At 71.9% G+C, this 55,196-nt stretch carries 56 protein-coding genes and 3 pseudogenes (1 of these 59 cut by a window edge); 31 read left to right on the forward strand and 28 right to left on the reverse strand.

Annotated features, from left to right (window positions below):
- Positions 1-34: 34 nt before the first annotated feature.
- On the reverse strand, positions 35-1,399 hold the full coding sequence (locus Aut01nite_RS13500) for a cellulase family glycosylhydrolase (RefSeq protein ID WP_043525637.1): 1,365 nt from the start codon (positions 1,397-1,399) through the stop codon (positions 35-37).
- A gap of 408 nt (positions 1,400-1,807) precedes the next feature.
- Between Aut01nite_RS13500 and Aut01nite_RS13505 the strand changes: the two genes are divergently transcribed.
- The gene (locus Aut01nite_RS13505) at positions 1,808-2,134 is read left to right on the forward strand and encodes a hypothetical protein (RefSeq protein ID WP_052163799.1); all 327 of its coding nucleotides are present in this window, start codon (positions 1,808-1,810) and stop codon (positions 2,132-2,134) included.
- Positions 2,135-2,419: 285 nt separating this feature from the next.
- Here the strand turns inward: Aut01nite_RS13505 and Aut01nite_RS13510 are convergent, their stop codons facing one another.
- Together Aut01nite_RS13510 and Aut01nite_RS13515 are read right to left on the reverse strand one after the other, a co-directional pair.
- Positions 2,420-2,611, reverse strand: a complete 192-nt coding sequence (locus Aut01nite_RS13510) for a hypothetical protein (protein ID WP_043525636.1) — start codon at positions 2,609-2,611, stop codon at positions 2,420-2,422.
- A 181-nt stretch (positions 2,612-2,792) separates the two neighbouring features.
- Entirely contained in the window at positions 2,793-4,325 is a 1,533-nt protein-coding gene (locus Aut01nite_RS13515; protein ID WP_043525635.1) for a serine hydrolase domain-containing protein, read from the reverse strand.
- A 185-nt stretch (positions 4,326-4,510) separates the two neighbouring features.
- On the opposite strand from Aut01nite_RS13515, the gene Aut01nite_RS13520 reads away from it, so the two are divergent.
- Both Aut01nite_RS13520 and Aut01nite_RS13525 read left to right on the forward strand, forming a co-directional pair.
- Positions 4,511-5,569, forward strand: coding sequence for a pectinesterase family protein (locus Aut01nite_RS13520; protein ID WP_043525634.1), 1,059 nt, complete (start codon positions 4,511-4,513; stop codon positions 5,567-5,569).
- Positions 5,570-5,628: 59 nt separating this feature from the next.
- A complete protein-coding gene (locus Aut01nite_RS13525) occupies positions 5,629-6,378 on the forward strand; it encodes a hypothetical protein (protein ID WP_152628739.1) in 750 nt (249 codons plus the stop codon).
- Here Aut01nite_RS13525 and Aut01nite_RS13530 read toward each other — a convergent pair.
- On the reverse strand, positions 6,344-7,039 hold the full coding sequence (locus tag Aut01nite_RS13530) for a PaaI family thioesterase (protein ID WP_152628738.1): 696 nt from the start codon (positions 7,037-7,039) through the stop codon (positions 6,344-6,346). The genes Aut01nite_RS13525 and Aut01nite_RS13530 overlap by 35 nt on opposite strands.
- Positions 7,040-7,149: 110 nt before the next feature.
- Between Aut01nite_RS13530 and kstD the strand changes: the two genes are divergently transcribed.
- Together kstD and Aut01nite_RS13540 are read left to right on the forward strand one after the other, a co-directional pair.
- Positions 7,150-8,793, forward strand: a complete 1,644-nt coding sequence (kstD, locus tag Aut01nite_RS13535) for a 3-oxosteroid 1-dehydrogenase (protein WP_043525632.1) — start codon at positions 7,150-7,152, stop codon at positions 8,791-8,793.
- Between the two features lie 14 nt (positions 8,794-8,807).
- Positions 8,808-9,239, forward strand: coding sequence for a type II toxin-antitoxin system Rv0910 family toxin (locus tag Aut01nite_RS13540; protein ID WP_043525631.1), 432 nt, complete (start codon positions 8,808-8,810; stop codon positions 9,237-9,239).
- Here Aut01nite_RS13540 and kstR read toward each other — a convergent pair.
- The gene (gene kstR, locus Aut01nite_RS13545; protein WP_043525630.1) at positions 9,225-9,872 is read right to left on the reverse strand and encodes a cholesterol catabolism transcriptional regulator KstR; all 648 of its coding nucleotides are present in this window, start codon (positions 9,870-9,872) and stop codon (positions 9,225-9,227) included. The genes Aut01nite_RS13540 and kstR overlap by 15 nt on opposite strands.
- Before the next feature lie 102 nt (positions 9,873-9,974).
- Here kstR and Aut01nite_RS13550 point away from each other — a divergent pair, with 102 nt between their 5' ends.
- The 7 genes and pseudogenes from Aut01nite_RS13550 (at position 9,975) to Aut01nite_RS13575 (ending at position 15,852) form a co-directional block, all read left to right on the forward strand.
- Entirely contained in the window at positions 9,975-10,973 is a 999-nt protein-coding gene (locus Aut01nite_RS13550) for an acyl-CoA dehydrogenase family protein (protein ID WP_043525629.1), read from the forward strand.
- Positions 10,954-12,096: an acyl-CoA dehydrogenase family protein gene (locus Aut01nite_RS13555; RefSeq protein WP_043525628.1), complete on the forward strand. Its 1,143-nt coding sequence runs from the start codon at positions 10,954-10,956 to the stop codon at positions 12,094-12,096. The genes Aut01nite_RS13550 and Aut01nite_RS13555 overlap by 20 nt, the downstream gene beginning before the upstream one ends.
- Positions 12,097-12,101: 5 nt before the next feature.
- A pseudogene (locus Aut01nite_RS43420) lies at positions 12,102-12,941 on the forward strand (bifunctional MaoC family dehydratase N-terminal/OB-fold nucleic acid binding domain-containing protein); the annotation flags it as partial.
- The gene (locus Aut01nite_RS43425) at positions 12,933-13,301 is read left to right on the forward strand and encodes a hotdog family protein (RefSeq protein ID WP_275409692.1); all 369 of its coding nucleotides are present in this window, start codon (positions 12,933-12,935) and stop codon (positions 13,299-13,301) included. The pseudogene Aut01nite_RS43420 and the gene Aut01nite_RS43425, both read left to right, overlap by 9 nt.
- Positions 13,298-14,455: a lipid-transfer protein gene (locus Aut01nite_RS13565; RefSeq protein ID WP_043525627.1), complete on the forward strand. Its 1,158-nt coding sequence runs from the start codon at positions 13,298-13,300 to the stop codon at positions 14,453-14,455. The genes Aut01nite_RS43425 and Aut01nite_RS13565 overlap by 4 nt, the downstream gene beginning before the upstream one ends.
- Before the next feature lie 63 nt (positions 14,456-14,518).
- Positions 14,519-15,079: a hypothetical protein gene (locus Aut01nite_RS13570; protein ID WP_152628737.1), complete on the forward strand. Its 561-nt coding sequence runs from the start codon at positions 14,519-14,521 to the stop codon at positions 15,077-15,079.
- A 5-nt stretch (positions 15,080-15,084) separates the two neighbouring features.
- A complete protein-coding gene (locus Aut01nite_RS13575) occupies positions 15,085-15,852 on the forward strand; it encodes a hypothetical protein (RefSeq protein ID WP_152628736.1) in 768 nt (255 codons plus the stop codon).
- Positions 15,853-15,859: 7 nt separating this feature from the next.
- Here Aut01nite_RS13575 and Aut01nite_RS13580 read toward each other — a convergent pair whose 3' ends face one another.
- The 5 genes from Aut01nite_RS13580 to Aut01nite_RS13600 form a co-directional block, all read right to left on the reverse strand.
- On the reverse strand, positions 15,860-17,371 hold the full coding sequence (locus tag Aut01nite_RS13580; RefSeq protein WP_043525623.1) for a flotillin family protein: 1,512 nt from the start codon (positions 17,369-17,371) through the stop codon (positions 15,860-15,862).
- 12 nt (positions 17,372-17,383) lie between these two features.
- Entirely contained in the window at positions 17,384-17,902 is a 519-nt protein-coding gene (locus Aut01nite_RS13585) for an NfeD C-terminal domain-containing protein (protein ID WP_043525622.1), read from the reverse strand.
- Between the two features lie 73 nt (positions 17,903-17,975).
- A complete protein-coding gene (locus Aut01nite_RS13590; RefSeq protein ID WP_052163797.1) occupies positions 17,976-18,965 on the reverse strand; it encodes a glutamate ABC transporter substrate-binding protein in 990 nt (329 codons plus the stop codon).
- The gene (locus Aut01nite_RS13595; protein WP_052163796.1) at positions 18,962-20,236 is read right to left on the reverse strand and encodes a GlnX family signal transduction membrane protein; all 1,275 of its coding nucleotides are present in this window, start codon (positions 20,234-20,236) and stop codon (positions 18,962-18,964) included. Before Aut01nite_RS13595 ends, Aut01nite_RS13590 begins: the two co-directional genes overlap by 4 nt.
- 204 nt (positions 20,237-20,440) lie before the next feature.
- Positions 20,441-22,075 (reverse strand): FAD-binding protein, encoded by a 1,635-nt coding sequence (locus tag Aut01nite_RS13600; RefSeq protein WP_052163810.1) that lies wholly within the window; start codon positions 22,073-22,075, stop codon positions 20,441-20,443.
- A 209-nt stretch (positions 22,076-22,284) separates the two neighbouring features.
- Between Aut01nite_RS13600 and Aut01nite_RS13605 the strand changes: the two genes are divergently transcribed.
- Genes Aut01nite_RS13605 through dmpG form a run of 4 tightly spaced genes read left to right on the forward strand, consistent with a single transcriptional unit; the run spans position 22,285 to position 26,842 of the window.
- Entirely contained in the window at positions 22,285-24,144 is a 1,860-nt protein-coding gene (locus tag Aut01nite_RS13605; protein ID WP_063958781.1) for an FAD-dependent oxidoreductase, read from the forward strand.
- Positions 24,128-24,913 carry a 2-keto-4-pentenoate hydratase gene (locus Aut01nite_RS13610; protein WP_043525678.1) on the forward strand — a complete coding sequence of 262 codons (786 nt, stop codon included), beginning with the start codon at positions 24,128-24,130 and terminating at the stop codon, positions 24,911-24,913. The genes Aut01nite_RS13605 and Aut01nite_RS13610 overlap by 17 nt, the downstream gene beginning before the upstream one ends.
- A 41-nt stretch (positions 24,914-24,954) precedes the next feature.
- The gene (locus tag Aut01nite_RS13615; protein ID WP_052163809.1) at positions 24,955-25,779 is read left to right on the forward strand and encodes an acetaldehyde dehydrogenase (acetylating); all 825 of its coding nucleotides are present in this window, start codon (positions 24,955-24,957) and stop codon (positions 25,777-25,779) included.
- A gap of 19 nt (positions 25,780-25,798) precedes the next feature.
- Entirely contained in the window at positions 25,799-26,842 is a 1,044-nt protein-coding gene (dmpG, locus tag Aut01nite_RS13620) for a 4-hydroxy-2-oxovalerate aldolase (RefSeq protein ID WP_052163808.1), read from the forward strand.
- A 28-nt stretch (positions 26,843-26,870) separates the two neighbouring features.
- On the opposite strand, the gene Aut01nite_RS13625 is transcribed toward dmpG, so the two are convergent.
- From Aut01nite_RS13625 to Aut01nite_RS13645, 5 genes are all read right to left on the reverse strand, one after another.
- Positions 26,871-27,539, reverse strand: a complete 669-nt coding sequence (locus Aut01nite_RS13625) for a DUF4262 domain-containing protein (RefSeq protein ID WP_052163795.1) — start codon at positions 27,537-27,539, stop codon at positions 26,871-26,873.
- A gap of 38 nt (positions 27,540-27,577) precedes the next feature.
- Complete coding sequence (locus Aut01nite_RS13630; RefSeq protein ID WP_052163794.1) at positions 27,578-28,729, reverse strand: WD40 repeat domain-containing protein; 1,152 nt, start codon at positions 28,727-28,729, stop codon at positions 27,578-27,580.
- 143 nt (positions 28,730-28,872) lie between these two features.
- A complete protein-coding gene (locus Aut01nite_RS13635) occupies positions 28,873-29,796 on the reverse strand; it encodes a ferredoxin--NADP reductase (RefSeq protein WP_043525621.1) in 924 nt (307 codons plus the stop codon).
- A complete protein-coding gene (locus Aut01nite_RS13640) occupies positions 29,796-30,098 on the reverse strand; it encodes a hypothetical protein (RefSeq protein ID WP_236642730.1) in 303 nt (100 codons plus the stop codon). Before Aut01nite_RS13640 ends, Aut01nite_RS13635 begins: the two co-directional genes overlap by 1 nt.
- 116 nt (positions 30,099-30,214) lie before the next feature.
- A complete protein-coding gene (locus Aut01nite_RS13645) occupies positions 30,215-31,342 on the reverse strand; it encodes a 3-ketosteroid-9-alpha-monooxygenase, oxygenase component (protein ID WP_043525620.1) in 1,128 nt (375 codons plus the stop codon).
- A gap of 81 nt (positions 31,343-31,423) precedes the next feature.
- Between Aut01nite_RS13645 and hsaA the strand changes: the two genes are divergently transcribed.
- From hsaA to hsaB, 4 genes are all read left to right on the forward strand, one after another.
- A complete protein-coding gene (gene hsaA, locus Aut01nite_RS13650) occupies positions 31,424-32,590 on the forward strand; it encodes a 3-hydroxy-9,10-secoandrosta-1,3,5(10)-triene-9,17-dione monooxygenase oxygenase subunit (RefSeq protein WP_043525619.1) in 1,167 nt (388 codons plus the stop codon).
- Between the two features lie 61 nt (positions 32,591-32,651).
- Complete coding sequence (hsaD, locus tag Aut01nite_RS13655) at positions 32,652-33,455, forward strand: 4,5:9,10-diseco-3-hydroxy-5,9,17-trioxoandrosta-1(10),2-diene-4-oate hydrolase (protein WP_043525618.1); 804 nt, start codon at positions 32,652-32,654, stop codon at positions 33,453-33,455.
- Between the two features lie 83 nt (positions 33,456-33,538).
- On the forward strand, positions 33,539-34,447 hold the full coding sequence (gene hsaC, locus Aut01nite_RS13660; RefSeq protein WP_204037531.1) for an iron-dependent extradiol dioxygenase HsaC: 909 nt from the start codon (positions 33,539-33,541) through the stop codon (positions 34,445-34,447).
- 17 nt (positions 34,448-34,464) lie between these two features.
- Positions 34,465-35,031, forward strand: coding sequence for a 3-hydroxy-9,10-secoandrosta-1,3,5(10)-triene-9,17-dione monooxygenase reductase subunit (gene hsaB / locus Aut01nite_RS13665; RefSeq protein ID WP_236642729.1), 567 nt, complete (start codon positions 34,465-34,467; stop codon positions 35,029-35,031).
- A gap of 82 nt (positions 35,032-35,113) precedes the next feature.
- On the opposite strand, the gene Aut01nite_RS13670 is transcribed toward hsaB, so the two are convergent.
- On the reverse strand, positions 35,114-36,085 hold the full coding sequence (locus Aut01nite_RS13670; protein ID WP_201775524.1) for a hypothetical protein: 972 nt from the start codon (positions 36,083-36,085) through the stop codon (positions 35,114-35,116).
- Between the two features lie 149 nt (positions 36,086-36,234).
- Between Aut01nite_RS13670 and Aut01nite_RS13675 the strand changes: the two genes are divergently transcribed.
- Entirely contained in the window at positions 36,235-36,732 is a 498-nt protein-coding gene (locus Aut01nite_RS13675) for a SigE family RNA polymerase sigma factor (protein WP_083999051.1), read from the forward strand.
- Between the two features lie 2 nt (positions 36,733-36,734).
- Positions 36,735-37,505 (forward strand): hypothetical protein, encoded by a 771-nt coding sequence (locus tag Aut01nite_RS13680; protein WP_083999049.1) that lies wholly within the window; start codon positions 36,735-36,737, stop codon positions 37,503-37,505.
- A gap of 60 nt (positions 37,506-37,565) precedes the next feature.
- Here Aut01nite_RS13680 and Aut01nite_RS13685 read toward each other — a convergent pair whose 3' ends face one another.
- Together Aut01nite_RS13685 and Aut01nite_RS13690 are read right to left on the reverse strand one after the other, a co-directional pair.
- Positions 37,566-38,375 (reverse strand): tyrosinase family protein, encoded by an 810-nt coding sequence (locus Aut01nite_RS13685; protein WP_043525613.1) that lies wholly within the window; start codon positions 38,373-38,375, stop codon positions 37,566-37,568.
- A gap of 40 nt (positions 38,376-38,415) precedes the next feature.
- A complete protein-coding gene (locus Aut01nite_RS13690) occupies positions 38,416-38,853 on the reverse strand; it encodes a tyrosinase family oxidase copper chaperone (RefSeq protein ID WP_043525612.1) in 438 nt (145 codons plus the stop codon).
- Between the two features lie 398 nt (positions 38,854-39,251).
- Here Aut01nite_RS13690 and Aut01nite_RS13695 point away from each other — a divergent pair, with 398 nt between their 5' ends.
- Positions 39,252-39,650, forward strand: a complete 399-nt coding sequence (locus Aut01nite_RS13695; RefSeq protein ID WP_043525611.1) for a tyrosinase family oxidase copper chaperone — start codon at positions 39,252-39,254, stop codon at positions 39,648-39,650.
- Positions 39,651-39,695: 45 nt separating this feature from the next.
- On the opposite strand, the gene Aut01nite_RS13700 is transcribed toward Aut01nite_RS13695, so the two are convergent.
- Positions 39,696-40,310 carry a hypothetical protein gene (locus Aut01nite_RS13700; protein WP_043525610.1) on the reverse strand — a complete coding sequence of 205 codons (615 nt, stop codon included), beginning with the start codon at positions 40,308-40,310 and terminating at the stop codon, positions 39,696-39,698.
- A 207-nt stretch (positions 40,311-40,517) separates the two neighbouring features.
- Between Aut01nite_RS13700 and Aut01nite_RS13705 the strand changes: the two genes are divergently transcribed.
- The 4 genes and pseudogenes from Aut01nite_RS13705 to Aut01nite_RS44795 form a co-directional block, all read left to right on the forward strand.
- Complete coding sequence (locus tag Aut01nite_RS13705) at positions 40,518-41,060, forward strand: Uma2 family endonuclease (RefSeq protein ID WP_236642728.1); 543 nt, start codon at positions 40,518-40,520, stop codon at positions 41,058-41,060.
- Between the two features lie 327 nt (positions 41,061-41,387).
- Complete coding sequence (locus tag Aut01nite_RS43430) at positions 41,388-42,047, forward strand: hypothetical protein (protein ID WP_043525609.1); 660 nt, start codon at positions 41,388-41,390, stop codon at positions 42,045-42,047.
- Between the two features lie 17 nt (positions 42,048-42,064).
- Positions 42,065-42,382 carry a Uma2 family endonuclease gene (locus tag Aut01nite_RS43435; RefSeq protein WP_236642727.1) on the forward strand — a complete coding sequence of 106 codons (318 nt, stop codon included), beginning with the start codon at positions 42,065-42,067 and terminating at the stop codon, positions 42,380-42,382.
- A 19-nt stretch (positions 42,383-42,401) separates the two neighbouring features.
- Positions 42,402-42,470: pseudogene (locus Aut01nite_RS44795) on the forward strand (hypothetical protein); the annotation flags it as partial.
- A gap of 90 nt (positions 42,471-42,560) precedes the next feature.
- Here the strand turns inward: Aut01nite_RS44795 and Aut01nite_RS44800 are convergent.
- The 6 genes and pseudogenes from Aut01nite_RS44800 to Aut01nite_RS13740 all read right to left on the reverse strand — a co-directional run bounded on the left by Aut01nite_RS44800 (position 42,561) and on the right by Aut01nite_RS13740 (position 49,734).
- Complete coding sequence (locus Aut01nite_RS44800; protein ID WP_373871488.1) at positions 42,561-44,573, reverse strand: serine/threonine-protein kinase; 2,013 nt, start codon at positions 44,571-44,573, stop codon at positions 42,561-42,563.
- A 4-nt stretch (positions 44,574-44,577) separates the two neighbouring features.
- Positions 44,578-45,489 (reverse strand): acyl-CoA dehydrogenase family protein, encoded by a 912-nt coding sequence (locus Aut01nite_RS13720; RefSeq protein WP_043525608.1) that lies wholly within the window; start codon positions 45,487-45,489, stop codon positions 44,578-44,580.
- Positions 45,486-46,316: an acyl-CoA dehydrogenase family protein gene (locus Aut01nite_RS13725; protein WP_173476683.1), complete on the reverse strand. Its 831-nt coding sequence runs from the start codon at positions 46,314-46,316 to the stop codon at positions 45,486-45,488. Before Aut01nite_RS13725 ends, Aut01nite_RS13720 begins: the two co-directional genes overlap by 4 nt.
- Positions 46,317-46,361: 45 nt before the next feature.
- Positions 46,362-47,432: pseudogene (locus Aut01nite_RS13730) on the reverse strand (acyl-CoA dehydrogenase family protein); the annotation flags it as partial.
- A complete protein-coding gene (locus Aut01nite_RS13735) occupies positions 47,429-48,268 on the reverse strand; it encodes an enoyl-CoA hydratase (RefSeq protein ID WP_043525607.1) in 840 nt (279 codons plus the stop codon). The pseudogene Aut01nite_RS13730 and the gene Aut01nite_RS13735, both read right to left, overlap by 4 nt.
- The gene (locus Aut01nite_RS13740; RefSeq protein WP_043525606.1) at positions 48,265-49,734 is read right to left on the reverse strand and encodes a FadD3 family acyl-CoA ligase; all 1,470 of its coding nucleotides are present in this window, start codon (positions 49,732-49,734) and stop codon (positions 48,265-48,267) included. Before Aut01nite_RS13740 ends, Aut01nite_RS13735 begins: the two co-directional genes overlap by 4 nt.
- A 58-nt stretch (positions 49,735-49,792) precedes the next feature.
- Here Aut01nite_RS13740 and Aut01nite_RS13745 point away from each other — a divergent pair, with 58 nt between their 5' ends.
- The 3 genes from Aut01nite_RS13745 to pgfA all read left to right on the forward strand — a co-directional run bounded on the left by Aut01nite_RS13745 (position 49,793) and on the right by pgfA (position 52,825).
- Positions 49,793-50,974, forward strand: coding sequence for an acyl-CoA dehydrogenase family protein (locus tag Aut01nite_RS13745; RefSeq protein ID WP_052163790.1), 1,182 nt, complete (start codon positions 49,793-49,795; stop codon positions 50,972-50,974).
- Positions 50,971-51,741 (forward strand): SDR family oxidoreductase, encoded by a 771-nt coding sequence (locus Aut01nite_RS13750; protein ID WP_043525604.1) that lies wholly within the window; start codon positions 50,971-50,973, stop codon positions 51,739-51,741. The genes Aut01nite_RS13745 and Aut01nite_RS13750 overlap by 4 nt, the downstream gene beginning before the upstream one ends.
- 67 nt (positions 51,742-51,808) lie before the next feature.
- Positions 51,809-52,825, forward strand: coding sequence for a cell envelope lipid trafficking protein PgfA (gene pgfA, locus Aut01nite_RS13755; RefSeq protein WP_052163807.1), 1,017 nt, complete (start codon positions 51,809-51,811; stop codon positions 52,823-52,825).
- Here the strand turns inward: pgfA and Aut01nite_RS13760 are convergent.
- A complete protein-coding gene (locus tag Aut01nite_RS13760; protein WP_043525603.1) occupies positions 52,804-53,706 on the reverse strand; it encodes a LysR family transcriptional regulator in 903 nt (300 codons plus the stop codon). The genes pgfA and Aut01nite_RS13760 overlap by 22 nt on opposite strands.
- Before the next feature lie 138 nt (positions 53,707-53,844).
- On the opposite strand from Aut01nite_RS13760, the gene Aut01nite_RS13765 reads away from it, so the two are divergent.
- Complete coding sequence (locus Aut01nite_RS13765; RefSeq protein ID WP_043525602.1) at positions 53,845-54,309, forward strand: hypothetical protein; 465 nt, start codon at positions 53,845-53,847, stop codon at positions 54,307-54,309.
- On the opposite strand, the gene Aut01nite_RS13770 is transcribed toward Aut01nite_RS13765, so the two are convergent.
- Both Aut01nite_RS13770 and Aut01nite_RS13775 read right to left on the reverse strand, forming a co-directional pair.
- On the reverse strand, positions 54,306-54,473 hold the full coding sequence (locus Aut01nite_RS13770) for a hypothetical protein (protein ID WP_161790647.1): 168 nt from the start codon (positions 54,471-54,473) through the stop codon (positions 54,306-54,308). The two genes, Aut01nite_RS13765 and Aut01nite_RS13770, sit on opposite strands and share 4 nt — an antisense overlap.
- 11 nt (positions 54,474-54,484) lie before the next feature.
- Positions 54,485-55,196, reverse strand: partial view of a steroid 3-ketoacyl-CoA thiolase gene (locus tag Aut01nite_RS13775; RefSeq protein WP_043525601.1) — the 3' portion only. 392 nt of this gene lie beyond the right edge of the window; 712 of the gene's 1,104 nt are visible here — the last part of the coding sequence; its start codon lies beyond the right edge, outside the window; it ends in the stop codon at positions 54,485-54,487.

Here is a 55,196-nt window from a genome sequence, read left to right on the forward strand (position 1 = left end):
GGCCACCGGGTGGCCCCGGCGGCCCGGCCCGGTCTCAGGAGGCGGTGCAGCTCACCGTCGCCGGAGCGGTGTTGGAACCGGTCCAGGAGGCGGTGAAGCCCCAACTGGCCGAGGCGCCGGCGGCCAGCTTGCCGTTGTAGGCGACGTTACTGGCGGTGACGACGTTCCCGGCGGTGCTCACCGTGGCGTTCCAGGTGTTGGTGAACCGCTGCCCGTTCGGCCAGGTCCAGCTCACGGTCCAGCCGTTGATCGCCGCGTCGCCCGCCTTGACGGTGACGTCGCCCTGGAACCCGCCCTGCCAGGAGTTCGTCGCCGTGTACGTCGCGGTGCAGGCGCCGGTGGGAACGGGCGGCGTGCTGGTGGACGGCGAGGGCGAGGTGGGCTCGCTCGGCGTGACACCCCCGAAGATGGTCGCCTCCTTCGCGGTCGCCTTGATCCCGTTCGCCCCGTTGAACAGCCGCTGGCCCCACGGCGTCAGCTGCGCCGGGTTGAAGGAGGTGACCATGTCCAGGTACTCGACGCCGCCGCCGTTGCCGCTCCACGACCAGCCCAGGTAACCCACGCCGAGCTGCTGCGCGGTCGCCAGGATGGTGTCCTCGTCCGGGTCGCCGTCGGAGTGGTTGTGCCCGAACTCCCCGACCACCAGCGGCAGCCCCGCGGTCCGGAACCGGTTCAGGTAGTCGGTGATCTCCGCGGCGGTGTCGAACACGCCGTACATGTGCACCGAGAAGACGACGTTGCGGTTCGGGTCGGCGGCGAAAACCGAGGCCGCGTTGTCACGCATGGTGAACGACCAGTCCTGGCCCCAGTTCGGCGCGTCCACCATGATCTGGTGCGCGAACCCGGCGGCCCGCAGGCGGGTGATCGCGTTCTTCGTGTCGGTCACCCAGCCGGACGGGTTGGTGTTGCCGTACGGCTCGTTGCCGATGTTCAGAATGACGTAGTTCTCCTGGCCGTCCAAGGCGTTCTTGATCGAGATCCAGTAATCGACGGCCTGGGCCAGCGTCGCCGCGGCGCCCTCGTCGCCGTACCCGGTGGTGTCGTGCACCTCCAGCACGCAGATCAGCCGGTTCGCCTTGCACTGCGCGATCACGTTCGACACGTCGGCCGCGTCGTTCCTGGTCCATCGGTTCCCGCTGCTCAGTACCACGCGGACGGTGTTCGCGCCGAGCGCCTTGATGTGCGCGAGAGAGCCGAGCTGGCTCGCGTACCAGGTGTGCGCGTGGTTCACCCCGCGCATCACGAACGGCGTGCCGTTGCCCTCGAGGATCTGCGTGCCGGACACGGTGAACCCGGTCGCCGCCTGGGCCGGCCCCGCCACGAACAGCGCCGTGACTCCGGCACAGACCGCAGCGACGAGGCCGGCCAGCCACGTTCGCCGTCTTCTGGGGATGGTCATTTCTCTCTCCTGGGGGATGGAGTGGGTGGGAGCGCTCCCAATCTGCCTCGCTCAATTCATCATTGTCAACGTCAACCCCGCAGACTTGGTACGGGCCATCCCGTCCCCGCCGGACCCCGCCCGCCCCGCCACGGCCACGCGAGGTGTTGCCCACTCACGGCATCCCCGCGGCCACCGGGCCGAATGCGGGGGTCACCCCGCGTTCTGTCCCGTCGCTCGATCACGCCCGCCGTATTCGGTGGTCGCCCTACGTTCCGCCCCGCCGCTCGATCACGCTAGCCGAAACGGCCGTCATTACACTACGTGTTGTCAGGTCTCGGTGATCACGCTTGACAGTCCCGCCGGACACCGGCAACAGTATTGCCTTCACCTGGTATTTCGTTGCCGCATCGAAGGGTTCGCCCGCACATGGAACTGCATCCTGACGACCACGAAGAGTTGCTGAACGGCAGCTCGGCCCTCGAAATGTGGCGCCGCAGTGATCATGCCGTCCAGGTCGCCGAGGAACTGATGCGCATGCACGGCGGCACCGTCCCGATGAGCGAACTCCTCTGGCTCGGCGCCGAGTCCTACCTCCCCCGCCAGTGGCACGCCGGCCGCGCCCCCGAACCCGTCGAGGCCGCCGTCCTCGTCTACAACCGCTGGCGGCAACTCGAGGAACGCCGCCGCCTCCGCCGCTACCCCGCCGCCCCGCCGACCACCCCGCCCTCGGCCCCCGAACCCCACGACTCCTGACCGTCTCCCGCCCCGGTGCCGCGGCTCGGCCGTAACCCCGGCCCCTGGTCGCCGGCGAGCCCGGCCCTCTCGGGCGTGGCGGGCCGCGCCCTGCCTGCCGGGCGGGGCGATCGGACCGGCGTCCGGATTGTTGATCACATACTCGGGCGGGGCCCGGCCCCACGGCCCGAAACGACAGCCTGTACGCGGCGGGGCACGCCAGCGGGGCGATCAACGTCTACCGCAACGTGTCGGTGCGCTGAGGAAGCGGCCGGCAGCGACGCGGAGCCGTCGCTGCCGGCCGGTTCACGTCGGTTCAGCGCTGCGGATCCGTTCGTCGGTCCAGTAACTGGCGCTGTCCTGTGCGCTGCGGTCGGGTCCGACGCCGCCACCCGGCGCATCGGCGGGTCCCGAGGTGGCGGTGGCGACCGCCCAGCCGACTGCGGCGGCTATTCCGGCCGCCGCGGCGATCAGCGCCAGTGCACATTTTCCGCCCATGTCCGTCCTCCGGTCACGTCGGCGTCTCGCTGCGACCTCGGTGACATCGCGGTCGGTGACATCGCTGAGGCCAAGCGTGACACGGGCGGCGCCTGCGGCGACTACCTCGGCGGACCGGACCGGGCCAGGCCGGGACGGCGCCGGCGGGGGACACCCGCGGAACCGTCCCGGCGAGCAGGGGTCAGGAGACGGCGGGGTACGGGAGCGTCACCGGGAGGAGGCGCGGCGGGGTGGACGTGGTGCGCAGGGCCGTCGGTGCGGACGGGGTGCGGCGGTAGAGGCGGCCGCCGAGGCGCAGCCAGCCGACCGTGCCGTCCGGATTGCGGACGAAGTCGGCGCGGCTGTGGGCGTCGGAGCCGTCGGGGCCCCAGACCAGCGCGTAGTCCTTGCGGTAGAACGGCAGGACCGCCACGTTCTGGCCCTCGTACGACAGGATCAGCCGCCCGTCGGCACCGGCCAGCTCGTACGCCAGGGTGGCTCGTTCGCCGCCGAAGCCGATCTGGTCGGCGACGTAGCGGCCCTCGTAGGGCGCGAGCTGGGCCGGGGACAGCACCTGCGGGCGGGCCGGCAGGTTGTGCAGGCCGGCGAAGCGGCTGAGCGCCCAGTCGCTGGAGAACAGTTCGGCGGTCAGGAGCGGGCCGCTCTCCGCGTTGGTGAGCACGGTCAGCGCGAAGTCGCGTTCCGGTACGAACAGGAAACCGGAGTGGTGGCCGGGCCAGTCGCCGCCGTGCTGCACTACCCGCGGGCCCTCGGCGGTCGGTCGCAGCATCCAGCTCACGCCGGCGCCGTCGAGTTCGACGAAGAGGGTTCCGCCGGGGCCGGGCCGCCAGCGCATGGCTCGCAGCGACCGCCGGGTGAGCAGCGGGCTGCCGTCGCCCAGGTGGTAGCGGGCCCAGCGCAGCTGGTCACGGGCGGTGGAGTAGAGGCCGCCGACCGCGTTGATGCTGCGCGGCAGCGGCACCTCGCCGGGCGCGCCGTCGTAGTCGTGGCCGGACGCGATCCGTACCCCGGGGAGCTCGGATGTCCGGAACGCGGTCTGGCTGAGCCGCAGCGGGCCGAGGATCAGGTCGCGGACCGCCTGCTCGTAGCTCTTGCCGGTGACGACCTCGATCACCCGGCCGGCGACGGCGAAGGCCGCGTTGTTGTAGGAGAACACCGTGCCCGGGGCGGTGAGCTGGGGGACCGTGGCCATCGCGGCGACGTACCGCGCCAGGGCGTCGTCGCCGTCGCCGGTGTCGAGGAAGACGTCGCCGAGCCAGCCGGCGCTGTGGTTGAGCAGGTGCCGCACGGTGACGCGCCGGGATGCGGCCTCGTCGCTGGTGCGGAAGTCCGGCAGGTAGCGGCGCACCGGGGCGTCGAGGTCGATCCGGCCGCGTTCGGCCAGGCGCATCACCGCCGTACCGGTGAAGGGCTTGGTGGTCGACGCGATTCGGAAGGCGGTCTCGCCGGTGACGGCCTGCGGCGCGGACACGTCGGTGACGCCGAACCCGCCCAGGTAATCGCGGCCCCGGTAGCGGAGGCCGTAGGAGACGCCGGGAATCCCGTACGCCGCCATCGCGCTCTTGATCTTCTCTTCCAGCTCCCGGACCGCGCCGGGCACCCGTGATCCGGCGGCGTGGGCTGGTGTCGCGGTCGCCGCCGCGCCGGTGGCGACCGCGGCGGCGCCACCCGCCACGGTGCGCAGAAGCGTACGGCGGGACATCGGCTCGGGCATCGAGGGTTCCCCTGTCGATCGCTGCGCCGTCGTCGGCGCACTCCCGTCGGACTGTAGCCACACGAGTCACTGTGGAGGGTGGGCCGCGGTGGAGGGGCGAAGGTCATTGACGTTCCGCGATGAGACGCCTAACGTTCCGAGGAAAGCGCTTTCCCCGAGCGTAATCCCCTATCAAGGAGCGTGGTATGCGTCGGCGTACCTTCCTCGGCATGTCCTCCGGACTCGGGATCGTGGCGACCGGCGTGCTGCCGGGGCCCGCGTCGGCTTCGGCGCGAGCGAAGAAGCCGGACCTGATCGTGGCGGCCGACGGCAGCGGTGACCACACCGGGATCCAGGCGGCGATCGACGCCGCGCCGGCCGGCAGCACCACCCCGTACGTCATCGGGGTCCAGCCCGGCACCTACTCCGGCCAGGTCATCGTGCCCGCCACCAAGCCGTTCCTCGAGCTGCGCGGCCTCGGCCGCCGCCCGGAGCACGTGGTGATCGCCGACGACCGGGCCAACGGCACCCTCAAGCCGGACGGCACGCCCTGGGGCACCTCCGGCAGCGCCTCGGTCACGGTGAGCGGCGCCGACTTCCGGGCGGTGAATCTGACCCTGGCGAACCTCTTCGACGAGGCCGCCCACCCGGAGATCACCAACCGGCAGGCGGTGGCCGTGCTGACCCGGGCCGACCGTCTCGTCTTCGACCGGGTGCGGTTCCTCGGCAACCAGGACACCCTGTACGTGAACAGCACCGCCGCCGGCGTGGTCAACCGGGTCTACCTGCGCGACTGCTACGTGGAGGGCGACGTCGACTTCATCTTCGGCCGGGCCACCGCGGTGTTCGACAGGTGCCGGATCCATTCGCTCAACCGGGGCAGCACCCCGAACGGGTACGTCACCGCTCCGAGCACCGACATCACCAACCCGTACGGGTTGCTCTTCGCCCACTGCCGGTTCACCTCGGACGCCCCGGCCGGGACCGTCTTCCTGGGCCGTCCGTGGCACCCGAGCAACGACCCGAACGCGATCGGCCAGACGATCATCCGGGAGTCGTGGATCGGCGCGCACATCCCGGACGTGGCGTGGAGCGACTTCGGCACCTGGCCGTGGGAGGACGCCCGCTTCTTCGAGTACCGCAACACCGGGCCCGGCGCGCTCAGGTCGGAGAACCGTCCGCAGCTGACCCGGGAGCAGGCCGCCGAGTACACGATCGGGGCGTTCCTGCGCGGAGCCGACGGCTGGCGGCCCGACCGCTGTTGATCGCCCGTGTGGGTGACGGCGGCGCGCCGATCCGCCGGATCGCTGCATATCCTCGGGCCGTGCCGGTGTCACGGAAGCGGAAGAAGGTCCAGAGGTCGGCGGCGGCGGTCAAGGCGGACCGCCGCCGCGAGCACGTCAGGAGGGTGCGGGCGGCCAACGAGGTGCGGGAGATGCTCGCCGGCTGGACGGCGGGCGACGCCCGGCGGACCGAGGAGGCCCGCCCGCACGCGGGGCGGGTGATCGGGGCCCTGCTGGCGTCCCCGAGGACCGGGATCGCGCTGGAGGACGAGCTGTGCGCCCGGCTCGGCGAGGTCCCGGACGAGGTGGCCCCCCGGCATCTCGCCGAGGCGCTGGCCGACGCCGCCGGGGTGCTGCCGGAGGACGACGCGGCCGCCGAGCGGGTACGGATGGTGGTCGCCGGGGTGCTGCCGGCCCGGTTCCGGCCGCGGACCGGCCTCGACGCGCCGGACCCGCTGCTCAAGGAGCCGGCACTGTGGACCCGGGATCGCGCCGGTACGCGGTTCGCCGTCTGCGCGCCGTTCGGTACGCCGGACGGCCCGGTCCGCTGGTATCTGTGGGGCCTGGGCGTCTCCGGCTACTACGCCTCGCCCGAGGAGGCGCTCGTCGCGTGGCAGGTCGGCATCGGCCCGGCGGCGGCCGGCGGCACGGTGTGGCACGAGGTCGACGACTGGCCGCTGGTGGCCGGGTTGCTGTCGGCGGACACGAGCGGCGCGGCCGAGTTCCTGCGGTCCCGCCGCCTGGCCGAGGTGCTGCTCAGCCGGCACGCGGCTCCTGGTAACGGCGGCTGAGGACCGGCCCGAAGAGGCGCTGGGCCTGCTCGGCGCGGAGCGCGATGAAGAGGCCGGTCGCCTCGACCAGGACCCGGCCGGGCTCGTCGGCGCAGGCGATCGTGCCGGTGGCGGTGACCCGGCGGTTCTCCACCCCGACCACCTCGCCGGTGAGCCGGAGCGGGGTGTGCAGCGGCACCGGCCTGCGGTACGTGGTCTCCAACCGCCCCGTCATGCCGGGGTTGCCGGAGTGGGTGACCGCGTAGCCGAGCATCTGGTCGAGCAGCATCGCGCTGACACCACCGTGCGCGTAGCTGGGCGGGCCCTCGAACGCGAGCCCGAGCGTGCAGGTCCCGATCGCGACCGTGCCCTCCCGGTGGATCTCCACGGGCGGGGCGAGGGCGCTGCCGGCGCCGGTGACCGGGTTGTAGAGACGAACCCCGGCGATCAGGTCGTCGGCGGTGGCGCTGTCGAACCGGGTGCGGACCCGTTCCCCCAGCGGCGCGGCGGCCTGCCGGATCCGCTCGGCGGCCCGCAGCAGCTCCTCGGTCGGCGCCTCGGTGGCCGTCGCGTTCTCCACCAGCAGGCGCAGCGCGTCGCCCAGCTCGCCGATCGCCTCGCGCCGCCGCAGCAGCCCGTCGTCGACGGCGTGCAGCCGCCGCCCATTGTCGACATCGCTCACAGCAACAGGCTGCTATACCGCAGGCCATCCCACCTAGTGAATCTCATCACACTGCTATAACCTGTTCTAGTTATTGCGGACGCGTGAACGACCCGTCGGATGGGGAGGTCATGGCGATCACCGTGGAATACGACGTGGTCGTGGTCGGTGCCGGCGCCGCCGGGATGACGGCGGCACTGACGACGGCGCGCAGCGGACTGGACACGGTTCTCATCGAGAAGGCGTCCGTCTACGGTGGATCGGCCGCTCGTTCGGGGGCCGGGATCTGGGTTCCGAACAACGACGTGCTCCTCGCCGCCGGGGTGCCGGACACCTTCGACAAGGCCGACACCTACCTCGCCGCGGTGGTCGGGCCCGAGGTCCCCGCCGAGCGCCGCCGCGCCTTCCTCACCGCCGGGCCGCGCGCCATCGCCTTCCTGCAACGGTGGACGCCGCTGCGGTTCGCCTGGATGCAGGGCTATCCCGACTACTATCCGGAGCTGCCCGGCGGGATGCCGAACGGCAGGTCGATCGAGCCGCAGGCCCTCGACGCGAACGTGCTCGGCGACGAGCTGGCCCACCTCAACGGCCCCTACCAGGCGAGCCCGCCCGGGACCGTGGTCCACACCGTCGACTACAAGTGGCTGTCGCTGATCGCCCGGCATCCGCGCGGTGTCGCCACCGCCACCGAGATCGTCTGGCGGTACCTGCAGCTCGCCGCCCAGGGCCAGAAGCCGGTGACGATGGGGCAGGCGCTCGCCGGCGGGCTGCGCGCCGGGCTGATCGCGGCCGGGGTGCCGGTCTGGCTGGACACGCCGCTGCTCGACCTGCACGTGGAGAACGGCCGGGTGGCCGGCGTCGTGGCCCGGCGCGACGGCGCGGAGACGCTGATCCGGGCGCGGCGGGCGGTGGTGATCGGCAGCGGCGGCTTCGAGCACGACGAGCGGATGCGCAAGCAGTTCCAGGCCGACCCGATCGGCACCGACTGGACCATCGGCGCGGACTCCAACACCGGCGACGGCATCGAGGCGGGGGAGCGGGCCGGCGCCGCCCTCGCGCTGATGGACGACGCCTGGTGGGGGCCGATGATCCCGCTGCCCGGCGAGCCCTGGTTCTGCCTGTCCGAGCGGACCCTGCCCGGCACCATCTTCGTCGGCCGGGACGGGAGGCGGTTCGTCAACGAGGCCGCGCCGTACAGCGACGTCGTGCACGTGATGTACGACAAGGGCCACATCCCCTGCTGGATGATCACCGATCAGGACTACCGGAACCGCTACCTGTTCAAGGACCTGGCCCCGCTGCTGCCCTACCCGGACGACTGGTACTCCTCGGGCGCGCTGGTCAAGGACTGGACGCTGGCCGGGCTGGCCGCGAAGACCGGCGTGCCGGCGGCGGCGCTGAAGAGCACCGTCGACCGGTTCAACGCGCAGGCCAGGGCCGGCCGGGACCCGGACTTCCACCGTGGGGACAGTGTCTACGACGCGTACTTCGCGGACCCCACCAACACCCCGAGCCCCTGCCTCGCGCCGATCCGGCTGCCACCGTTCTACGCGTTCCGGATCGTGCCCGGAGATCTGGGCACCAAGGGCGGCCTGCTCACCGACGCCCGCGCCCGGGTGGTCCGCCCGGACGGCTCGGTGATCCCCGGCCTGTACGCCGCCGGCAACGCGAGCGCGGCCGTGATGGGCCACAGCTACGCGGGCGCCGGCTCGACCCTCGGACCAGCAATGACCTTCGGTCACGTGGCCGGCCTCGACATCGCGGCCACCGGATAGCTAGGAGCACCGACATGCCCAAGGTGAGTGTCACGGCCACGGCGACTGCCGAACCCGACAAGGTGTGGCAGGTCGTCACGGACCTGCCCCGGACCCCCGAATGGAACAGCATGCACCAGGGCTTCACCGGTGACGTGCCGGCGACGGTGGTGGCGGGCACCACGTACAAGCAGAAGGTGAAGTTGATGGGCATGCCCGCCGAGATGAACTGGCGGGTCGTCACCGCGGACGCCCCGAACCGTCTGGAGATGGCCGGGGACGGCCCGATGGGCGTCAAGGCGAAGAACCGGTTCGTCATCGAGCCGGAGGGCTCCGGCTCGAAGATCACTTACGAGATGGAGTTCGCCGGGCCGGCGCTCAACGGGCCGATGGCCGCCATGCTGGAGAAGCAGGCCGGGCCCGCCGCCAAGCAGGCCCTGGAGAAACTGACCTCACTGGTCGCGTGAGCCGGGGGACAGCAGCAGCCGGGTGGCCAGCTCCAGGTGGTTGACCACGTCGTTCGCCGAGGCCCGGCGGGTCACCCAGGCCACCAGGTTGGACAGCCACACGTCCCCGATCACCCGCGCCTTGGCCCGGTCGTCGGCGGTCGGCTCGATGCCGTCGCCGGAGTGCATGGCGCGGGTGAACATCTCCTCCATCAGCCGGGCCACCGCGTTGACCTCGGCCGACGCCGACGGGTCGGCGAACATGAAGGCCCGCGTCATGGCCTCGGCGAGCAGCGGCTCCCGCTGCATCGCCCGGGTCATCCGGCCCAGGACGTAGAGCATCCGATCGTACGGCGTATCGCCCGGAACGGGTTTGCGGCCGAGTTTCTCCTGGATGGACTCGAACTCGGAGGCGAGCGCCGACACCAGTAGATGGATCTTCGACGGGAAGTAGCGGTAGAGCGTGCCCAGGGCGACCCCGGCCTTCTCCGCGACCGTGCGCATCTGCACCGCGTCATAGCCGCCCTTGGACGCCAGCGCCAGGGTGGCCTCCAGGATGCGCCGCCGCCGATCGCGCTGCGCCGCCGACCCCTGCTCCGCCTCGCCGCCGCCGAGGGCGCCGCGGTTTGTGGTACTCGTTCTCGCTGTCGCCATGGTCGCCCTTTCGCCGGTGAATCAAGCCTAGCAACGGCGCGTTGCATCGTCGTGTCGCCCATCGGTGGTGCCGTCAAACTGGAACGTGTTCTAATCAGCGTCATGGACTTTCATCCGGACGAGGCACAGACGGCGATCAGCCGGCTCGCCGGTGAGGTGCTCGACGGCAGCTCCGGCGATCCGGAGAAGGCGTGGGCCGCGCTCGGGCAGGCCGGGCTGCTGAGCCTCGCGGTCCCGGAGCGGCTCGGCGGCGCCGGCCTCGGGATGCTGGAGACGGCGCTCGTCCTCACCGAGATCGGGCGGCGCGCCGTCGAGGTGCCCGCGCTGCCGATGCTCGCGGCCGGGGTGCTGACGGTCGCCCGCTGGGGCCACCGGGCGCAGCAGGACGAGCTGCTCGGCGGCGGGCCGCCCCTCGGCGCGGCGATCGCCGAGCCCGGCGATCCACTGCCGGCCGCGCCGCGCACCGCCCTCACCGCCGACGGGACGGTCATCGGGGTGAAGACCGGCATCCCGGCGGCGGACCGGATCCTGGTCACCGTCGACGGGCCGGGCGTCGTGGTCGTCGACCTCGATCAGGAGCCGGGCGTCACCACCGACGGCGGGATCCTGCGGTTCGACCGGGCGCGGGCGACCCGGCTCGGTGGCGCCGCCTGCCACGCCGACCTGCACCGCAACGTCGTCGCGAGCGCCTGCGCGATCGGCGACGGGGCACTGGCCGGCGCCCTCGCCCTGACCGCCGGGCACGTTCGGGCCCGGCGGCAGTTCGGGCGGCCGCTCGCCACCTTCCAGGCGGTCGCCCAGCAGATCGCCGACGTGTACGTGGCCAGCCGCACCCTGCACCTCGCGGCGCTCACCGCGGCCTGGCGGCTCGGCGCCGGCCGGCCCGCCGACGACGACCTCGACGTCGCCGCGCTGTGGCTCGCCACCGAGGCGCCGCCCGCGATGCGGACCTGCCATCACCTGCACGGCGGGCTCGGCCTGTCGATCGACTACCCGCTGCACCGGCACACCACGCTGATCCGGGACATGGTCCGCCTCCTCGGCGGCGGCGCCCACCGGCTGGCCCTGTTGGGAGAGCGCCTTGCGCATCGAACCGAGTGAGGATCAGCGGAGGCTGCGCGACGAGCTCCGGGCGTACCTCGGCACGGTCGTGAGCCCCGCGCAGCGGAGGGTGTTGCTGCGGGAACGGCACGGGACGGCGTTCCGGGACCTGGTCGCGACGCTCGGGCGCGACGGGTGGCTCGGGCTGGGGTTCCCGGCCGAGTACGGCGGGCGCGGGCTCGGTGCGGCGGAGCAGCAGATCTTCGTCGACGAGGCGGCCCGCGCCGATGTGCCGCTGCCGGCCGTGACCCTGCAGACGGTCGCGCCGACGCTGCTCGGGCACGGGACCGCCGAGCAGCGGCGCTACTTCCTGCCGCGGATCCTGGCCGGCGAGCTGCACTTCGCGATCGGGTACACCGAACCGGAGGCGGGGACCGACCTGGCGGCGCTGCGGACGCGGGCGGTGCGCGACGGCGACGGGTACGTGGTCGACGGGCAGAAGACGTTCACCACCGGCGCGCACGACGCGGACTTCCTGTGGCTGGCGTGCCGGACGGATCCGGCGGCGGCCCGGCACCGGGGTCTCTCGATCCTGATCGTGGACACGAGCGATCCCGGCTACTCGTGGACGCCGATCATCACCTGTGACGGGACGCATCACGTCAACAGCGTCTACCTGAGCGGGGTACGCGTTCCCGAGAACCGCCGCGTCGGCGGCGAGGGGGACGGCTGGCGGCTGATCACCACCCAGCTGAACCATGAACGGGTCATGCTCGGGCCGGCCGGGCGGATCGGCGCCCTCTACGACCGGGTGCGCGCCTGGGCGTACCGTCGGGGGGCTCTGGAGGATCCGGACGTCCGCCGCGCGCTGGCCCGGGCCCACGCCGCCCATCGCGTCAACGAACTGCTCAACTGGCAGATCGCCGGTGGGGAGCCGGGACCGGCGGACGCCAGCGCGACCAAGGTGTTCGCGTCCGAGCGGCTGCTGAGCCTCGGCCAGGAGCTGGCGGAACTGGTCGCGCGGCACGGGGATCCGGGTGATCCGGAGACGGCCGGGCTGCTGGAATGGCTGGACGTGCACGCGCGGCGGGATCTGGTGCTGACGTTCGGCGGCGGGGTCAACGAGATCCAGCGGGAGATCATCGCGAGCGCGGGCCTCGGCCTGCCGAGAGTGCCGAGGTGACGGCCATGATCCTGGAGACGGCGCGGCGACTGCGCGAGGCGGGGGAGACGGCCGCGCGAGCGGGACGCGATCCGGTCAACCTGCCGATGATCAGGACGTGGCTGGAGGCGATGGGGGACGCGAACCCCGTCTATGAGCGGGAGCTCCTCGCGCCGCCCGCGATGATCCAGGTGTGGACGATGCGGGGCCTGTCCGGTCCGCCTGTCCCGGACCCCCTCCACCTGATGTCCGAAATCTCGGATGAAGAGGGATTCGTGGCGGTGGTGGCGACGGACTCGCGGCAGACCTACCACCGCTATCTTCGCGTGGGCGAGGAGGTCTCGGTGCGCAGCCGTCTGGACTCCGTCGTGGGACCCAAGCGGACCGCGCTCGGTGAGGGCTGGTTCATCACGACCGTCAGCACGTGGCTGGTGGGCGACGAGCCGGTCGCCGAGATGACATTCCGCATATTGCGGTATAGGCCGGGTTCATTGGCGACAGAGGTCGAAGAGAAGCTGCGGCCCACGATCACCCCGGACAACGAGTTCTTCTGGGCTGGGGTCACCGCCGGTGAGCTGCGCTTCCAGCGCTGCGGCGAATGCCGCATGCCCCGTCACCCGCCCGGCCCGGCCTGCCCCGCCTGCGGTTCCTTCAAGCAGGAGTACGACGTCGCGAGCGGCGCCGGAACCATTCACAGCCACGTCGTCCACCACCATCCGCCCGTCCCCGGCCGCCGCGCCCCGTTCGTCGTCGCCCTCGTCGACCTGCCCGAAGGCGTCCGCATGGTCGGCGAGTACCGCGGCCCCCGCCCGGAGATCGGCGACGAGGTCCGGGTGTTCTTCGACGACGGCCTGCCGGTGTGGCGCCCGGACGTGCCGGTCCTGGAGCCGTGGACGATCGAGGTCACCCCGACCCTGATCGTCAGCACCGCCCTGGCCACCCGCGACTTCCAGAACGTGCACCACGACCGGGACGCCGCCGTCCGCCTCGGCGGCCGGGACATCTTCCTCAACATCCTCACCACCACCGGCCTGGTGCAGCGGTACGTCACCGGCACGCTGGCGCCGGGCACCCGGATCCGCGGCATCGACATCCGGCTCGGGACGCCGTGCTACGCGTACGACACGCTCACCTTCACCGGGCAGGTCCTGCCGCACGGCATCGAGGTGGTCGGGCGGACCGGCGCCGGCGCCCACGTCACCGGCCTGGTCCGGGTGGCGCCGTGATCAACCGCACCGCGGCGATCGCCGGGATCGGCGCCACCGAGTTCTCCAAGGACTCCGGGCGCAGCGAACTGCGGCTCGCCGTCGAGGCGATCCGTGCCGCCCTGGACGACGCCGGGCTGCGGCCCGCCGACGTGGACGGCCTGGTCACCTTCACCATGGACGCCAACAGCGAGATCGCGGTCGCCCGGGAGCTAGGCGCCGGCGAGCTGACCTTCCTGACCCGGATCGGGTACGGCGGTGGCGCGGCCTGCGCGGTCGTACAGCAGGCCGTCCTCGCGGTCGCCGCCGGGATCGCCCGGGTGGTGGTCTGCTACCGGGCGCTCAACGAGCGGTCCGGCCGGCGGTTCGGGCAGGCGCACGCGTCCCCGGACGCCGACGCCGCCTGGCACGTGCCGATGGGGCTGGCCACCCCGGCCGCGCAGGTCGCCATGGTGGCCCGGCGCTACCTGCACGAGTACGGGGCGAGCACCGACGACTTCGGCCGGGTCTCGGTCGCGGCCCGGCGGCACGCGGCGACCAACCCGCACGCCTGGTTCCACGGCCGGCCGATCACCCTCGACGAGCACCGGGCCTCCCGGTGGATCGCCGAGCCGCTGCGGCTGCTCGACTGCTGCCAGGAGAGCGACGGCGCGGTCGCCGTGGTGGTGACGTCGGCGCAGCGGGCGCGGGACCTGGCCCGGCCACCGGCGGTGATCGCGGCGGCGGCGCAGGGCAGCGGGCCGGGACAGTTCGTGATGACCAGCTACTACCGGCCGCGGATGGCGGCGCTGCCGGAGATGGGGGTGGTCGGCGGGCAGATCTGGGCGCAGTCCGGGTACCGGCCGGAGGAGGTGCGGACCGCGATGCTGTACGACCATTTCACCCCGTACGTCCTCCTGCAGCTCGAAGAGCTCGGCTTCTGCGGCCCGGGCGAGGCGCGGCACCTGATCGCCGACGGCGGGATCGAGCTCGGCGGCCGGCTGCCGGTGAACCCGCACGGCGGGCAGTTGGGCGAGGCGTACATCCATGGCATGAACGGCATCGCCGAGGCGGTCCGGCAGGTCCGCGGCACCGCCGCCAACCAGGTGCCCGGCGACGGCCCGGTCCTGGTCACCGCCGGCACCGGGGTCCCGACCAGCGGCCTGATTCTGGAACCGGCGGGTGCGCGTCCCTAGTTTGTGATCACATCACACACGGGGGCGATCGAGTTGTCGAAGAAGGCTGTCCTGTGCACGGCGGTGGCACTGACATTCGTGCTGATCACCGGGTGTACGCCGGACGAGCCGGCGCCGACCGTCCCGACCCCTTCTCTCAGCGCGCCGGCGAGCGAGCCGCCGGAAGCGGAGGAGCCCGCCGGCGCCCTCTCCGGGCTGGGCGCCGACGCCGACTGGGACAACTTCATCCTGGACTGCGCGAACACCGAGCAGGAACCGGTGATCCAGACGGTGGCCACCGGCGACGTGACGGGTGACCACGTGGCCGACGCCGTGGTCGCTCGCACCTGTGCCGCCGCCACCCCGTACGTCCCGTCGACGATCGAGGTCTTCGACGGCAAGTCCCCGGCGGCGCGGCCCTGGCGGATCGGCACGGCCCTGCTCGGCGACGTGGCCACCACCGACCGGCCCTGGGTGATCGCGCTGGCCGTACAGTCCGGGGTGATCATGATTCAGGCCCATGGCGGCGAGACCGCCTGCCCCAAGCTGCGGCTCACCTATCGGTACCAGCTCGACGGCACCGCGTTCCGGCGGCTCGACCGGGTGGCCGGCACCTCCACCACCTGCCTACCGATACAGGAGTGACCGGCATGAGGCAGCGCGCCGAACTCGTCGCCGACCTGGCCCGGTGTCTCGCCCCGGTGGCCGACCCGCTGGGCCGCGACGGGCTGCGCACGCTCCTCGCCGCCGCCGGATGGGAGCCGGCCGGGGAGGGGTTCACCGCCGGGGACCTGTCGGCGTGGGTCGACGACGACGGGATCCGGGTCGACCTGCCGCACTACGGGCTCCCCGCCGAGGCGGACTTCGCCGCGATCGAGACCGCGATGAAGGAGCTCGCCGAACTGCTCGACCTGCCGCCGGCCGGCCCGCTCGACCGGGACGAACGCGAGTACCACCCGGTCAAGGTGCGGCTGCGGGCCGGGCACTGGGCGGTGGTGGTCGCGGTGCTGTCCGAGGGCGACGACCTGCCGGTGATCGTGGAGGTGTCCTTCTTCTACGGCGCGGACCTGCCGGTACGCCTCGCCGACCTGGCCGGGCCGCCGCTCGGGTGGTTCCCGGTCGACTGGGCCGAGGTGACCGACCGGACCGGCGTCGAGATGCCGGAGGACTACCGGTGGGTGCTGGAGAACTACGGCACCGAGCCACTCGGCGGCCGGGTGGCGCTCTACGAGCCGGACACCCTTGGTAAGCCGGTGTATGAGGGCACCCGGTATCAACTGCTGCCGATCGGTGTCACCGCCGGCGGCGAGGAGATCGCGTACCTGCTGGACTGGGAGATCACCGGGCTGCGGGCCGGTGACCGCGAATACGACACCGGCCTGCTGCACCACCTGGTGGTGACGCTGGCAGGCCGGTGACGACCGGTCAGTCCTGGGTCCTGGCCTCCACCGAGGGCTGGTCCCCGTTCGCCTTCGCGGCGGTGCTCAGCTTCGACAGCAGCCCGGTCAGGTCGATGCCGGTCAGGTCGGAGCCGATCTGCAGGCCCTGCGCCACGTTCCCGGCCACCGACTTGGTCAGCGACGTCGCGCCGTCGGTGGAGATGACGGTCAGCTTGTCGACGTTGCCGAGCGGGGCGCTCGCCGCCTCGACGACCTGCGGCAGAACCTTCACCAGCAGGTCGATGACGGCGGCTTCGCCGTACGCCGCGAACGCCTCGGCCTTGCGGGCCATCGCCTCCGCCTCCGCCTGGCCCTTCGCCAGGATCGCCGCGGCCTCGGCCGCGCCCTCCCGCTCGATCGCCTCGGCGATCGCGGTACGCCGCCGCTGCTCCGCCTCACCCTCCTTGGCGCCCTCGATCGCGTGCGCCTCGGCCAGCGCGGCACGGCGGGCCCGCTCGCCCTCACCGGTCAGCCGCGCCTGCTCGGCCTGCGCCTGCGCGCCGGCGATGGTGGCCTGCCGCTGCGCGTCGGCGTGCAGCACCGCCGCGCTGCGGGCCGCCTCCGCCTCCTGCTCCACCCGGTAACGGGCGGCGTCGGCGGGCTTGCGCACCTCGGTGTCGAGCTGACGCTGCTTGAGCTCGGCGTTCTGCTCGGCGACCTTCTGCTGCTCGGCGAGGATCTTCTGATCCCGTTCCGCCTGGGCGAGCGGGCCGGCCGCCGCCGACTGCGCCTTCGCCGCGTCGATCTCGGCCTGGATGCCGGCCTGCTTCAGCGACAGGTTCCGGTTCGCCTCGGCGATCGCCTCCTCCGCGAGGAGCCGCTCCTGCTCGGCGGCCTGCCGGGCGCGGGCCTCGGCGATCGCCGCGTCCTTGAGCACCCGGGCCGCCTCCGGACGGCCGAGATCCTGCAGGTACGAGCCCTCGGCCAGGATGTCCTGAAGCTGGAACGTGTCGAGCACCAGACCCTGGTTGGTCATCGAGTGCTCGGCCTCCTCGGCGACCGCGCTGGCGAACGCCGCCCGATCCCGGATGATCTCCTCGACGGTGAGCCGGCCGACGATCGACCGCAGCGCGCCCGCGAGCACCTCTCGGGTGAAGTCCTCGATCTCGGCCTGCTGGTGCAGGAACCGCTGCGCGGCCGCGCGGATCGCGCCCTCGGTGCCGCCGACCTTCACGATCGCGACACCGTGCAGGTCGGCGCGGATGCCCTGCTTGGAGACGGCGCCCTTGATGCTGACGTCGATGCGGCGGCTGGACAGGTCCAGCGACTGCAGTTTCTGCACGATCGGCACCACGAACACCGACGCGCCCATCACGACCTTCTGCCCGGACATGTCGGTGCTGCTGGTGCCGTCCAGCCCCTGCGTCACCTTGCCCTTGCGGCCGGTGATGATGAACGCCTCGTTCGGCCCGGCCACCTTGATCCGGGAGAGCACGAACACGATGAGGAGCACGACCAGCAGCACGGCGCCGCCGATCGCGTACAGCAATCCATTCATGTGTGGCCTCTTCTATGGGGTTTCTTCCACTACGACGCTGGTCTCGCTGGGCGCCTCGATCACGAAGACCCGGGCGCCCGTGGGGATGGCGCGGTCGGCGCGCGCGTACACCTTGACCGGCTGGCCGCCGAGCCGGACCCGGACCTCGCCGTACCCGGTTCCGGCCGGCACCGGGGTCACCACCACACCGAGCGAGCCGACGAGATCGCGCCGTTGCGGGGTGGCGTCGGTGCGCATGTCCCGCGCGGCCCGCGACAGGCGCCACGCGAGCCAGGCGGCGGGCACGGCGGCCAGCGCGCCCACGATCACGGCCACCAGGATCACCGCGGGGGTACGGGCGCCGAACAGCTCCGACGCGGCCGCCCCGGCGAACCCGAACGCGCCGACGAAACCGGCCACCACCTCGAGCGAGACCGGTCCGCCCGCATCCGGATGGCCGAAGTGCAGCAGCTCACCGCCGAACAGCGCGAGCGCCAGGACCGCGACGGCCACCCCACCGATCACCAGGAACACCACGGTCGCGGTCAGCACCGCCGCCCTCCCCTTTTTCTCGAATCACCGCACCCTAGGACAGCACCGTCACCCTGCGCTGTCGGCCGACCGGTCAGTCCCGGTAGACGGCCACCGGCACCGGGGCCGGTCCCAGCCGCGGCTTGAGCCACCGGTCGTAGACGCGGGTCCACGTGCCGTCCGCCCGCATCCGCTCCAGCACCCCGTTGACGAACCGGACCATGTCGGCGTGCTCCTTCGGGATGCCGATGCCGGCCGGCTCGTCGGAGACCCTCGAGCCCACCACCTCGGTCGTCGGGTCCTGCGCGGCCAGTCCGGCGAGCAGCACGTCGATCGTCGACACCGCGTCCACCTGGTGCTGCTGCAACAGCACCAGGCAGTCCAGGGTGCTGTCGGTGCTGACCGGGATCATGTCGGTGGGCTGCTGGTCGATCGTGATGATGCTGGTGCTGCCCTTGGTGGCGCACACCTTCTTCCCGCGCAGATCGGGGAAGTCCTTGATCTTGTCGGCCTTGCGCACCAGCAGCCGCTGCCGGGAGGCGATGTACTCCGAGGAGAACGACACCTTCTGCCAGCGCTCGCACGTCATCGACATGGTCCGGATCACCAGGTCGACCTCTCTCCTCTCCAGGACCGGGATGCGGTCGGCCGTGGTGATCGCCCGGAACTGCACCCGGCCCGGGTCGCCGAAGAGCCCCCGGGCGATCTCCCGCGCCATGTCGATCTCGAAACCGGCCAGCTCACCGGTCGACGGATCCCGGAAGCCGAACAGGTACGCGTTCTGGTCGATCCCGACGACCAGCCGGCCGCGCGCCGCGATCGCCGCCATCGTGCTGCCGGCCGGCATGGCGCCGGGCCTCGGCATCGACGCGGGCGGGCGCAGACTGGCCCGCGGATCACAGGTCGGCGCGGGCGCGGCCGCCGGGATCTTCGCCGGATCCTCCACGTTCACCGGCCGGGGCACCACCGCGGTGGCGTCCGCCGTCACCGGCCGGGGCGTCCGACCGGCGCCACCGCACCCGGCGGCCAGCATCGTGACCGCCAGCAGACCCGCCACGGCCGAGGTCCTGAACATCACCGTCATCGGTACTCCCCGATCCGCGGCCGGAAACCGAGCACCACCGCGGCCACCAGGCCGGCGGTGAGCAACACCCACCCGGCGGTCAGGCCGCGCAGCGCGCTCGCGGCCCGCTCCGCCTGCGCGTCCACCCGCTGATTGCCGGCGTCCAGAACCTTGCTGAGCCCGGCGTCCAGCCGCTCGAACACCGCCGGCACCGCGTCGTCACCGGTCGCCGTGGCCATCTCGACCGCCGTGTCCCAGTCGCCGCCGTCGTCGGCCTGCCGGATCTCCGCATGCAGCTTCCGCCACGACTGCGCCTCCCGCTGCGCCGCCACCAGGGTGGCCCGGTCCGCCACCGGCGCCTGCGCGATGGCCGCCTCGAACAGGCCACTCGTCCCGTCCTCGCCGACCAGCTCCGTCATGTAACCGGCGAACTTCTCCTCGAACGCGGCGCCGCCGCCCCGGGCCACCAGGGTCAGCGCCTCGTTCGTACGGGCCTGCAGCGCCGCCCGGCCGGTGTCGGCCACCAGCGCCACCAGCGCCGAACCGTCCCGCAGCCCGGTCTCCAGACGTTTCGCCGTCGCGACGAACGCGACCAGCGACCAGCTCGTCGCCAGCACCACGGCCAGGGTCGCCGCGATCAGCCCCACGTTGAAGACCCGCCGGCTGCGGCGGGCCAGCATCACCTGCGCGGCGACCAGGGCCGCGACCGTCAGCACCACGAGCAGCAGCAGAAGCCGCGGGAAACCGGCGGCCTCCACCTGCTCGGCGATCAGATGCCTGGTGGTGCTGTTGAAGACCCCGGCGGCCTCCGGCAGGATCCGCTGCTGCATCAGCTCCGACGCCTCCCGCAGGTAGGCGCCGCCCAGCGGCACACCGAGCCGGTGGTTCGACCGGGCCGTCTCCACCAGACCGGTGTAGATCGGCAGCTGATCGGCGACGACCCGCAGTCGTGCCGCGTTCGCGTCGTCGGCGTCACGCAGCGCCACACTCAGCGACGCGGTCGCGCGGGCGATGTGGTTCAGGTATCTCATCCGCAGCTCGGCCGACTCGCCGCCGCTGGACAGGAACGCCGTCGCGGCCGTGGTGTCGGCGTCCGCCAGCGACCGGTACAGCGTCTGCGCGTCCACACTGATCGGCCCGCTCACCTCGGCGACGTCGGTGATCAGTGCCGACCGGTTCTGCACCTCGGCGACCGCGGCGGCGCCGGTGGCCAGCCCGAGCAGCACCAGCCCGGTCGCGACCAGCCAGTACAGCCGCGGCGTGGTGGTCCGCTCCCGGATCCGGCCGAGCACACCACCCGCCCGCCGGCCGGGCGGCTGAAGCGCGCCAGCCGGTCCCTGAGCGGGCGGCGGAAGGGCGGCGTGCCCGGTTTCCGCAGGTCTGGCACTGGCAGGCGCGAGTTGGGTCGGCACGCACACCCCCGGGCGATCCATCGGCGATTGACACCGCCACGGTAGGGACCCGCGTCCACCCCCACAACAGCCGGCCGGAATCGGTCAGCCGGCCGCGAGGTCGAGGGCGGCCAGATAGCCGAACGTCATCGCCGGGCCCAGGGTGGCGCCCGCGCCGGCGTAGCCACGGCCCATCACCGAGGCGGCGGCGTTACCGGCCGCGTACAAGCCGGGGATCGGGGTGCCGTCGGTCTGCAGGACCCGGGCACGCTCGTCCGTGCGCAACCCGCCCTTGGTCCCGAGATCGCCCGGCACCAGCGAGAACGCGAAGAACGGCGGCTTGCGCAGCGCGCCGAGACACGGGTTCGGGCGCTGCCGGGGGTCACCGTAGTACCTGTCGTACGCCGAATCGCCGCGCCCGAAATCCTCGTCCCGCCCGCTCGCCGCGAACCCGGTGAACCGCTCCACCGTCTCCCGCAGCGCCCCCGCCGGCACCCCGATCCGCTGCGCCAGCCCGTCCAGCGAACCCGCCCGGTGCGCGACGCCCGCGTCGAACCAGCGGCGCGGCAGTGGCGCCCGCGGCGGGTGCCCGGCGAACAGGTACCGGTCCCGGTAGGTCCGGTCGGTGATCAGCCAGGCCGGCAGATGCGTCCCGGAGCCGGTGCGGCCGAGCATGACATGGACGACGTCGACGTACGGCGCGGCCTCGTTGACGAACCGCCGCCCGGAGCCGTCGACGATCAGGCTGCCCGGAAGGTTGCGTTCGGCCAGGCAGAAGTACGGTCCACCGGTCAGCGGCAGCGTCGGCCCCCACCACGCCTCGTCCATCAGGTCGAGCGCCGCCCCGAGCCGCCGCCCCGCCTCGATGCCGTCCCCGGTGTTCCCGGCCGCCCCGACCGTCCACTCCGCCCCGAGCCCCTGATGCCGCCGCCGCATCGCCTCGTTGTGCTCGAACCCGCCGCTGGCCAGCACGACTCCGCGCCGGGCCCGCAGCCGCCGCTCGCCGGTCGTCCCCGCCTCGCCGCGCTGCCGTGACCCGCTCGCCTCCTGACCGGGCCGGCTGCTCTCCTCGACCCGGTCGCCGGCCTCGCGGCTTCGTGGGCCGCTTGGTCCGGCGACCACCCCGGTGACCCGGCCCCGCTCGACGATCAGGCTGCTCATCGGAGTACCGAGGAGAACCGGCACGTTCGCGGCCCGCAGCCCCGCCCGTAGCCCGGCCGCGAGCGCCTGGCCCATGGTCAGCCGGCGTCCGCGGAGCCGCCCGGCGGCCAGTCTCACCGCGGTCAGCATCGACCGCGGATGCCGCAACCCCAGCGACAGCCACCGGTAGTCGACCGCGGTGACCGCCATGCCGTTCGGTGCGGCCCGGTACGGCGCGGCGAGCGTCCCCAGATCCGCCGCCACCTCGTGGACGGGCAGCGGCCGCGGCTCGACGGTCCGTCCTTCGGCGAGCCCGCCGGGCGCCTCGGGGTGATAGTCGGGATAGCCCGGCACCCGCGCGAACTCCAACGGCGTGTGCTCGCGGACGAACGCCAGCACGTCGGGCCCGTACTTGAGGAACGCATCGCGCCGGCTCGCCGACACTTCGGCACCTGCAACGTGTTGCAGGTATGTCGCCGCCTCCGGCCCCGGCAGCCACAGGCCGCCGCCGGAGCGCGCCGTCGATCCGCCGTACGTCGCCGCGCCGTCGATGACCACGACCTTGAGCCCTTGATGGGCGGCGGCGAGCGCCGCGGTCATCCCGCCCCCGCCGCAGCCGACCACGACGATGTCGAACTCCTCCTCGGTAATCACTAGAACAGGTTATAGTTATCAGGCTCGATCGCCTAGCCGTCCGTGTGCACCGCCCGCTTCGCCGTCGCCCGCTGTCGTCCGTTGTCGTCCGTCGCCCGCTTCGCCGTCGCCCGCTGTCGTCCGCCGCCGTTCGCATTCGTCCGTAGGAGGCCCGCATGGAGAAGCCGGCCACCGTCGTCGTGGTGGGCTTCGGCGCCGCCGGAGCGTGCGCCGCGATCGAGGCCGCCGAAGCCGGGGCCGAGGTGCTGGTCATCGACCGCTTCCACGGCGGCGGCGCCACCGCCATCTCGGGCGGCGTCGTCTATGCGGGCGGCGGGACGCGCCAGCAGCGCGCCGCGGGTGTCACCGACGACCCCGCCGCGATGTACGCCTACCTGCGCCACGAAGTCCGCGACGCCGTGTCGCCCGCCACGCTCCGGCGCTTCTGCGACGAATCCGCCGACATGCTGGCCTGGCTGGAGGAGCACGGCGTCCCGTTCGGCGCGCGCCTGTGCCCGTACAAGACCTCCTATCCCGCCGACCGCCACTACCTGTACCAATCCGGCAGCGAACACGCCTACCCCGACCCCGCTCCCCGCGGCCACCGCACGTTCGCCCGCGGCACCTCCGGCGGTCTCCTGCACGCCCGCCTCGCCGAAGCGGCCCGCTCCCGGCGGATCCGCTTCCTCCCGCAGACCCGAGCCGCATCCCTCCACTGGACCACCCCTGCCGTAATCGCGACCGGAACCGGCCGGCCCGGGACGGACACTCCCGGCCGGGGAACCTCTCCGGAGCGGCGGATCGCCGGTGTCGTCTGCCGTACGTTGCGGGACGCTCCGGGCTGGGCTCGGCTCGCGCACCGGACGTTGCATCGCCTGTCGGTCAAGCCGGGGGTCTATCTGCCGGCGTTCGGGCGGATGCTGCACCGCTGGACGGCCCGGATCGAGGACCGGCACGGCCGCGCACTGCACCTCAGGGCCGACGCGGTGGTGCTCGCCGCGGGTGGGTTCGTGTTCGACCGGGAGATGATGCGCGAGCACGCGCCCGGCTATCGCGGGCTGCGGCTGGGCACCCCGGGCGACGACGGCTCCGGAATCCGGCTGGGAACGGCGGCCGGCGCGGGCACCCGCCACCTGGACCGGATCACCATCTGGCGGTTCCTCACCCCGCCGTCGGCGCTGCTCGGCGGGATCCTCGTCGACCGGGACGGCCGGCGGGTCTGCGACGAGTCCCGCTACGGCGCGGCGATCGGCGAAGCCGTCCGCCGCTGCCCCGGCGGCCGGGCCTGGCTGCTGGTGGACGCGACGATCCTCGCCGAGGCGCGTCGCCAGATCGGCACACAGACACTCTGGTTCCAGCGTCTGCAGATGTGGTGGCTGCTCACCGCGCACCGGACCACGGCGCCGACCCTGGCGGATCTCGCCCGCCGGACCGGCCTGGACCCGGACGGCCTGGCCGCAACGGTCGACGCCTACCACGCGGGGCAGGCCGGAGCGCGGTCCGCGGCGGACGATCGAGCGCCCGGCGCGTCCCCGGATGCGGACGGCCGTGTCCCAGGCGTGGGCGGCGGTGCCGCAGGGGTGAGCGGCGATGTTCCGGGCGTCGGTGGCCGTGCCGCAGGGGTGGGCGGCGGTGATCCGGGTGTGGGCGGTGGTGACTCGGGGGTGGGCGGTCGTGACCCGGCCGGCAAACCGGCGGCTCTGTCGCGGCCACTCGTCACGGGGCCGTTCTCGGCGCTGGACGTGTCGCTGCGGACGTCGCCCGCGCCGATGCTGACGCTCGGCGGGCTCACCGTGGACGAGGCGACGGGCCAGGCGCTGCGGCCGGACGGAACCGTGATCCCGGGGCTCTACGCCGCGGGGCGTACCGCGTCGGGGATCTGTTCCGGCTCCTACGTCAGTGGTCTCTCCCTCGCCGACTGTGTGTTCTCCGGCCGCCGAGCCGGCCGGCACGCCGGCGGTGGCGGGGCCCGGGTCGCTCGGGTCCGGCCGGGGAACAGCGACGAGCAGGGGAGTGGGCGTGGTCACCGAGAATGAACTGTGGGAGCTGGCGGACCGCCTATGGGTTGCGGAGCGGGAGCGGGCGCCGATCCCGCCGCTCGTGCGGGACCATCCGGGGCTCGGGGCGGCGGAGGCGTACGCGATCCAGCTCCACAACATCCGGCGGCGCGGTGTGCCGGTCGTCGGGCACAAGGTCGGCCTCTCGTCGAAGGCGATGCAGGAGATGATGGGCGTCGACGAGCCGGACTACGGGCATCTGCTCGCCGACATGCGCCTGTCCGAGGACGAGCCGGTGGACGTCTCGCGGTACTGCTTCCCGCGGGTGGAGATCGAGGTGGCGTTCCTGCTCGGCGACGACCTGCCGGGGGAGGACTGCACCGAGGAGGACGTGCTCGCGGCGACCGAGGCGTTCGCCCCGTCGATCGAGCTGATCGACAGCCGGATCACCGACTGGCGGATCAGTCTGGCGGACACGATCGCTGACAACGCGTCGTCCGCGGGCTTCGTGGTGGGTGCTTCCCGCGTACCACCGCAAGCAGTTGATCCTCGCGGCATCGCCGCGGTCCTGCGACGCGGACCGGACGTGGTGGCGGCGGGCCGGTCGGACGCCGTGCTCGGGAATCCGGTGACGGCGGTGGCGTGGCTGGCGCGGACCGTGGCGAGGTTCGGGGTGCGGCTGCGTGCGGGGCATCTGATCCTGCCGGGGGCGTGCGCGCGGGCCGTGGACGTTCATGCGGGCGACGGGTTCCGCGCCGAGTTCGACGGGCTCGGCGAGGTGCGGTTGGCATTCGGGGAGGGACGTTGAAGGCGGCGATCGTGGGGTCGGGCAACATCGGGACCGACCTGATGTACAAGCTGCTGCGGTCGACGATCATCGAGCCGCGCTGGATGGCCGGCGCCGATCCGGCGAGCCCGGGGCTGCGGCGGGCCGCGGAGGCGGGCCTGGAGACCGGGACCGGCGGGGTGGACTGGCTCCTCGGCCGGGATCCGCTGCCGGACATCGTGTTCGAGGCGACGTCGGCGGCGGTGCACCGGGCGAACGCGCCGCGGTACGCCGAGGCGGGGATCCGGGCGATCGATCTGACCCCGGCGGCGGTCGGCCCGGCGGTGGTGCCGGAGGTCAACCTCGGTGCGCACCGGGACGCCGCCAACCTCAATCTGATCACCTGCGGCGGGCAGGCGACGATCCCGATGGTGCAGGCGGTGTCGCGGGTGACGCCGGTCGGCTACGCGGAGATCGTCGCGACCGTGGCCTCGGTGTCGGCGGGGCCGGGGACCCGGGCGAACATCGACGAGTTCACCCGGGTGACGAGCCGTGGCCTGGAGACGATCGGGGGAGCGGCGCGCGGCAAGGCGATCATCGTGCTGAACCCCGCCGACCCGCCCTTGATCATGCGGGACACGATCTTCTGCGCTGTCTCGCCGTCAGCTGATCTCGATGCGGTCCGCACGTCGATCAGCGACCGGGTCGCCGAGATCGCGATGTATGTGCCGGGGTACCGGCTGCTGGACGAGCCGCAGTTCGACGCGGTGGGCGACCGGACGATGCGGGTCGGGATCTTCGTGGAGATCGAGGGCGCCGGCGACTTCCTGCCGCGGTACGCCGGGAACCTGGACATCATGACCGCGGCGGCGACCAGAGTGGGTGAGTGCCTTGCGCAAGGACGGTGAATCCGGCTGGTCCTCCAGGCTGTCTCGGAGCGCGGGAGACAGCCCGGAGAACCAGCCGGAGGTTGATCTCAGAATCACGGACTCGACGTTGCGGGACGGGTCGCACGCCAAACGGCACCAGTTCACCGTCGACGAGGTGACCGCGGTGGTACGGGCGCTCGACGACGCGGGCGTGCCGGTCATCGAGGTGACCCACGGGGACGGACTGGGCGGGTCGTCGTTCACCTACGGGCTCAGCCGCACGCCCGAACAGGAGCTGATCAGCGCCGCGGTCCGCACGGCCACCCGCGCGCGGATCGCCTTCCTGATGCTGCCGGGCGTGGGCGTTCTCGACGACATCCGGGCGGCGGCGGCCAACGGCGCCACCGTCTGCCGGATCGCCACCCACTGCACCGAGGCCGACATCGCCGTTCAGCACTTCGGGATCGCCCGCGACCTGGGCCTGGAGACGGTCGGTTTCCTGATGATGGCCCACTCGATTGAGCCGGACCGGCTGGCCGATCAGGCCCGGATCATGGCCGACGCCGGCTGCCAGTGCGTGTACGTCGTCGACTCGGCGGGCGCGCTCGTCCTCGATCAGGTCAGCGACCGGGTGTCCGCCCTGGTCGCCGAACTCGGCGACGACGCGCAGGTGGGCTTCCACGGCCACGAGAACCTGGGTCTCGGCGTCGCCAACTCGATCCTCGCCCACCGGGCCGGCGCGCGGCAGATCGACGGCAGCACCCGCCGGTTCGGGGCGGGCGCCGGCAACACCCCGGTGGAGGCGTTCGTGGGGGTGTGCGACAAGCTCGGCATCCGTACGGGCGTCGACTTCTTCAAGATCGTCGACGCGGCCGAGGACGTGGTCCGCCCGGTGATGCCCGACGAGTGCAAACTGGACCGGATGGCCCTGATCATGGGGTACGCCGGCGTCTACTCCAGTTTCCTGCTGCACGCGTACACGCTCGCCCAGCGGTACGGCGTCTCCGGCGCCGAGATCCTCGTCAAGGCGGGCGAACGCCGACTCGTCGGCGGCCAGGAGGACCAGCTGATCACGATCGCCCGCGAGCTCAGCCGCAGCTGACCGGCGCGCGAGTGTCGCCTGCGGCCACTCAGATCGGTTCGCGGACCACGCCGCGGATCGGGTTGCTGCCCTCGGTGATCCAGTTGACCGTGAAGACCTGGGTCCGGGCGCCGGCCTCCGGGTAGGGCCACGGCGTGATCTCGTCCAGGTCGGTCCAGATGCTCGGTTCGTGGTCGTCCGGTGGCACCCACAGCGACGGCTGATCGGCCCGGCAGTTGCCGCCGCTGCCCTCCTGCCAGGGGAAGGTCCCGTGCCGGTCCGGCCATACCAGCTGCACGATCGGCAGCGGCGGTTCCCGGTAGAAGTTCAGTGCGGACCCGAGCAGCCGCGGATACCAGGCGGGCTGCACGGGGCGTACCGCCAGGGGGAAACCGCGCAGCACCTTCTCGACCGGCCGGTCGAGCCGTAGCGGCCGGCCCTTCTTGATCCGTTTACCGAGCCGATTGACCCAGGCCTGCATGTCCCGCAGGCCCAGACCGAACATCGCGACTTCCGGACTGCCGTACGTGTGCCACAGCCCCACGGTGAACACCCACGCCGGGACGTCGTCGTGCGCGCCGATCCCGACGACACTCCAGCCGTGTTTCTCCACCAGCCGTGCGGTGGCGTCGCGCCAGCCGAGGCAGCCGTCGTCGTCCACGTCGGGTGCGCAGAGGTGGCAGGAACAGTCCCGTTCCGGATCGATCAGGTCGGTCACGGCCGCCGAGCCTAGAGCAACCTCGGCCGCCGGCATCCTCAGCGGCCGCCCACGACGTTCCCGCTCGCGCGGACCCGGGTCCACGGCAGGGCGCCGGCCCCGGCGAAATCGAAGCGCCCACCGTACGGATCCTCGTCGTCCTCATCGGTCTCGTCGGGTGCGTGCTCGGTGGCGCGGCCGAAGGCGGCCGCGACCTCCTCGGCACCGGACGCCGGCGGCCCCGGTGGCTCCCGCACCAGCATCAGGTCGCCGTCGCCGAGCGCGACGACGAGGTGGCCGGTCGCCGTGGCGGTCAGCGCGGTCACCGCCGACGTGGCGACGGGGTGCTCGATCAGCCGGCCGCCGTCCACGCGGTACTCGATCAGGATTCCGGCCGGTGTGCCGATCCAGAGCACACCGGGCACGGAACCGAACGTGGCGGCGGGACGCGCCCACGTCTGCATCTGTTCGACCCAGGCGTCCTCGAGCGGCGAACAGGAACCGGGATGCGGTTCCCCGAGCGCCAGCGCGGCGACCCGCGTCAGCGACGGAAAGGCGAAGACCTCGAGAGTGTTGTCGTACGCGTTGCCGCTGATCGCGAAGTGCCGCCCGTCCGCGCTGAAGTCCGGCGGCCGGTAGTCGTCGACGTCCAGGTGCAGGGCCCGCCGCAGGGGCCGCATCACGGCCGGCCGATCCGTGCCGGCGGTGGCGAAGACGACGAGCGTCTCCGCCTGTTCGCTGATCAGGGTGCTGACCAGGCCGCCGCCGGGAGGCGCGGTGACCCCGGTGTCCCAGCCCGCGGCGGTGGCGACGGTTCCGGAGGCGAGATCGAGCGCGGAGGAGCAGTCCCAGCCGTCCGCCCACAGAGTCCGGCCGTCGGGGCTGAACGCGAGCGCCCGGCATCCGTGGGGATCCTGGGCGATGCCCGGGACCGGGGTGACGCCCTCCGGTGTCCACAGGGCGATGCCGTCCGCGTCCGAGACCGCGAGCATCGCTTCGTGGGGATGCCAGGCGACCTCGGGCGTCATCCGATGGAACAGGTCACCGTAGGGCGGCGAGCCGGCGCCGAGCACCGCGAGCTCCCGCAGGAGCCCGTCCCGGACTTGGACAGCGGACCGGTCCGCCTCCCGCCCCGCGATCAACGGCAGCCGCGGATGACTGACGAGCCGGTCGATGGCCGATCCGGATCGGGCGCGCGCCGAGATCTCCACGCGAACACCGTACTGGTGTTCGCCGCGAGGGAACGCTCACGCCCGCAGCCCGCGTTGCGGTCGTCAGGGCGGGAAGACCCCGCGCGGACGGCCACGGGACGGCCGGATCCCGGCGGGAACGGCGCACGGCGTACCGGAGGAATTCAGTAATAGGTGACCGCGACCGCATCGCTCGCCGGAAGCGCCTGGCAGGCCAGGGTGTAACCGTCCGCGAAGTCCTCCTCCTCGAGGATCTCGTTGTTGACCAGCGTGACCTCGCCGCTGGTCAGGCGCACCGCACACGCTCCACACTGGCCCTGGCGGCACGAATAGGGCGGATTGAGGCCCGCGTCGATGATCACGTCGAGGAGCCGTCTGCCCGCCGCCCACGGCAGCACGTGCGTCTGCCCGTCGATCGTCACCTCGGCGACGGCGTCCCGGCCGCCGCCGGACTCCAGCTCGAAGCGTTCCACCCGGATGCGTGCGGCCGGCACGCCGGCCAGCTGCAGCGCCTTCTCGGCGACCTCGACGAACGCTTCCGGTCCGCAGACGAAGGCTTCCCTCTCCGCGTACGGCGCCAGCAGCTCGCGGAGACCGTCGGCCGTGGGGACGCCCCGCTCGCTGTCCAGCCAGTGGGTCACCGGCAGCAGCCCGGCCAGCTCGTCGCCGAAGATGATGGACTCGGCGTCCCGGTTGGCGTAGATCAGGGCCCGCTCGCCCCGCACCGCCTTGACGATCCCCATGATCGGGGTGATGCCGGAGCCGCCGGCCAGCAGCAACAGGTCGTCGTCGAGCGACGCGGGCGTGAACGTGCCGGCCGGCCCGGCCACGTCGAGGAGGTCCCCGGCCCGCACGTGGTCACCGATCCAGTTGGAGACCCGGCCGCCGGCCATCCGCTTCACGGTGATCTTCGGTGGCTCGCCGGTGCCGGGCGCGCTGGCGAGGGAGTAGCAGCGCGCCCCGGCCGGGGTGCGGACCGTCAGGTACTGCCCGGGACGGTAGTCGAACGCGGTCGCGAGGATCAGCGAGATCGCGTCGGCGGTCTCGGTGACGACCTCGCTGACCCGGACCGCCTGGAACTCCGGCATCAGAGCACCTCCAGACGGCCCTCACGGATCGCCCGGTCGAGGCTCTCCCGCAGCTCGGGGCAGGTCGGGACGAGGGCGGCCGGCCGCCCGGCGGCGGTGGCGGCGAGCCGTTCGCAGGACCGCCCGGGCCATTGGACGCTCGTCTGCATCGCGCTGCGCCTGCCGGCCCGCACGGTCCGGCCGCATCCACCGCACCGCACGTCGGTCAGGCCGCCGTCCAGGTACTCCTGGCGCTCGTGCGGATCGGCCACCGCCGGGCCGGGCATCGTCACATCGGGAACTGCCGGGCCGGAGAACGTCATATCGGGCGCCGTCGCTTCGGGCGCCGTCGCTTCGGGCGTCGTCGCTTCGGGCGTCGTCGCTTCGGGCGTCGCCGCTTCGGGCGCCGTCGCTTCGGGCGCCGCCGCTTCGGGCATCGTCATGAGGTCGCGGCCCGGGCCTGGTTGGCGGCGACCTCCGCCTCCCACGTCTCGACCGCCCGGGTGGTGTCGACCTCGAACTCGTAGCGCGCGACCATGTCGTCGGTGACATCCTCGACGTCGGTGTAGAACTGCTCGTACCACCGGCGGAGCTGGTAGACCGGGCCGTCCTCGGCGCAGAGCAGCGGGTTGTCGATCCGGGTCTTGTTCTTCCAGATCTCCACGTCCTGCAGGAACCCCACGCCGATGCCCTTGGCGAACTTGGCCGCCGCCTTCGCCGCCTGCTCGGTGCTGAGACCGGGCAGACGTTTCATGATCAGGCCCCACTGCAGCACGAACGAGTCCGGCGAGACCGGGTAGTGGCAGTTGATCAGCACCGATTCGATCGGGACGCCGTTCCAGTCGTTGTACAGATAGTCGATCATGTAGGACGGCCCGTAGTAGGCGGCCTCGGACCGCAGCGTCGACTCGCCGGCCTGGCTCGCGGTGCTCGGCACGTCGGGGCGGGGCCTGGTGGTCAGGAACTGCGCCGCCACATGGCCCTCCAGCACGTTCTTGAAGAACGTCGGGAAGGCGAAGTGGATGTAGAAGAAGTGCGCCATGTCCACGACGTTGTCGATGATCTCGCGGCAGTTCGCGCCGTCGATGCGCACCGAATCCCAGGTCCAGTCGCTCCACTCGGCGGAGAACGCGCCCTCGATCCGCGGGATCGCCACCTCGGGCGGCGGCGGGTTGCCCTGCGGATCGTTCCAGACGAAGAGCTGCCGGTTCTGCTCGCAGGTGATCCACGAGCGGGTGCGGGCCCGCATCGGGACGCGATGCGCGTACGGCACCTCGACGCAGCGGCCGTCCCCCTGCCAGCGCCAGTCGTGGAACGGGCAGGCGATGGTGTCGCCCTTGATCGTGCCCTGGGTGAGATCGCCCCCCATGTGCCGGCAGTAACCATCGAGCACGCTTATCGCTCCGGTCGAGTCCGCGAAGACCACGAGTTTCGTGCCGAACGCCTCGATCGCGTGCGGCTGCCCGTCACGGAACGTGTCGGCCAGTCCCAGGCAGTGCCACCCCCGGGCGAACCTCGCCGGTGGCCTGCCGACGTCGATGGTGCGCGGCTGCTGGCTGATCCCCATGTCCCGCTCCTGGTCCGTAGGTAGAACGTGTTCTAGTATAGAGGTCGCTCGACACGCGGCCAACCAGCCTGGAGGGTTCTCATGGAAGCGGTAGTCGCCGGAGTTCGAGAACTGTTACCTGTTCTGCGGGAGCGAGCACAGGAGACCGAGGACCGCCGCGCCCTGGCCCCGGAGACCGTGAAGGCGCTCGCCGAGACCGGCTTCTTCCGGCTGCTGCAGCCGGCCCGCTTCGGTGGTCACGAGGCACACCCGCTCGCCTTCCTCACCGGCGTCCGCGACATCGCCGCCGCCTGCGGATCCACCGGCTGGGTCGCCTCGGTGATCGGCGTGCACAACTGGCAGCTCGCGCTCTTCCCGGACCGCGCCCAGCAGGACGTCTGGGGCGGGGACACCGGCACCCGGATGTCGTCGTCCTACGCGCCCACCGGCAGGATCACGGCGGTCGACGGCGGCTATCTGGTGAACGGCCGCTGGAGCTTCTCCTCCGGCTGCGACCACGCCACCTGGGTGCTGCTCGGCGGCATCGTCCCGCCCGGCGACGACGGCACGCCCGCCGATTTCCGCACCTTCCTGCTGCCCGCCTCCGATTACACCGTCGAGGACGTCTGGCACACCGTCGGCCTGCGCGGCACCGGCAGCAACGACATCGTCGTCACCGACGCGTTCGTGCCCGCGTACCGGTCGCTCAGTTTCAACGACACCGCGCGCTGCGTCTGCCCCGGCCAGGAGCAGAACCCGGGACCGCTCTACCGGATCCCGTACGCGTCGATCTTCTCCTATGCCATCACCACCCCGATCATCGGCATGGCCACCGGCGCCTATCAGGCCCACGTCGAGCACACCCGGTCCCGCGTCCGCGCCTCGTACGTCGGTGTCAAGGCCGCCGAGGACCCGCACTCGCAGGTGCGGATCGCCGAGGCGGCGAGCGACATCGACTCCGCCTGGCTCGCCCTCCAGGCGAACATGCGCGAACTCATGGACCTGGCCACGGCCGGCACGAAGCTCCCGATGCCGCTGCGCCTGCGGATCAGGCGTGATCAGGTCCGCGGCACCGAGCTCGCCATCCGCGCCGTCGACCGCCTCTTCGAGAACTCCGGCGGCCGCGCCCTCGCCGTCGGAACCCCGATCCAGCGCTTCTGGCGGGACGCCCACTCCGGCCGGGTGCACGCGATCAACGACCCGGAACGGGCCCTGTCCATGTTCGGCCGCGGCGAGTTCGGCCTGCCCCTCAACGACGCGATGGTCTAGCCGTGACCGACCGCACCGCAGCGAAGCAAGGGCCGGGCAGGCATGACAGGGAGGTACAGCGATGACACTGCATTTCCACCGCGACGGCACGGGGTCTCCGGTCGTCCTCCTGCACGGCGGTGGCCCGGGCGCGTCCGCCGAGAGCAACTTCGGGCGGACGATCCCCGCGCTCGCGCCGCACTTCGACGTCCTCGCGGTCGACCAGCCGGGGTACGGCGGATCACTCGGCGAGCCGATCACCGGCCAGTACTTCACCCACGCCGCCACCGAACTCGCCGCCCTCCTCGACAAACTCGGCATCGACCGGGCCGACCTCGTCGGGAACTCCCTCGGCGGTGGCACCGCCGTCCGATTCGCCCTGCTCTTTCCCGCCCGGGCCCGGCGCCTGCTCCTGATGGGACCCGGCGGGCTCTCGCTCAACGTCTTCTCCGCCGACCCGACCGAGGGCGTCAAACGGCTCGGCGCCTTCGGCCGGGACCCCAGCAGGGAGCGTCTCGCCGCCTTCCTCCGGACCCTCGTCCACGACCCGTCCCTGATCACCGACGAGCTGATCGAGGAGCGTTTCCGGGCCGCGATCGACCCCGCCGCGATGCGGGCCATGCGCGAGATGGGTGCCTCCTTCACCGACCCCGCGACGTACGAGGAGGGGCTGCTCTGGCGCGACGCCCACCGGCTGCGCCACGAGACCCTGCTGGTGTGGGGCCGCGAGGACCGGGTCAACCCGCTCGACGGCGCCCTGGTCGCGCTGAAACTGCTGAGGAACGCCCGCCTGCACGTCTTCGGTGGCTGTGGCCACTGGGCCCACCTGGAGAAGTTCGACGAGTTCAACCGCCTGGCCATCGACTTCCTCACCGCACCCTCCTGACTGCCCTCTACCTTCCCTAGCGCGTTCGCACACCTGTTCGGTTCTGTCCGTACCAAGATTCGTTCCACGAGAGGGGACCGCTCGTGAGCAGCCTCATCCGATCCCTCGGCTACCTGCGCGTCGAAGCGACCGACCCGGCCGCCTGGCGCGAGTTCGGCGTCAAGGTCCTCGGCATGGCCGAAGGCCGCGGACCCGATCCGCAAGCCGTCTACCTGCGGATGGACGACCTGCCCGCCCGGATCGTGGTGACCGCCGGCGAACGGGACCGGCTCGCCGCCTCCGGCTGGGAGGTCGCCGACCCGTCCGCGATGACCCGGCTCGCCGCGGTCCTGGAGGAGTCCGGGACCGCGGTGAAACCGGCCGGCGCCGACGAGCTGGCCGACCGCCGCGTCTCCCACCTGATCAGCGCCGACGACCCGGCCGGCAACCGCCTCGAGTTCTTCTGCGGCGCCGACCTGGACACCCGCCCGTTCTCCGCCCCGTACGGCACCCGTTTCGTCACCGGCGTCCAGGGGATGGGCCACGCCGTCCTGCCGGCCCGCGACGACGCCGCGTCCCTGCGCTTCTACACCGAGGTTCTCGGCTTCCGCCTGCGCGACACGATGCGCCTGGTCCCGGAACACCTCGGCCTGCCGTCCGGCGACCGGCCACTGTGGATGCGGTTCCTCGGCTGCGGGCCCCGTCACCACAGCGTCGCCCTCGCTCCGATCCCCGCCCCGACCGGCCTGATCCACCTGATGATCGAGACCGAGACCCTCGACGACGTGGGCCGCGCCATCGACCGCTGCGCCCGCCACGAAGCCCCGATGATCTCCACGCTGGGCCGGCACGCCAACGACCACATGGTCTCCTTCTATGTGCGTACGCCGAGCGGCTTCGACATCGAGTACGGCTACGGCGGCCGCACCGTCGACGACGACACCTGGGTCGCCCGCCACACCGCCGCCCACAGCCTGTGGGGCCACCGCTTCACCGCCGGCGGCGGCCATTGAGCACCGGCGTCTCTCCGGTGGCGGGCGACCCGATCCCGCGCGAGCGGGGCAGCCGCGACTTCCGGCGTGTGTTCGGGCACTTCGGCACCGGCGTCACGGTGATCACGACAGCCGACGCCGAAGGCCCGGCCGGTTTCGCCTGCCAGGCCTTCGCGCCACTGTCGCTGGACCCGCCGCTGGTCCTCTTCTGCCCGCGGAACGGCTCCGAGACCTGGCGCCGCATCGCCCGCACCGGATTCTTCTGCGTCAACATCCTCGCGTCCGACCAGCGCGACGTCTCCCGCCTCTTCGGCACCCCCGGCGCCGACCGTTTCACGGCGGTGGAGTGGTCTCCGGCGCCCTCCGGCGCCCCCGTCCTGGCCGGCGCCCTCACCTGGGCCGACTGCCGCCTGGCGGACGTCCACCCCGGCGGCGATCACGCCATCGTCACCGGTGCGGTGACCACCCTCGGCCGGTGCCGCGACATCGCCCCGCTGCTCTTCCACCGCAGCCGTTACACCACCACCGCACCGGCCTCGCCGTACGAGCCGCCCGAGGTCGTCGACACCCTCCTCTCCTGGCCCCGCCACACCGACTGGATCTGATGGATGACGGGCCGGCGGGCGCCGGCACGATCAGCGGCGAGTCAGTGCGTCGGATCCTGGCCGAAGCCGGCGATGTGCGACGTCACTTCAGCGGGTCCCAGGACTTCCCGAACCAGCGGCGCATCGATTTCGCCAGGTGTCGGTGTTCGGATGCCCATACGTCGTCGAAGAGGAACAGCTGCAGGTAACCGAAATCGTCGTCCATGTGGAGCACCGCCTGCGCCAGGTGTTCGGCGACCTCGACCCGACCGAGCGCGGGCCGGCGTTCGCCGAGCGGACCAGGAATGCTCTCCTGGCCTGCGGCACGCGCCGTCACCGACCGGACGACCCGGTGCGCATCCTCGTGGTCGCCGTCCAGGCCGTGCAGGTCGGGCGCCTCATCGTCCCAGGCTCCCCATCGGTTCATCCGGTCCAGAGCTCCGGCGAGGTCGTCGTCGGGGCCGATGCAGCCGCGCAGCAGGGTCAGCTCCTCAGGCCATGTGCCGGCGGTGCGGAGCCAGCCGGCCAGTTCCGGGAGCCGGACGCCGGGGACGCGGATCACCGTGCCCGGCGTGTCCCAGTCCGCCGCGAGAATCGGTGAGATCGCGATCGTGGTGACCGGCTCGTCGTGGCCGGCGGTGGCGGCGGTGTGCGCGGGCAGCGGCCACTGTCCGTGGATGGGGTAGGCAAGCCGTGCCGGACGCTCGGCGGCGAGGGCGTGATCGAGGAAGAAGTAGGCCAGGGGCACCTCGTCGTCGTCGGTCAGAGCCCGGACGCTGTGGTCGTCGACGATCACCTGCCCTTCCACGTACAGATGCTTCTTCAGGTGTTTGCGCAACTCGGCCATGGTGTTCGGCTCGGGCAGGGAGCGCTTGCCCACTTCGTCGAAGATGGAGTCCAGGCCGTAGACGTCGACGCCCAGCTCCGCCTGCAGCCAGGCCCTCGGGTCGGGGACCGCCTCGGCCCAGCCTCGGCGGAACCAGTCGAGCACCGATGCGTCGGGCAGCTCACGGACGTGTTTGCCGAGCACGCCGTGGTAAGGCGACCGATAGACGAACCAGATCATGCGGCTCATCCTGCACCTCCGGTACGACGAACGCGCCCGCCGACGCCGGCATGTGCGTACGTCAGGTGGGCGGTCAGCGGCGAAGATTTCCGTCGCAACCGCTGAACCTCCGCTGTTGCCCGGGAGTAGATAGGGCGGCTCACAGAAAGGGGGTTGCGATGACCGACGCCGGTTGGAAGCACGACTACGCGGAGTACTTCGCGGCACGTGCCACAGGACTGCGCCGTCTGGCATACGGGTTATGCGGTGACTGGCACCAAGCCGAGGATCTGGTACAGGCCACATTCCTGCAGCTCTACCGGCACTGGCGGCGCATCCGAACAGAGACGGTGGACGCGTACGCCCGCCGAACATTGGTGAACGCGTTTCTCACCGACCGGCGTAACCGGCGCCGCGAGGCTGTTTCGGCGGCGCCCCCGGATCGGGCGGCGCCGTGCACCGACCCGTCACAGGCGATGGACTTGAACCGGGCCCTGGCCGGCCTGCCGCCACAGCAACGCGCCGCAGTGGTGTTGCGCCACCTGGAAGACCTGCCGGTAGCCGAGGTGGCAGCGCTGCTCGGCGTTGCCGAAGGCACCGTCAAAAGCCAGACAGCGCGCGGCGTCCAAGCCCTGCGCGCTGTCCTGGTGCCCGCTCTGCACACCAAGGAGGCTTGAAGATGGACGACAATCTCGTCCGTGACGCCCTTCGCGCTCACGTCACCCAGAGCGAACCCCCGTTGGGGCTGTCCAGCGCCGGGCTGCTGGACGCGGGCCGTCGAGCCCGTCGCCGCCGAGTCCTGGCAACCACCGCCGCCACATTGTCCGTGATGGTGGCGGCTAGTGGCGCGCTGCTGCTGCATCGTCCGGCGTCGGTGCAGCAGGCAAGTCATGAGGTGGCGAGTCTGGAGTGCCCGGACGTACTGACCGCCCGCACCCCCCTCCGGGATCCGGAAGCAGCCGCCGCCCGGGTCACCTGCTACCTCGCCGAAGCCACCACCAAGCTGATGCCCCAGGCGACGTTCCGCCCCAATGAGGCCCGCGCCGGCACGAAACCCCTGGTAGCCAAGACCAACGGTGATGAGATCTCCGCATCCGCGACGGTCGTCGACGCCGGCGGCACCGGCAGTGTCGTCGTGATGGTCAGGCGCGACACCACCCCCCGCGACGAGATCCTCGCCCGCTGCGCCGATGAGCATGCCAAAGCTTCGTGCCGGACCCGGCCGGGCAGCGAGACCCTCACCGAGGTCTACGACTTCGGCGCCCAGGCCAACGGGGCGCACACCGTGACGGTGTACGCGTACACGGGTAGCACGCTGGTCGTGGCCACCACGGCCAACCGGGTCGAGTCGGCGGACGACACCGCGCCGGCGACCCGAACAGACCCGCCGTTGACCACTGACGCCCTCGTCACCCTGGCCAGCGATCAGGCCCTGGTGCTCTACCCCTGACAGACACGTCGACACCGCACCGCCGATGAGCGTGGCAATGCCGGGAACGCGGCTCCGGGGTCAGGCGTAGCTGTAGTTCAGGGCGCTGATGTCGTGCACCGCCAGAGGACTGCGGCCGGCCCCGAACGGACGCATCGTCTCGTTGTTGTCGACGACCCCGGACGTCGTCCCGGTCCGTGGCTGGTAGGTGTCGAGGCCGCGAACGGTCTGCCAGAGCCACCAGAGCCGGTCGATGTTGCAATGGTGCAGCCAGAAACAGGGGTCGTTGGGGGCCTCGCGGGTGCCCATGTGGCCGCCGACGTAGTTGTGCACGCGGTTGTGCAGCTCGATCTCGTTGCGGTTGCGGTAGCTGTTCGACACCGTCGAGTTCCAGGGCGACTGGTCGTAGACGGTGCGGCTCTGCACAGTGCTGACCTGGGAGGCAGTGGGGCGGGTGGCGTTCTGGCCGACCCTCCGCTGGAGGAAGCTGGTGGCGATGCTGCTGCGATAGAGCGACCAGCCCCAGGCGGGGCTGAAGTTGCCGCTGGAGACGCTGCCATTGGTGACCGAGCCGAGGAAGTCGCTCGTGAAGGGCAAGGTGGAAACGGTCCAGTCCCAGTACGGGATGAAGATTCCCGGGTTGCCGCTGACCGTCTGGAGGTCGAGTTCCAGCAGGCGCAGGTATTCGCGGTGCCACGGGAAGAACGACGGGGATTGGTGGGCGTGGCTGATGTTGTCGGTGGTGCGGGCGAAGAAGGTGATGTGCTGGTCGATGTACCAGTTGTAGTTGCGCCCGTTGGCGGAGGTGGTCTTGAACTGACGGAGAGCGTTGGCGAAGGCGGTCTTCTCCGCGCTCGTCATGGCAGTGAAGTTCTTGCGTACGACGGCCATCGGTCAGTCGCCTTTCTGTCAGGGAGCGAGGTTGCCGGCGTCAGTGGGTGTGGGCTTTTGCGGCCTCGTCACTGAGTTCCAGGTCCCCCAGCATGTCGACAACCTTCTTCGCCAGTTTCTTGAGACCCTCCTTGTTCTTGTCGTTGTCGATCTCGACCGGGTCGTAATGGTTGACAGCGCTGATGTAGGCGTTCGCCACATACGGTTCGGAGCCGTCCTCCGGAATGAACAGGGTGCTGATTACGGTGAGGGCCAGCTTCTTGTTGTTGATGTGCAGTTCGTCCTTGCCGCCGGCGTTGTGCTTGCCCTTGATCTTCTTTCCTTTGTAGGTCTCCTCGAAGTCCCGCGGATCGGCGGCGGCGGCTTTCTCCCCGCCCACGGCGGAACCCGGGCCGGCCACGGCCTGGATTCCGACCACGGCGGTTGCGGCGGTGACGGCGCCTGCCGCGCTGTAGCGCAGGACGTCGCGGCGTTTCATGTCAGTCATGGCAATCCGTTTCTGTGGACCAAACCGTCGAAGCGCAGAGTTCGTTGATTCGCCGGACAGGGCGGATGCCCGAGCAGGGCCTCTGTGGTACGTATTCTCATGACAGCAGATTTACGCCCGCAGTCATACGGGTGTACCTCCTCGTGCAGCAACCTGGCACGGCGGGGCCATCCGAACGGTTGTCGGAAATGGTCTCCAGGATATTTTTCTCCCACTTCCGGTCGACTCCCATTGACAGATCGGAAATCGGGGCAGGCGCCGCCGCCGGGGTGCCGCGCCGGCTCCCTCCGGCGTTCGCGACGGAGAAAACAGATCGACCTCCATCAATGGTATGGTGCCGGTGGGCACGTCATGCGGCCCGAGTCGATCGAGAAGCTCGAGGAGATGCGATGAAAGCGATCGCCGGTCTGGTGGCTGCGCTGACCACCACGGGATGCCTGCTCGCCGTCGGCGGTCCGGCGGGCGCCGCCCCCGCCGCCCGTCCGGCCGGACCGGCCGCCGTCATGACAGGCTCGATGGCAGGCCGGGGATTCTTCTTCGAGGACTACCGGGGCCACCACATCATGGGCTGGGGCCGCGACGGATCGGCCTGCTCCTACATCGACGGCGTGCAGTTGGTGCTCTATCCCGCCGGCAACGACAGATATGCCAGCGCCCTCCAGGCCTACCAGCAGGAACACGGGGTCCGGGCGATCACCAAGGCTTCGGTGCGGGTCCTCGGCGACTTCGACATGGTCCCGCCCGCCGACCCGGTCCCGCACTGCCCCGCCTTCGTCTCCGGCCTCTGAGCAGACCCCGGCATGTAGCGACTGTGCGCTCGCGCGCCGAGCTGGTCACGCGGCTGCACGAACTCCGTACCTTGCGGCTCCGACGCACAGGCCCGCCATGACGGCGATGGTGAACGGAATCATCACCGGCACCGTGTCGACGGCCTCCGTCACCTCCTCGGGCAGGCGGGGGTCCACCAGTCCTTCAGGGTCACGGATGACGGTGAGCCGTTCACCCGGCTCTCCCCGAGCTCCCTCGGTGAGCACTGCATCGTTTCCCGGCCAGGTCGTCAGCCGTCCAGGGATCAGCCGGCCGTTGTGGGAGAGCGTGTAGGTGGTCGTGTCCTTATCGCTGCTGCCGTGGATCTCAGCGACGGTAGCGCGGACCTGTTCACCCCGTTCGTGAAGGACGAGGGCCCAGAAACCCATGGTCATCATGGCCATGAGCAGGGCGTTCACAACCCAGGCGGCCATCAGCCAGACCACACGCGCGTTGACGGACGACCATGGGCCGGCGACGTAAAGCACGATGATGGGCACAGCCCAGACGAGCGTGCCGACGACAGCGGCGAGGTCCGGTCTGATCCACGTGGTGGCGACCACGGCATTGAGGGTGGCGAAAACGAGGAAGACTGCAAGGTAGGCCGCCGCTCGGCCGACGATGACTCCGTTGCGATGCACGATCTTGGAGGGTAGGCGACGAGAACCTGCACCGATGCCCCGATCCGGCTTGGCGCCTACTGTTCTGGCGCCTATAGTCATGAGTCTGGTGAGTCGAGTGTCGGATGAGGAGGTGTCGGCATGAGTAGGCTGCGAGAACGGGAGTTCGTCCGCAGGGGAGGCCGGTCCATGGGCATCGACTCAGCGCCTGAGTGGCATCGTCCGCCCGTGGAGGGATACACCGCCGATGACCTGGATCGGATCCCCGATCTCCCACCTCATACCGAGCTCATCGACGGGACTCTCGTCATCGTGAGCCCGCAGAAGGACTTCCATACGATCGTGGTCGACATGCTGACGCAAGAGTTGCGCCGGCTCGCGCCCAAGGAGTCGTTTCGGGTGCGCAGGGAGATGTCGATCGTGCTGGCTCCCCGGCAGCGGCCTGAACCGGATGTGATCGTCCTGCGTGCGGACACGGAAATCGGGAGATCCAGGACCTGGTATCCGGCGGAGGCGGTGGTGTTGGCGGTCGAAGTGGTCTCACCGGAGTCCGAGATCCGTGATCGCCAGCGGAAGCCGCAGCTGTATGCGGAAGCGGGAATCCCGTACTTCTGGTTGGTGGAGGAGTCCAGTGGGGCGCCCGTCGTCCATGCCTACGAGCGCAGGAAGCCCACCGGAGCCTACGAGTTGCTCGGGTCCTTCCGCGGCCGGGTGATTCTCGCGGCGCCGTTCGACATCGACATCGACCTCACCGGCGTCGACGACCTGTGATCCTCCGGCGGGTACTCGCCGGTGTGGCAGGCCGTCGTCGCGGAACATCGCTGCGACGCTCGCTGCGGACTTCGAGCAAGGCGCGATGTCGATCGCTGACTCCGGCCGCGCCGTATTCCGGCTGACAGCCCCACCGGTCCAGGCCGCCAGGCCCGGGACCGGTCACGGAGGAGGGTCGTGACGGCGCTGAGCCCGTCCATCGCCTTGGTAGCGTCCTGACGATCGTTTCGGTAAGGCCACCGCTGAGGCGGGAACCGCCTATCAGAACGGTGTCGACTGGGCGAAGGTCTCTCTGAACCCGGGCGCTCCGAAGACGAAGGGACAGAAGTGAGGGTACGCGCCGCGGCGGTCGCCGCCGTGATGGTGGGTCTGATGACGGCCGGTTGCACCGATACCGACGGCCCCTCGACGGTGGACACCTCGTCCTTGCCGACGCCGGGCGGAACGGCGTCGTCGATGACGTACGAGGAGGCCTACCGGCGGCTGCCGATCGACGGGACCAAGGAGGTGCCGATCACCTGGGACCTGACGCGGGCGCCGGAGACCGACAAGGTCCTCGCCGCCCGGCGGGCTCTCGCGTTCAACTACTGGATGTGGGGTTCGACCGACTACCGCCCGATCATCCCGGTCGGGCGGATGCTCGTCACCGAGATCACCTACGAGGTGATCCTGAAGGGCGTCGCCGATGTCACCGACCACGACCCGACGACAGGCCCTCTCCGGGTCAAGCTCATGGGCGTCGGCGACTACGGTGGCTCCGAGGTGACGGTGACGTTCTGCACCGATCGCGGCCGCTGGCGCGGCCCTATGAACAAGGGCGGCAAGAACCGGGCCTACCTCGAGTCGTACGAGATGAAACGCGTCGAATCCGGCGACGGGCAACCCCGCTGGCTCTATCTTGCGCTCACCGCCGACACCGAGGACCTCAAGGCGCGGTACGGCGCGGAGTGCACGAAGTGGGCTCAGCACCCGGCGCCCACGCCGTAACCGTGAACGGGAATTCAGTGCGCGCGGATGCCGAGATCGACGACGATGCGACGTGGTATCCCGCGGAGGCGGTGGTGCTGGCGGTCGAAGTGATCTCTCCGGAGTCGGAGATCCGTGACCGCGAGCGAAAGCCGCAGCTGTACGCGAAGGCCGGCATTCCGTATTTCTGGCTGGTCGAGGGGGTCGACGGCAAGCCCGTTGTTCATACCTACGAGCGGAATCAGTCCACTGGCGCCTATGACCTGATCGGGTCCTTCCACGATCGGCTGATTCTCACGGCGCCGTTCGACATCGACATCGACCTCACCAAGTTCGAGCAGCGGCCTTTCGCGTAATCTCGATCTGCCGGTATCCATGCGTGAACAGATCCGCTTCCTCATCGAAGTCGCGGAGAAGCCGAACGTGACCATCCCACTTCTCCCCACGGGCACCGGCGGATACGTGAGAATCGGAGACTCGTTCTCCATCCATCGGCTGCCGGGTTCAGGCGTGGTGCCGGCGCTGGACCGCGGGTCAGTTGCAGTGGGACCAGTCGCTGGTGAACGACACGCCGCCGATCGAACCGCCCCACTTGACGCAGGTGGACTCGGCGGCGGCCTTGACCGGGCCGGCGTACGACTGGAACGTGCCCTTCTCGGCGTAAGACTTGTCGTCCTGGACCTCCAGGGTCGCGGACATCGCGGTCTTCTCGTCCAGGGTGCCGTCCTTGAGGGTGACGACGCAGTTGACGCCGCCCTCGGCGCGGTAGAGAAGGTAGATCGTGCCGCGCTGGACCCCGGCCGAGGTGGTGAGTTCCTTCGAGTCGACGACCGCGAAATCGGAGCCGCAGAGGGCGGCCGGGTCCTCGGGGTTCTTCGCGGGCTCCGTCTGCTCCGGTTCGTCTGTGCCGGTGGGTTCGGCGACGGCACCGCCGGTCGGTTTCTTGGTGGGGGTGGTGGCGGGGTCCTCGCCTGCCGGGTCAGTGGGAGGGCTGGTCTTCTTGCCGGGTGACGGCTTCTTCTGGCCGGGACGGTCCGAGGTCTTGGTGTCCGGGCCGGTGACCGGTTCACCGGCCGGGTCCTGGGCGCCGGTCAGCTGGCCGGTGTCCTGCTCGTCGCCGTATTGGCTGCCGACGATGATGCCGATGCCCGCGAGCACGGCCACGACCGCGGCGGCGGCCAGGGCGACCGGCATCTTACGGCGGCCGGCCGCATTCGAATCGGTCAGCGAGCCCGAGTCGGTCCCGTACGAGGCGCCGATCGGTTCCGCCCCCGCCCCGGATCCCCTCGCCGCACCGACGGAGGCAGCGCCGGCCGCGTAACCGCGCGCCCCGGAACCCGCCGGCCGGCCGACGGAAGCCGTCCCGGCCGGGTAGCCGCGCGTCCCGGGTCCCGCCGCAGCTCCGGAGGCCGCGCCCACGGAAGCCGATCCGGTGGCGAAACCCTGCGGCGCCGCGCTGCCCGGAACCGCCCCGAACCGCCCCGACGGCGAAGGCGCCGCCCCGAAGGGCCCCGACGGCGAAGGCGCCGCCCCGAACGGCCCCGACGGCGAAGGCGCCGGCCCCGAGGGTGCGGCACCGTAGGGCGCAGGTCCGGACGACGTGGCGCGATAGGCGCCGGACGGCGCGGAACGTGCCCCGGGGACGGCCCGGAACGACCCCGATCCCGGGTTCGGCTGGTGCGGATTCGGGGCGCTCACCCCGTACGGCGAAGGCCCCTGGTGTGACGCCGCCCCCCGCGAAGCCGCAGCGAACGCCGCGGCGCTGGGGAAACGCTGACCCGGATCGCGCGCCAGCGCGCGCATCACCACCGACGCCACCGGAGCCGGCACGTCGGGCGGCAGCACCGGCGGTTTCCCGTGCACGAGCTGGGCGAGAACGGCGAGCGGGTTGTCGCCGACGTAGGGCGGCCGGCCGGTGAGGCAGCTGAACGCGACCGCACCGAGGGCGTAGATGTCGGTCGCGGCGGTGACCGGGTGGCCTTCGGCCTGTTCGGGGGCCATGTAGTGGGCGCTGCCGAGCACCACGTTCGTGCCGGTCATGCTGGTGATGCCGGCGGAGCGGGCGACGCCGAAGTCGACGAGCACGATGGCGCCCGCCTGGCGGACCAGAAGGTTGCTGGGTTTGACGTCGCGGTGCACGATGCCGGCTTCGTGGGCGGCCTGCAGCGCCTCGGCGACCTGCGCGACGATCGCCATCGTCTCGGCGGGGGCCAGCCGGCCGGCCTTCTGGATCTTCGCCGACAGCGGGGTGCCCTCGATGAACTCCATCACCATGAAGTCCAGGCGGACGTTGCCGACCTGCGCGTTCTCCCCGTAGTCGTAGACCTGCACGACGCCGGGGTGCCGCAGCGCCGCCATCATCCGCGCCTCGGACCGGAACCGGGTGATGAAGTCGGAGTCGGCCATCAGTGCCGGGAGCAGCACCTTGACGGCGATCTCGCGGTGCAGCAGCAGGTCGTCGCCGCGCCACACCTCGCCCATGCCGCCGGCGGCGATGCGCTGGGTGAGCTGGTATCGACCGTTGAGCACGAGTCCCGGTGAAAGCACCGGGTCATGCTACCGGCGCTGATCCATGGGTGGCCGTGAGCCGGGCGAGGTGGTGTGCCGGTGAACCGAACAGTTCGGCGGACGCCCAGGCCCGGCGCAGATAGAGGTGGGCGTGGTGTTCCCAGGTGATGGCCAGCCCGCCGTGCATCTGCACCATGTCGGCCGCGACGGCGCGTAACGTCTCCGAGCACGTGATCTTGGCGACAGCGGGGGAGACGGCGCAGGCGGAGCGGGCGGCCTCGACCCGCACGTACAGCTCGGCGAGCCGATGTTGCAGCACCTGGAACGAGCCGATCGGGCGGCCGAACTGGTACCGGCTCTTCACGTGGTCGACGGTCAGTTCCAGGGCGCGTTCGGCGGCGCCGACCTGTTCGGCGGCGAGCGCGAGACAGGCCACGTCGCGCAGCCGCTCGACGGGGACGCCGGGGCCGATCAGGCGCAGCGAGTCGACCGAGAGGCTCGCCGGATGTCTGGTCGGGTCCAGTGTCGGCTGCATCGTGACGGTGGACGGGTTCGCCTCGTACAGGTTCCCGCCGGTGACGACCAGCAACGTGTCGGCCTCCGGGAGGTCCAGGACGTCGCGGAAGACGCCGGGCGCGGGACTGTCCCAGGCCAGCGCGACGATCCGGTCCCCGGCGCAGACGGCGGGGAGCAGGGTGTCGTCACCGGCGTGCAGCAGCGCCTCGGTGGCGAGGACGGTGCCGAGCATCGGGCCGGCGATCAGGGCCCGGCCCAGCTCCTCGAGGACGATCATCGCCTCGGTGAGGCCGGCGCCGGATCCGCCGTACCGCTCGGGGACGGTGAGGCCGGCGACGCCGATCTCCCGGCACAGCCGCGCCCAAAGCCCGTCGTCACCGCCGTGAGCCGTGACCAGCCCGCGCACCGAGTCCCGCAGGGCCGCGTGTTCCGATGTCATGCGATCGCCTCCAGAATCCGCCGCCGGTGCCAGGCCGGTGTGCCCCACGCCTGATGCAGCACCCGGACCAGGGTCAGCCATCGGCCGAGGCCGTGCTCGCGGGTGTATCCGATCGCCCCGTGCACCTGCAGCGCCGCCCGCGCCGCACGGAGCGCGGCCTCTCCGCACGCCACCTTCGCCGCCGAGATGTCGCGTTCCTCGAGGCCGGCGGCGGCGGCGTGGAGCAGGGGCTCGGCGAACGACAGGGCCACCGCCACGTCCGCGAGCCGGTGCCGCACCGCCTGGAACGCGCCGATCGGCTGCCCGAACTGGGTGCGGGTCCGCGCGTACCCGACCGACATCTCCAGCATCGCCCGGCCCGCCCCGAGCAGTTGCGCGGCACAGGCGAGGGTCCCCAGTTCCAGGGCTTTCGGAACCGAGGATCCAGAACCCAGGACCTTTCCGGGTACGACCTCCGCGAGCCGCCGCCCGGCAACCATCGACTCGTGCACCGCCCCGGCCCGCCCGGCCCGGATCTCCTCGCCGGTGACCAGCAGGATCAGATCGGCCGTGTCGCCGTGAGCCGCGTACGGCAGCCGTGGCGGCGCGGCGAGCGTCGCCACCGTCCGCCCGGCGGCGAGGCCGGACCGCCACTCGGCGGGCAGGTCCAGTGCCGGCACGCAGGCGATCGACTCGGCGAGCGGCCCGGGCACCGCATGATGTCCCAGCTCCTCGAACGCCATGATGAGGTCGGCCGGGGTCGCGCCGTCGTCGATCAGCCCGGTCACCCCGGCCTCGGCGAGGGCGGCCCACGTCACGTCCCGGTCGGTGAACATCTTGTGCAGCATCGCCGCGAACGGCGGTTGCGGCGGCCCGGTCCGACCGGTGGGGTGGGGCAGGCCCAGCACCCGTTTGGCGAGGATGTCCCGCTGGATCTCGTTGGTGCCCGCGTAGATCGGCCCGGCCAGCGCGAACAGGTACCCGTCGGTCCATTCCGGTGAGATCTCGGCGAGCGGCCCGAGCACGTCGAGGGCGGTCTCGTGCAGGGCGACGTCGAGTTCGGACCAGAACAGTTTGGTGGCGCTGGGCGGCACGGGAGTGGGCGCGTACGCCTGCGCCCGATAGGCCCGCGCCCCGATCCACGCGTCGGCCACCCGATCCCGGTATTCGTCTCCGGACAGCCGGGTCATCCGGGTCAGCCGGACCAGCCGGTCGGCCGCCGCCAGGAACCGGCCGGGCCCGCGCAGCGACAGTCCCCGCTCGTGACCGGCGGTGCTCATCGCGATCCGCCAGCCGTCGCCGGGTTCGCCGATCACGTCCTCGTCCGGCACGAACACGTCGTCGAGGAAGATCTCCGCGAACCCGGCCGTCCCGTCGAGCTGCGGAATCGGCCGGACCGTCACCCCGGGCGCCCGCAGATCGAACATCAGATAGGTGACCCCCTGGTGCGGACGTTCCCCGGCCGCGCTGCGGAACAGCCCGAACGCCCGGTCCGCGACCACCGCCCGGGAACTCCACGTCTTCTGCCCGGACAGCAGCCAGCCGCCGTCGGCGCGGGTGGCGCGGGACCGGATCGCCGCGAGGTCGCTGCCCGCCTGCGGCTCCGACCAGGCCTGCGCCCACACCTCGTCGGCGCGGGCCATCGGCGGCAAGATCCGTGCGCACTGCTCCGGCGTCCCGTGCGTGAGCAGGGTCGGAGCCAGCAGGAACAGCCCGTTCTGGCCGATCCGCACGGGAGCGCCGGCCGCGTGGTACTCCTCGTCGAACTCGATCGCGTGCACCGGCGGCGCGGCCCGCCCGCCGTACTCGGCCGGCCAGCACACCGCGGCCAGGCCCGCCCCGGCGAGCCGCCGTTCCCACGTCCGGTGGGCGAGGTCGCCCTCGGGCGTGTCCACCCGGGGCAGGGGAGCGGCCGGCACGTTCGCCGCCAGCCAGGCCCGGACCTCGGCACGGAACGGGGTCACCCGGCGGCCTTCTTCATCGCGGCCGCGTCCAGCCCGGCCAGCGGATCGGCGGTGACCTCGGCGTTGTGCGAGTGCGCCACGTGGTGCAGCCCGAACACCGCGTCCATGCCGGCGCGCATGCCCATCTGGTCCTCGCACAGGTTCACCGCCCGTTTGGCCAGGGCCAGGCCGAACGGCGGCATCGCGGCGATCCGCGCGGCCAGCGCGAGGGTCTCGGTCTCCAGCGCGGCGCGCGGTACGACCCGGTTGACCATGCCGATCTCGTACGCCCTCCGCGCCCCGAACCGGTCCCCGGTGAACAGCACCTCCCGCGCGAATCTCGGGCCCAGCATCCACGGGTGAGCGAAGTACTCCACCCCGGGAATCCCCATCCGCAGCACCGGATCGGCGAAGAACGCGTCCTCGGCGGCCACGATCAGGTCGCACACCCAGGCCAGCATCAGCCCGCCCGCCACGCACGCCCCCTGCACCATGGCGACCATCGGTTTGGGGATCTCCCGCCACCGCCGGCACATGCCCAGATAGACCTCCATCTCCCGGGCCAGCCGCCGGTCCGCGCCGTCCCGGGTGGTGTGGTCCCACCAGGTGACGGCGCGGCGGGGGAAGGACGTGTCGGCGTCGCGTTCCGGGGTGCCGATGTCGTGCCCGGCGGAGAAGTGCTCCCCGGCCCCGGCCAGCACGATCACCGCGGCCTCCGGGTCGTCGACGGCCCGGGTGAACGCGTCGTCGAGCGCGTACGTCATCGCCGAGTTCTGCGCGTTGCGGTAGCGCGGCCGGTTCATGGTGACCAGCGCGACCGGGCCCTCCCGCCGGTAGCGCACCACGTCGTCGCTCATGCGTTCTCCCGCAGCAGGTATTTGAGGACCTTGCCGCTCGCGTTGTGCGGCAGCCCGGCCCGGAACTCCACCGAGCGGGGGGCCTTGTAGCCGGCGAGACGCTCCCGGCAGTACCCGATCACCGCGTCGGCGGTCGGTGTCTCGCCGGGGCGGGGCACCACGAACGCCCGGCCGACCTCGCCGAGCCGCTGGTCCGGCACCCCCACCACCGCGACCTCGGCCACCCCGGGCAGTCCGGCGAGAACCCGTTCCACCTCGGCCGGGTAGACGTTGAAGCCGCCGCAGATGTACATGTCCTTGAGCCGGTCGGTGATCGTCAGATTCCCGGCGTGGTCGAGCCGCCCGACGTCGCCGGTGTGCAGCCACCCGTCCGGGTCGACCGCCTCCGCCGTGGACGCCGGGTCGTCGAGGTAGCCGAGCATCAGGTTGGGGCCGCGCAGCAGCACCTCACCGTCCTTCTCGGCGATCCGCACCTCGAACCCGGCCGCCGCCCGTCCGCAGGTGCCCGCGATCGTCGCGGTGTCGTCGCCGGGCCGGCACATCGTCGCGACCACGGCCTCGGTCAGTCCGTACGCCGTCAGCACCGTCGCGAACCCCAGCTCATCCCGGATCCGGTCGATCAGCGACGGTGGCACCGTCGCCGCGCCGGTCACCGCCAGCCGCAGCGACGACAGGGAGCGCCCGGCCCGCCCCGGATGGTCCAGCAGCCCGATGTAGAGGGTCGGCGGGCCGGGCAGCACGGTGATCACCTCGTGGTCGATCAGGTCCAGCGTGCGCGGCACGTCGAACACCGCCTGCGGCACGATGGTCGCGCCGCTGACCAGGCACGCCAGGAGGCCGGCCTTCAGCCCGAAGCTGTGGAAGAACGGGTTGATCACCAGGTATCTGTCCCGGACGCCCAGGCCGCCGATCGACGCCCACGACCGGGCCACGCCCAGCGACTGCCGGTGCGCGCTCATGACGCCCTTGCTGCGCCCCGTCGTGCCGGAGGTGTAGAGGATGTCGCTCACGTCGTCCGGGCGCACCTCGGGAAGGGGCTGCGCGGGGGAGGCCCGCTCCAGGAACGCGTCCCAGTGCGGCAGCGACACCACCAGCGGCGGCCGGGACGGCAGCGAGGCGAGCCGGTCGGTGCCGAGGAACGGGCCGGTCACGATCAGGCCCTTCGCGCCGCTGCGCGCCAGGATCTCACCGGCCTCGGCGCCGGTGGCCCGCATGCTGATCGGCACCAGCGTCGCGCCCGCGCAGAACACGCCGAGCGCGGCGAGCACCCAGCGGGCCGTGTTCGGCGCCCACAGCGCGACCCGGTCGCCGGGCTCGACGCCGGCGGCGATCAGCGCGCGTGCCGCCGTGCGGGCCTCGTCGTGCAACGCGGCGAAATCGAGGCGGCGCACACCCGGATCGACGAGCGCGGGATCGGTGCCGAACGCGCGCGCCGCGTGCGCCAGCGCCGCCGGGATGGTCTCCATCCAGGCCTCCCTTTACCAGTCGGCCCGCCCTTACCAAGCAAGTGCTTGGTCGCCTAAGGTGAGCGTACGCGTGAGCCGGGAGGTGGCGCCAGTGGACTCGGACGAGGCGTTCCGCATCGAGATCCGTGACTGGCTGGAGCGTCATGTCACCGACGACGTGCGCGGCGCCGGCGGCCCCGGCCGGGAGAGCGAGGCCTTCGAGCAGCGGCTCGCCTTCGCCCGGCGGCTCGCCGCCGGCGGCTGGACCACGCTCGCCTGGCCGGTGGCGCACGGTGGGCGGGGCGCGTCCCTGTCCCGGCAGGTGATCTTCCATGAGGAGTGCGCCCGGTCCGGCGCCCCCAGCCGGGTCGACCACATCGGCACCACCATGGTCGGTCCCACCCTGATCGACCACGGCAGCCCCGAGCAGCGCCGCCGGTTCCTGCCCGCCCTCGCCGCCGTGGACGAGCTGTGGTGCCAGGGCTACTCCGAGCCCGGCGCCGGCTCCGACCTGGCCGGCGTCACCACCCGGGCCCGCCTCGACGGCGACCGCTGGGTGATCACCGGGCAGAAGGTGTGGACCTCCCTGGCGCACGTCGCCGACTGGTGTTTCGTGCTGGCCCGCACCGCGCCCGCCCCGCCCGGCGGCCCCCGCTCGGCCGGCCTGACCTACCTGCTGGTGCCGATGCGCCAGCCGGGCGTCACGGTCCGCCCGATCCGGCAGCTCACCGGCGACAGCGAGTTCAACGAGGTGTTCCTCGACGACGCGGTCACCGAGGCCGGGCTGGTCGTCGGCGAGCCGGGGCGGGGCTGGCGGGTCGCGATGGCCACCCTGGCGTACGAGCGCGGCGCCGCCACCGTCGGCCAGCAGATCGGCTTCCAGCGCGACCTGGACGACCTGCTCGCGGTGGCCCGGCGGACCGGGGCGGCGGGCGACCCGGCGCTGCGGGACCGGCTGACCCGCGCGTGGGTGGACCTGTCCGTGCTGCGCGCGCACACGCTGCGGGTGCTGCGGGCCGACCCGCCGCCGCCGATGTCCTCCTCGGTGATCAAGCTGCTCTGGACCCGCTGGCGGCAGGGCCTCGGCGAGCTGGCCATGGACGTGCTGGCCGCCGGCGACGCCGGGCCGGAGGCCACCGGGCGCTGGCAGCGGTACTTCCTGTTCAGCCGGGCCGACACCATCTACGGCGGATCCGACGAGATCCAGCGCGGCATCATCGCCGAACGCGTCCTCGGGCTGCCCCGGCAGGCCCGCGGATGACCGGGCCGCCGGGCCGCGGGCTGCTCACCGGCAAGGTGGTCGTGGTGACGGCGGCGGCCGGCACCGGCATCGGCTCGGCGGTGGCCCGGCGCTGCCTCGACGAGGGCGCCCGCGTCGTGCTCGGCGACCGCCACGAGCGCCGCCTCGGCGAGGCCCGGGACGGGCTCTCCGGCGCGCATCCGGGCCGGGTCTGGGCGATCCCGTCCGACGTCACCGACGAGGACTCGGTGCAGCGGCTGATCAGCGGCGCCGTCTCCCGGTACGGGCGGCTCGACGTCCTGGTCAACAACGCCGGGCTGGGTGGCGACCGGCCGGTCACCGAGATGTCCGACGCGGAGTGGGACCTGGTCCTGGATGTCACCCTGACCGGCACGTTCCGCTGCACCCGGGCCGCGCTGCGGCAGATGATCGCGCAAGGCGGGGGCGGGGCGATCGTCAACAACGCCTCGGTGCTGGGCTGGCGGGCGCAGGCCGGGCAGGCCCACTACGCGGCGGCGAAGGCCGGGGTGATGGCGTTCACCCGGTGCACCGCCCTGGACGTGGCCGCCCACGGCATCCGGGTCAACGCGGTCGCGCCCAGCCTGGCCGCCCACCCGTTCCTGGCCAAGGTGATCAGCGAGGCGGAGCTGGAGGTGCTGGCCGGGCGGGAGGCGTTCGGCCGGGCCGCGCAGCCGTGGGAGGTGGCGACCGTGGTGGCGTTCCTCGCCAGCGAGTACGCCGCCTATCTGACCGGCGAGGTCATCTCGGTGAGCAGCCAGCATCCCTGACTCCGGGGGTTTCCATCGATGTTACGGCGCAGTAGATTGAAACGCGTTCTACTTTTTGGAGGACGCGATGAGGCGGATCACCGGCGCGATACTGTTCGGTCTCGGCATACTCTGCCTGCTCTTCGCGATGGCCCTGACCTGGATCATCGTGCCCTCCCAGCGGAAGGTCCCGCTCGACCTGGTGCCGCCGGACGTGGTCGTCGAGGCCGCGAACGCCTCCTTCGTGCAGATCCAGACGAACGCGCAGGGCGCGCCGCAGGCCGTGGTGGCGACCGCCGGTCTCAGCTCGACCACCGGCATCAAACCCGACTTCGACGCCGCCGCCGAGCTCGACGGCGACACCCTGGTCTGGAACGTGTACCACTCCACCAACCGGACCGACACCGGCGACATGATCAACAGTGCGGAGAGCCGGGTCGCCCTGGACCGGGTCAGCGGCGAGGCCGTACCGTGGGCCGGGCAGTGCCACACCGAGACGACCGCGCCGTGCACCCCCGGCGACATCGCCTTCGCCGGCCAGCTCTACCTCTTCCCGTTCGGCACCGAGAAGCGCACCTACCAGTACTGGGACTCCGCCCTGCGCCGCGCCCTGCCGATCCAGTACCAGGCCGAGGAGGAGTTCAACGGCCTGCCGGCGTACCGGTTCCAGCAGCAGGTCCCCGAGCAGCAGGCCGAGATGGACGAACAGTCCCTCGCCGGGCTGCTCGCCTTCCTGGCGCCCGGCGCGTCCAGCGGAGCGGTCTCCTACCGGGCCACCCGCACCCTGTGGGTCGAGCCGATGACCGGCGCCATCATCGGGTACCGCGAGCAGCAGCACCGCGAGCTGGTGCCGGTGGTCGGCGAGCGGGTGGTCATCTTCGACGCCGACCTGCAGTACGACCAGCGCACCCTGGAGGCCGTCGGCGACCAGGCCGCGAACGGGCGCGACCAGCTGCGGATGCTCGGCATGTACGTGCCGATCGGCCTCGCCGTGCTCGGCCTCGTCCTGATCGCCCTCGGGGTGTGGCTGTCCGGCGTCCCCGGCCCGCGCGGCGGCCACCGGGCGCCCGAGGTGACCCGGCCTCAGCCGACCCCGGTGCCCTGAGCGACCGACGCGCGCAACACGTCGCGCAGCGCCAGCGCGGCAGGCAACGGGGTGGCCGGCAGCGCCACGTGGATGGTCCGGCGCAGAGCCGGATCGTCCACCCGGCGCAGCACCAGGTCGCCCGGCACGGCCCAGGCCGCCAGCGAGGGCACCAGGGCCACGCCGAGACCGGCGGCCACGTACCCGAACTTGCCGGTCCACTCGGCGATCCGGATGATCCGGCGCGGGCGGAACCCGGCCCGCGCGCAGGCGTCGGCAAGCGCCGTCGCCCGGTCGTCGTACGCGTTCTGCACCCACGGCTCGTCCCGCAGCTCGTCCAGCCCGATCGCCTCGGATCCGGCCAGCCGATGCCGCCGGGGCAGCGCCACCAGCAGCTCGTCCTCGCACAGCACGGTCGTGGTGACACCGTCGGCCGGCGCCAGCCCGTACGGATAGTCGCTGACCACCGCCAGATCCAGGGTGCCGTCCGCGAGCCGGTCCATCAGCGTGGCGGTCGGCCCCTCCAGCGCGACCACGTCCACATCCGGCCGGACCCCGTGGAAGGCCCGTAACGCGGACGGCATCAGCGCGATGTTCGCGGTGCCGAACGCGCCGGCGTGCAGCAGCCCGCCCTGCCCGGTGTGCAGGATCGCCAGCTCACGCCCGGCCCGGGCCAGCCGGTCCAGGACCTCGGTGGCGGTGCGGTGCAGCGCCCGGCCGGCCGGATTGAGCCGCACGCCGCGGGGGAGCCGTTCGAACAGCGGGCCGCCGGCCTGCTGCTCCAGGGAGGCGATCCGGCGGGACACCGCGGACTGGGTGTAGTTGAGCGTGTCGGCGGCCCGGGTGAAGGAACCGGCCTCGGCGACGGCCACGAGCAGTCGCAGCCCAGCGATGTCGAACAAGGTGTCAGTTCCCCCGCAGCATTCCGGAAAAGCATCGATCCTATGCGATCTCGTCGCTGGTCGGATACCTCACGCAGCCATAACGTCATCTTCGCGGCCGCTCCGATGTGGAATCCTCGATGGAAAGGCGACACCGACATGGATCTGGGGAGAAGACTCGGGGACTACGCGGCCGGAGGCGTGACGGGCGTGACGATCCAGTTGCTGCGCCGGATCGTCCTGCTGTTCTTCATCATCGTGCTCATCGGGACCGTCGCGGAGCCGGGCGCCGGACCGTCCCCGGCGCTGGCCTGGCTGATCACCCTCGTCTCCATCGCCTACGGGGCCCGGATCGCCTGGCACCGGCTGACGCCCCGGCAGGGGATCCGGCGGTACTACCTGCACGAGGGCGGCCTGATCGAGACCGGGCTGCTCGGCCATCCGCAGGACACGATCACCTGGGCTGACGTGATCAGCGTGCGGGAGATGGGCATGACCGACAGTTTCACCCGGCTCGAGCTCCACCGGCACGGGGCGGCGCCGTTCGCGGTCATCACCCTGGGACGCCGGCGCGAGCTCCAGGACGCGGTGCTGCGCCGGCTGAGCGGACGACCCGCGAGCTAGCGCGAACCGTAGAAGTTCGGCGGGACCAGCGGATCGTTCTCGGCGGTGTTCGACGCCACCTCGCTGGCGCTGGGATTGAGCGCCGCCATCACCGCGGTGACACCGATCGCGGCGAGCACCGCCGCGACCACGGCGCTCAGCAGCAGAAACCTGAACGGAACCATGGTTTCCTCCTCTACAACCGTTCGATGATCGTCGCGGTCGACATCGCCCCGCCGGCGCACATGGTGATCAGCGCCGTGGTGCCGCCGGACCGCTCCAGCTCGTGCAGGGCGGTGGTGAGCAGGCGCGCCCCGGTGCTGCCCACCGGATGACCGAGAGCGATCGCGCCGCCGTTGACGTTGACCCGGTCCTCGTCGGCGCGGTGCACCGCCATCCAGGACAGCGCCACGCTCGCGAACGCCTCGTTGACCTCGTACCGGTCCAGATCGTCGATCTTCATGCCGGCCCGGGCCAGCACCCGGTCGGTGGCCGCGATCGGGCCGTCCAGGTGGTAATACGGCTCGGCGCCGACCAGGCACTGCGCGACGATCCGGGCCCGCGGCCGCAGGCCCAGCCCGCGCGCCCGGTCGGCGTCCATCAGCAGCAGCGCCGCCGCGCCGTCGGAGATCTGCGACGAGGTGCCCGCGGTGTGCCTGCCGTCCGGCAGCACCGGCTTCAGCGCCGACAACCCCTCGATGGTCGTGTCGCGCAGCCCCTGGTCCCGGGTCACCCCGAGCACCGGCACCACCTCGCGGTCGAACCGGCCCTCCGACCAGGCCCGCGCCGCGTTCGCCTGGGACCGCGCCCCGAACCGGTCCAGGTCGGCCCGGCTCAGCCCGCGGCGCTCGGCGATCCGCTCGGCGGCGACGAACTGATCCGGCAGGTCGATGTCCCACGTGTCGGGG

Origin of the sequence: Actinoplanes utahensis, from assembly GCF_016862455.1 — a bacterium.
Lineage (GTDB): Bacteria > Actinomycetota > Actinomycetes > Mycobacteriales > Micromonosporaceae > Actinoplanes > Actinoplanes utahensis.

Bases quoted from the DNA above. Each gene is read 5' to 3' on its own strand.
- Aut01nite_RS13500 (WP_043525637.1), bottom strand. From the start codon at position 1,399: ATGACCATCCCCAGAAGACGGCGAACGTGGCTGGCCGGCCTCGTCGCT.
- Aut01nite_RS13505 (WP_052163799.1), top strand. From the start codon at position 1,808: ATGGAACTGCATCCTGACGACCACGAAGAGTTGCTGAACGGCAGCTCG.
- Aut01nite_RS13510 (WP_043525636.1), bottom strand. From the start codon at position 2,611: ATGGGCGGAAAATGTGCACTGGCGCTGATCGCCGCGGCGGCCGGAATA.
- Aut01nite_RS13515 (WP_043525635.1), bottom strand. From the start codon at position 4,325: ATGCCCGAGCCGATGTCCCGCCGTACGCTTCTGCGCACCGTGGCGGGT.
- Aut01nite_RS13520 (WP_043525634.1), top strand. From the start codon at position 4,511: ATGCGTCGGCGTACCTTCCTCGGCATGTCCTCCGGACTCGGGATCGTG.
- kstD (WP_043525632.1), top strand. From the start codon at position 7,150: ATGGCGATCACCGTGGAATACGACGTGGTCGTGGTCGGTGCCGGCGCC.
- Aut01nite_RS13540 (WP_043525631.1), top strand. From the start codon at position 8,808: ATGCCCAAGGTGAGTGTCACGGCCACGGCGACTGCCGAACCCGACAAG.
- kstR (WP_043525630.1), bottom strand. From the start codon at position 9,872: ATGGCGACAGCGAGAACGAGTACCACAAACCGCGGCGCCCTCGGCGGC.
- Aut01nite_RS13550 (WP_043525629.1), top strand. From the start codon at position 9,975: ATGGACTTTCATCCGGACGAGGCACAGACGGCGATCAGCCGGCTCGCC.
- Aut01nite_RS13575 (WP_152628736.1), top strand. From the start codon at position 15,085: ATGAGGCAGCGCGCCGAACTCGTCGCCGACCTGGCCCGGTGTCTCGCC.
- Aut01nite_RS13580 (WP_043525623.1), bottom strand. From the start codon at position 17,371: ATGAATGGATTGCTGTACGCGATCGGCGGCGCCGTGCTGCTGGTCGTG.
- Aut01nite_RS13590 (WP_052163797.1), bottom strand. From the start codon at position 18,965: ATGACGGTGATGTTCAGGACCTCGGCCGTGGCGGGTCTGCTGGCGGTC.
- Aut01nite_RS13600 (WP_052163810.1), bottom strand. From the start codon at position 22,075: ATGACCGCGGCGCTCGCCGCCGCCCATCAAGGGCTCAAGGTCGTGGTC.
- Aut01nite_RS13605 (WP_063958781.1), top strand. From the start codon at position 22,285: ATGGAGAAGCCGGCCACCGTCGTCGTGGTGGGCTTCGGCGCCGCCGGA.
- Aut01nite_RS13615 (WP_052163809.1), top strand. From the start codon at position 24,955: ATGTACAAGCTGCTGCGGTCGACGATCATCGAGCCGCGCTGGATGGCC.
- Aut01nite_RS13635 (WP_043525621.1), bottom strand. From the start codon at position 29,796: ATGCCGGAGTTCCAGGCGGTCCGGGTCAGCGAGGTCGTCACCGAGACC.
- Aut01nite_RS13640 (WP_236642730.1), bottom strand. From the start codon at position 30,098: ATGACGTTCTCCGGCCCGGCAGTTCCCGATGTGACGATGCCCGGCCCG.
- Aut01nite_RS13645 (WP_043525620.1), bottom strand. From the start codon at position 31,342: ATGGGGATCAGCCAGCAGCCGCGCACCATCGACGTCGGCAGGCCACCG.
- hsaA (WP_043525619.1), top strand. From the start codon at position 31,424: ATGGAAGCGGTAGTCGCCGGAGTTCGAGAACTGTTACCTGTTCTGCGG.
- hsaD (WP_043525618.1), top strand. From the start codon at position 32,652: ATGACACTGCATTTCCACCGCGACGGCACGGGGTCTCCGGTCGTCCTC.
- Aut01nite_RS13670 (WP_201775524.1), bottom strand. From the start codon at position 36,085: ATGAGCCGCATGATCTGGTTCGTCTATCGGTCGCCTTACCACGGCGTG.
- Aut01nite_RS13675 (WP_083999051.1), top strand. From the start codon at position 36,235: ATGACCGACGCCGGTTGGAAGCACGACTACGCGGAGTACTTCGCGGCA.
- Aut01nite_RS13680 (WP_083999049.1), top strand. From the start codon at position 36,735: ATGGACGACAATCTCGTCCGTGACGCCCTTCGCGCTCACGTCACCCAG.
- Aut01nite_RS13685 (WP_043525613.1), bottom strand. From the start codon at position 38,375: ATGGCCGTCGTACGCAAGAACTTCACTGCCATGACGAGCGCGGAGAAG.
- Aut01nite_RS13690 (WP_043525612.1), bottom strand. From the start codon at position 38,853: ATGAAACGCCGCGACGTCCTGCGCTACAGCGCGGCAGGCGCCGTCACC.
- Aut01nite_RS13695 (WP_043525611.1), top strand. From the start codon at position 39,252: ATGAAAGCGATCGCCGGTCTGGTGGCTGCGCTGACCACCACGGGATGC.
- Aut01nite_RS13720 (WP_043525608.1), bottom strand. From the start codon at position 45,489: ATGACATCGGAACACGCGGCCCTGCGGGACTCGGTGCGCGGGCTGGTC.
- Aut01nite_RS13725 (WP_173476683.1), bottom strand. From the start codon at position 46,316: ATGCTGCACAAGATGTTCACCGACCGGGACGTGACGTGGGCCGCCCTC.
- Aut01nite_RS13735 (WP_043525607.1), bottom strand. From the start codon at position 48,268: ATGAGCGACGACGTGGTGCGCTACCGGCGGGAGGGCCCGGTCGCGCTG.
- Aut01nite_RS13740 (WP_043525606.1), bottom strand. From the start codon at position 49,734: ATGGAGACCATCCCGGCGGCGCTGGCGCACGCGGCGCGCGCGTTCGGC.
- Aut01nite_RS13750 (WP_043525604.1), top strand. From the start codon at position 50,971: ATGACCGGGCCGCCGGGCCGCGGGCTGCTCACCGGCAAGGTGGTCGTG.
- pgfA (WP_052163807.1), top strand. From the start codon at position 51,809: ATGAGGCGGATCACCGGCGCGATACTGTTCGGTCTCGGCATACTCTGC.
- Aut01nite_RS13765 (WP_043525602.1), top strand. From the start codon at position 53,845: ATGGATCTGGGGAGAAGACTCGGGGACTACGCGGCCGGAGGCGTGACG.
- Aut01nite_RS13770 (WP_161790647.1), bottom strand. From the start codon at position 54,473: ATGGTTCCGTTCAGGTTTCTGCTGCTGAGCGCCGTGGTCGCGGCGGTG.